Raw genomic sequence first — 56,422 nt, 5'->3', positions numbered from 1 at the left:
CATAGAAATGCCTTTCTCTACCAACTGGCGTGCAGGGATCGGCTATGAATTTACCGACTGGGGTAAAGTCAAGCTTGGCCTTGCGCCTGGGCAAACCACCAATTCACTGTTGACTTCTAACAGTCTTTATACTCAACAGTTCCAATTAAGCTTAAGTTACCTTGCTTAAGGGCTTCAGGTAAATATATCGCCGGATGCCTATTAAAAGCTTCTGTCTGGTATAAAAATATGGTTTAATTTTAGACATTAAGAATTTCAAGGTCTAAGGTTGTTTTCATTTCTAATGCATGGGTGGCTTAAGCGATTGCTTGCCCTTGTTTTGAGCACTGGTTTTATCAGTCATTTTGCATTGGCTCTGCCGGTTAAACCGGCCAAGCCAGCAACGTCCCTTTATCGTTGGCTGGAGCAACCTCATGAGGAAACATTACGGGTTAGCGAGGCAGCAGGGCGCTTGCAGCAGGCAATTAAGGATCCTGAATATATGCTTTATGGCTGGGTGGACTTGCCAATTGCCCCTGGAGCGGTTCCTAAGAAACCCCAACAGCTAACCTTGCGGGAAGCGATATTGCTCGCCCTGCGCTACAACGCTAATATTCAAAATGCGGAATTGGATCGCATCATTCAGCGTTACCAATTGCGTCTGGCACATAATGAATTTGAGTTGCAATATGCTTTGGCCGGTTCAGCTGTGGCGGAGAGAAGCCGTTTTAGTGGGATAGGTCGTGCGTCGAATACCAGTGTCCTGGCAACACCTGAAATTGATTACAAGACCAAGTGGGGGTCGCAAATTTCCCTTAACCTTGATAATAATGTTTCCAATTATAACAGTTATACGCCGGTACTGAATTTCTCAATTACCCAGCCTTTATTGCGCGGTTTTGGCCAGGAGGTGAATGAGGCCGGATTATTGGATGCTATTGATAATGAATGGCTTAACAAGCTCAACCTGCAGCAATCCGTTATCGATCAGGTGACACAAGTTATCGTGACTTACCGGGCTTTGATATTGAGCGGTAATAACCTGCAAACGCAGCGCCTGCAATTGAAAGAGGCGCAAAAAACGTTTGAGACAAATGAGAAGAAAATCGAAGCAGGCCAGCTTGAACCTACGGCCAATATCCAGCAATCCTACCAGATTGAATCATTAAGTCTGATGGTGGAGCAGGCAGAAAATGATTTTAAAACCACTGCTCAAACCTTGCTGCAGACTATTGGACTTGATCCCAAAATGCGCTTGTCAGTTCCCAGTGATGTCGTGGTTGATAGCATTGTAGTTCCTGATCTTAAGGAGTCCATTGATATAGCCTTTAATCATAATAGCCAGTATCTGGCACAAAAAATGGCTTTACGCGCTGATGAGCGGGCTTACAAGGTGGCAAAAAATCAGCAGCTTTGGCAACTTGATGTTGGCGCCAATGTGCAAAGTGGCAAGGTGATTGATATCGATGGCACTAATGGTTTGCGTAATATTTATAGTGGCCGGAATCTAACCGAATCAGCACGTTTAACCCTGACCATTCCTATCAATGATATCGGCCGACGTAATCAATTGATTGCTGCCAAAGTCAGATTGGAGAAGGACAGGCTCAATCTGATTGCAGTCAAACGGGCATTGGAAACAGAAATTACCAATATCATCTACACCATTGAAAGTTTGGCTAAACGTTATCAGTTGGCACAAAAACAAGTAAAATTGGCAGCGCAATCTTATTCATTAGAAAAAAAGAAACTGGAAGCAGGCATCGCCAGCGCGCTGGATGTTAACAATACGCAAAATCAATTGATCCAGGCACAAATAGGTTTAATCAGCGCAAAAATAGCTTATCTTAACCAATTGTCAGCTCTACAGCGTCTTTTGGGAACGACTCTGGACTACTGGCAAATCAAACTCAGGTACGGTGGATGAAAAACAGATTAAATTTATTGGCCTTAAGCCTGCTTCTTGGTTTGCTTGTCGCTTGTGGCGGGGATCCTCAGAAAAAAAATGAACAGCGAACCTATGTTGTTAAATCAGAGCCTTTAAAAAAGACCCTGTTTTTTACTGGCTCTATTCAGCCCTTGCATGAAAATGCGTTGACCAGTCCGGTGGATGCAGTGGTGGAAACCATGCATTATCATTACGGACAGCGGGTGAAAAAAGCCGATGTAATCATGACGCTGAGCTCAAATGAGCTGCAAAAGCAATACAATGATACGCTGACTGACTACTTGAAAGCGAAGGATAATTACACCGTTGCCAAGGCCAAATTTACAGGGACACAGGAGCTTTGGGATGCAGGGTTGTTATCGAAAAACAATTACTTGAGTGAAAAATCAAGCCTGGATATTGCTCGTGTCACTTTAATGCAGGCAACCCGTAAACTCAGTGAAATTTTAGAAAAAACGGAAGATGAATCAGGGCAAAATCTGTCTGCTTTAACAATTGCCGAGTTTGATAAAGTAAGACAGGCTTTGGCGACTAATCATCATTTGATTCACCTCAAGGCACCGGCAGACGGTGTACTGCTTTATCCTCCCAGATCAGGTGATGATAAGTCGGCAAAAATCAATGTCGGTTCAGCAGTCAAAGCCGGACAGGTTGTTGCTTTAGTCGGCGATCTTAGTGGCGTTAGCGTAGAAATTGATGTGCCCGAGGTGGATATCGATAAGATTCATGCAGGAATGCCTGCGGTGATTACCGGCGTTGCGTTGGGCAAGTTGATGCTTAAGGGTGAGTTGATTGCTGTTAATGCCCAGGCTTCCAGTACAGGTTCGGGCGGCCTGCCTTCTTTCAGTGCCATTGTTGAAGTAAGGCACTTAACCGAGCAGCAAAGAGCCTGGGTTAAAGTAGGTATGAGTGCTTCTATTGCCATATCAATTGATGAGGATAATCAATTGATGATTCCAATTGCTGCTGTCAAACAGGAGAAAGGCAAGAGTGTGGTCAAATTAAGAGCCAAGAATGGTTCATTGAGTAACAGAACTATTTCTACAGGCACTGCACAGGCTGACAAGGTGGTTGTTATTTCAGGGCTTAAATCCGGAGATATTGTTGCCTATGATGAATAAATCGCTGATAAGTCTCAGCAATATAAGCAAAACCTATCACTTGGGAGGCGTAAGCTCCCATGTATTAAGGCACATTTCCTTAACTGTGCGCGAAGGTGAGTTTCTGGCTATTGTGGGTACTTCCGGTTCAGGTAAATCAACCTTGATGAATATTATGGGCTTGTTGGATAAGGCAGACGATGGCGATTATTGGTTAAAACAACGGAATGTGGCGGACTTAAGCGCAGATGAGCTGGCTGTTTTGCGTAATCAATGTATCGGTTTTGTCTTTCAACAGTTCAATTTATTACCACGGTTCAGTGTAAAACAGAACGTCGCTTTACCATTGACCTATCGCCAGATGCAGCCCCTGGCAATCCAGGAGCGGGTGATGGCGGCTCTCTCTCGTGTGGGTATGGCTGATTTTGCCGAGCGACGCCCTGCTCAATTATCGGGAGGGCAGCAACAGCGTATAGCTATTGCCCGGGCGCTGGTGGGAGAGCCCAGCGTTATCCTCGCTGATGAGCCTACTGGTTCTCTTGATTCGCGTACAGGTTCAGAGGTAATGAAATTGTTTCATGCCTTACATCAGGAAGGGCGCACGATTATCATGATTACCCACGATGAGCAGATAGCCCTTCAATGCAATCGTCGTATTATGTTGGTTGATGGTGAAGCGATTGCTGAGCATTGCCAATGACCCTGTTTAATCATTTTCAGCAAGCCTTGGTTAATTTGGCCGCCGCAAAGCTAAGGTCCTGCCTGGCTGTTTTGGGAATTTTGGTGGGCACAGCGGCCGTCGTGGCCTTAATCAGTTGCGGACAGCTGGCAACGGAAAAGGCATTACAGCAATTTAAGGCGCTGGGTACTGATCTGCTCGCTGTGTCGGTTTATCAAAAATCGCCAGGCAATTCAAGCCGTGGGGAAGATAAGCTCTCGCTTGATTTATGGCGGCAGATTGCTGCCCGGGTTTCTGCGGTTAAGCAAGTTGCCCCTTATAGCACTATTTATCAGCCAATGAGCTTTGAGGGTAGGAGTTTACAGGGGGCAGTTATTGGTGCGGATGAGTCGTTGGCAAAAATTATTCATATTGAGCTTGCTGCGGGGCATTTTGTATCCTTTGTCGAGTCCTTTGAGCATTTTTGTGTTATCGGAGACGGTCTTGCCCGTCAGTTACAGGAAGTTAGTTTGGTTAATCCTGTCGGCAAACAACTGCGGATAGGACAGGCGTTGTATACCATTATTGGCGTTGCCAGGCCGTGGAAAGAAAATGGATTTTTTAATGAGGATATCAATCAGGCGGTGATAATCCCTATTGCAGGAGGGATATTGCTCGATAAGGATAATAAAATCAATAATGCAATCTTTCAATTAAAGGAAGACAGTGCGATTGATGAAGTTATCGAGCAAATCAGGCAAATTGTTCAGATTCAGGCGCCCAAATTATCGGTTTTTTCTCGCAGCGCAAAGCAAATTATAGCCAGCATGGAAAGTCAGGGGAAAATTTTTACCCTGCTGTTGGCTGTGATTGGCAGCATCTCCTTGCTGGTGGGGGGCATTGGGGTGATGAATGTGATGCTGGTGTCTGTCAGTGAGCGTAAAAAAGAAATTGGCATACGCAAGGCAGTTGGAGCCAAAAATAGTGAAATACAGCTGCTTTTTCTTGTAGAGTCTGTCCTGTTGTCGCTTTTGGGTGGGGTTCTCGGTATGGTTTCAGGTTTGATTTTTACCTGGGCGGTGGCTTATTTCAGCGACTGGCCTTTCCTCATGTTATGGAGTCCATTACTTGCCGGTTTTACGGTATCCCTTGCAACCGGTATCTTTTTTGGTTTTTATCCCGCAAAACGTGCGGCCATACTGGAGCCTATCGTTTCTCTGCGCAGTGAGTAAGATCAGTAAACGCATACTTTCTTCCTCTTCGATAGGCCACCACAAATTTAGCCATGAATTGTCAAGCAAATGTTCCTCTTGATATGGAGGCTAATGGCGTTGCAGATTTTCAGGGCCAATAAGTTATCGGTTTATCAGGATTAGACGCTGAGAGAGCCTCGCTCTGATGGGGGTTCTTTTTCATTGTCGGTTGCTGCTGCCTGCGCTTGGGAGTCTTTTGACATTTCACTGGGTATCCAGCCGACTAACAGCGTCCCTTTATATAGGAGATTCATAAGGAAAATGGCCATACATAATTCTTTATTTAAATCATCACAGGCGCCGCTTCGTAAAAACAAACTGGCGATTAATAATCCTGTATGGGCAGCTGCGATGGAAAACTGCAGGCAATGGATTCCCTTTTCACTGGCGTGAGTGTCGCTGCGGAATACCCCATGAAGAGAGATTAAGCTTTGTGCGAACTTGCTCGGTATCAGGGCAGCGGGATTAAATGATTCAACCCCCTCTCCTACTACCTCGGCTACTGCATTGCTTCGTTGGGCATTTCGGTGGCCAGACGATGAAGTATAGGGCGCTTTTATGGATACTGCATTTTTTACTTTATCAAAAAAATCCGGCATCTGATCTCCCTGTTTTTAAATTTAATCATCCGCATCCTGCTTCAAAAAATACTTTGGAATAGGATGTAATAAAATCCTCGTATTATCAATAGATTGTCAAATAAAAACAGCTATATTTTATCAGGCCTAAGTTACCTGGGGGCAGTTGATTCATTGCTATCCGGCCGTTTGAATAAAGTCAATGAAGGTTAAATAAACACCATTTGTCCAGCCAAAGCCCATTTCGTTGGTTGAATAGCTGAATTTTATTTTGTCGGTGGTAAGCGCACTCTGTTTTTCAACGTCATATTTTTCAAAAATGGTATTGCTTTGCTGATAGCCTTTGTTAACGGTATTGATAAACCGCTGGGCAATCTCGATGGCTTCTTTCTTATAGCCATAGTTGTTTAATCCAGAAACGGCAAAATATTGCATTGGAGCCCAACCAAAGGGGGCGTCCCATTGCAATCCGGGGTGGTTGGTGCTGGTGACCAACCCTCCTTTCATTAACAGCTCAGGCAAATGGTTGGCGACTGCAGCTGCTTGTTTCCTGGAGGCCACACCTGCCCACAAGGGGTAAAAAGTGGTGGCATAAACATAGGGCTTCAAACGATGCGTTTTAAAATTATAGTCATAATAGTAACCTGATTGTTCATCCCATAAATAGCGGTTAATCAAGTCGGCGCGCTTTTTGGCGCGCTTGGCCCAGATGGCGGCTGCTTTGGGATTTCCTAAAATGGTATGAATCTCACTGGCATCTTGCTCCATTCTGCAGAGAAATACATTCAAGTCGACCGGGGCATAATCGAGAATTGCAGCGCTGAATGGGCCATATTTGGCAGTAATATCCAGTCCTGATTCTCGAACGCTGCGATCAGCGATGTAGAATAATTCCGTTAACTGGTTAGCCTGTTCATCGTAATAAAGACTTTTATCATAGTCTGTAATAACTTGTGTTTTAAAGTAATCAAGCGCTTTGGCGTAATAATCGGGAGATTCCTCTGGTGTGGCGCCCTTTCCGCCTGCATGATAGCGTGATAAGCCGATTTCAGGTATCAGGTGAGGGGGAGTTGTCCAGTGTTTATATAATTTATCAATCGCTGGCAGCGTGGCTTTCAACCAGTGTTTATCCGTGGATTTCTGATAATAGGCCATTATCATTGCTGTTAACAGCGGAGGATGGGAGCGCTCCAGATAATAGGTGCGGTTTGCATTAAGAACCATGCCGTAATTATTGATTTCATAGATAATGTTATCTACCATGTTTCGGGCAAGTGCCAGTCGATTGTTCTGCAGCAAACCTAGTTCAATAAAATAACTATCCCAACCATACATTTCATTAAAGCGCCCTCCGGGAACCACATAAGGATGAGGCAGGTAAAGCAAGCCGTGCTCATCAATTTTACTGATATCCCTGGGTAAATAGCGGAATTCGAGTGCTTGTAGTTTTTGTGGAGAAAGGTTTGTGGCAGCATCGGCCCTAACCCGAGAAATGTCTTCTCCTGCAGGCAGATAAACGATAAATTTTGCACCAGGCAATTTGGTATCGATGTTCGATTCATACCAGTTTTTATCATTACGTGTCAGTTTATCCCAGCTGCTTTCAATGTAATGACTGACTTGAGAGTTGAGTGTATGCATACCGCCAGCCCTTAGGTTAAAGCTAAAGAACAGATTAATGATGACAAGGTTTAACAGCAAATTAGCCATGCTTACCCACGTATTCTTATTATTTTTATTCATCTACTTTAAATGTTAACAGTCTTTATTGCTATAAATTGTAACTGAACGTCAAGATTTTGTAATATAATTCACGCACAATTAGATTATCTGCTTCCCTATGGCTGGATATCGAGTGTTTAAAATGAGGGATAAACCTTTTGCCGGCATTTAATAAAACCCTGTTTCTGGTATTGGCCCATATGGTCATTATTGGCTTATCCAATACGCTTGTTCAATACCCTTTTACCATTGCAGGCTTTCATACTACCTGGGGAGCTTTAAGCTATCCATTAATTTTCATTCTAACGGATTTAACGGCAAGGCTGTCGGGACAGGCGCAGGCAAGAAAAACGGTTTTTCTTGCTATGCTGCCTGCTTTTCTTTGTTCTTATCTTATTTCAAACTGGTATGCCCAAAGCGATTTATTCAGCTATAATCCAGTGCTTCTGCGCATTGCACTAGCCAGTTTTTTAGCCTATGTCTCAGGACAATTGCTGGATATTACTATCTTCCAGAGGCTGCGAAAGCAGCAAAATTGGTGGGTTGCTCCTGGCGTGTCCAATGTAGTTGGTAATTTCTTTGATACCTATTGCTTCTTCTTTATCGCTTTTTATCATAGCAGTAATCCTTTTTTGAGTAGTCATTGGCTGGAAATTGCTACGGTAGATCTGGCTTTTAAATTATTAATAAGCCTTGTGTCGTTTATTCCTCTCTATGGCCTTATTTTAAGGCTCGTACTGCAACCTAATTCTGTTAAGATGGCAACTCATTAAAGCAGCAATTAATTGCTTAAGTGTCAGGGAGGAATTGACAATGAAACTAAAGTTTTTTGGTCAGGATAAAGCGCTTCCTGAGCCCCTGTGTATTTATATTCTCAGTTTTGCATTTGCTGAATCTGATATCAAAAATTTTTCTCTGGTTAATAAAGCCTGGCAGTCGGTGGTTCAAAAGACTAAATCTAATCTCTCTCTGCTGCCAACCTTGCAACGCATCCCTCAAATAGCCCGTCGTCATCTTGGACAAATGGATATTCAGCCGATGTCGGGAGGAATGACCAATCGCACATTTAAAATAGGCATTAATAGAATAAAAATAAATCAGGGTAAAGTGGACGTAATAGAAGACCACTGGGTATTGCGTGTCCCAGGCCAGGGTTCTTCAATATTTATTAACAGGGGAGATGAGGCATATAATGCAAAACAGGCGCAAGCACTTAGCCTGAATGTTACAATTGATTTTTTTGACCCTGAAGACGGGCTTCAGTTAAGCCGCTATCTTGAAAATAACAGGACGCTTACCAAAGAGTTACAGAGAAACCCAATGATCCTTCAAGGGGTTGCTGTCGTGCTGAAGCGCTTACATCAGTCTGCTCCTTTTCAGAATACCGTCAATATGTTTTCTCGTAATGAAACATTATTGAAAAAATTAAAAGAGAGTCATGCTCAGATTTTGCCTGCGGAAGTCGAACTTATCGAAACGACGATGAAGCAATTGCAGGCGCTGGTCAATCGTTACAAGATTGAGATGCAGCCCTGTCATAATGATACGACGCCGGAGAATTTTTTAATAGCTCCCGTTTTCACAGGGAAAAAGCAAGAAGATGAGGTGAAATTACTTGATTGGGAATATTCAGCGAATAATGATTTTCTTGTAGGGGATTTGGTTACACTTATCAGATTGGCAGAATTATCAAAGGAGCAGGAAAGCATTTTAATCAGGAGTTATTTTGGCCATGAAAATGAGGCGATATCCGCTTGGGTTGAACTCTATAAACCGGTTGTTGAGTGGTGGGTAGCCATTTGGTCATGGACACAGCTTGGCAATCATGCCAATGCCTGTGATCTGAGTGCTTATGAAAAGCTGGCTTACAGCAGTTATTGCAACACCAAAACACTTCTAGAGCAGGAAACTTTTAAACAGGCCTGCACATTCATTGAAAATGATAGCTCGGCACCCACATTTACAGGTGCGAGAATACTATAGGCTTTCTTTGTTTAATGTTATCGGCTATGAGGCTACCCTTTTTTCCCACAGCAGCCGGCAAAGAAATTATAAAGCCAGGCAAGGATAACCCCGCTGATAAAGGCATCTACAAATGCAATCAGGCCACCGATAAAACTACCTAGAATCGTTGGCGCATAACCTATGTATAAAGCCCCCAGAGCTTCAACAAAAGGTTGCCCATAAGCATAGTAGGAAGCTATCAAACCCATAATGAATACTGAAATACCCCAAAGAATTCCTAAACTCAATCCCAAGGCGACTGGACTTAATTTGCATTTTACCATGATCATCATCCGGTGATTTGCTGATAATTTTATTATAGATCAGTAGAAAGTAACTGTTTAGGGCGTGTCCTCAATTTAAGATACAATTATGAGCACCCTTTGTCATCCCCGCGCAGGCGGGGATCCATCTTCGTAGCAACGTAAGGGGTTACTCAAGGGCATAGATTCCCGCCTGCGCGGGAATGACATGCAAACTGAAAAGTTAGATAACTTAATGAGCTGTATATATGCAGCAAATGCCTAAAAAATAGGCTTTAATTGAGGACATGCCCTAATAGACGTCGGTTATTTCTGTAAAACATACGTTCCTGGAGCGGAAGGCAGTGATGGCTCCAGCTTACGTGCCGGAACCCGCTTTTGCGAAGAATGTTGGATTAGCCACTTATGCCAGGCGCGCCACCAGGAACCATTCTTCCTGTCTGCCATTTCAATCCAGTCATCGGCATTTATATAGGTAGTATCCTTTTTACGTTCGCGGATAAGGTAGAATCGCCCTTTATGGCCTGGTTCGCTGACTATTCCGGCATTGTGGCCTCCAGAGGTTAATACAAAAGTAATGTCATTATTCATCATTAAATGGATCTTATAAACAGAACGCCAGGGGGCAACGTGATCTTTTGCGGTGCTTACCGCAAAGGTTGGCAGGTGAATATTTTCTGCCACAATGTGTTTGCCTTCTATGGCAAAACGCCCTGAGGCAAAATCATTGTTTAAGAATAGTTGCTCAAGGTATTCGCTGTGCATCTTATAAGGCATGCGGGTGGCATCAGCATTCCAGGCGAGCAAATCAATCATCCCGCGCTGCTGACCGCTCATATAGTCGTGGATCATTTTTGACCAAATAAGATCATAGGAGCGAAGCATCTGGAATGATCCGGCCATTTGTTTGGTATCAAGATAGCCTTTTTCCCACATCATCTGTTTAAGGAAAGTGATTTCGCTTTCGGTAATAAAAAGCATCAGTTCACCCGCTTCACTGAAGTCGCCCTGGGCTGCCAGCAGGGAAAGGCTGTTAAGACGGTTATCATTTTCCCGGGCCATGGCTGCTGCGGAAATCATCGCCAAAGTGCCACCAAGACAATAACCCATCAGGTTTATCCTGGTTTCGGGAATGATGGTAGAAACCGCATCAATAGCTGCCATGGTGCCCAGACGATGGTAGTCATCCATCCCCATATTGCGATCTTTACTGGTGGGGTTGCGCCAGGAAACGATAAAGACAGTATGTCCCTTGGATACCAGCCATTTTACTAGCGAATTATGCGGCGATAAGTCAAGGATATAATATTTCATAATCCATGCAGGCAGGATTAGTACGGGTTCCTTATAAACAGTTTTTGTTTGGGGTTCATATTGAAGCAACTCAATTAAATGATTGCGGAATACCACTTTTCCCGGCGTAACAGCGACCTGTTTGCCAGGGATAAAATTTTCCACGCCTGCGGGAGGGATGTTAAACAAGCGTTCCAATTTATCCTGAATGGCTAATTTGGTGCCATGAAATAAATTAAGCCCATAGCTATTAATCGTTTCTGCAAATAAATCGGGATTAGTCAAAACAAAATTGGAAGGCGAGAGGGCATCAAGAATCTGGCGTGCGCAGAATGAAACGGTACGTTCCACGTGACTTGGCACGCCTGGGACACCGGTTGTGGCTCTTCGCCACCAATCCTCAAACTGCAGGAAATTTTCAGCGTAAATTTCCCAGGGCCATGCCTGCCAGCTTTCAGTGTGGAAGCGGACATCCCTGCCGTCCCCAGGACGTGTGTGGCATAATAATTTGGTAGTACAATCCTGAGCATGAAAGAGGGGATATAAGACAAGTTCCAATAGATGCCCGGGGCAAAGTGCTGATTGTGACAGCCAGGAAAAATAGGCGGTAGCTAAGGCGGCCGGACTAATTCCTGCGGTTAATTTGGCAATTGCAGCCTGATAAGATTTATCCAGCAAATTAAAAAGTTCGTCTAATTCTTCCGATGTGTTTGGTGTTTTGCAGATTTGACAATGGAGAGTATTGGGTTCCATTTGGGAGCTGACGGCTTTTTCTTCAATGGGTGCTTTATTTTTGGTTTTTCTCATAGCCTTTATCCTTGGCCTCGAAGACATTGCTAATTTACTGAAGATAACTATAAGGATAGTACAAACTAATAATAAAAATTTAGCTAAACTGCATTTTGCAAATAATGGGTGGTTGCGCTATTACCCTGATGACGGCATGATTTCTGCTTGAATAAGGTTATCAAAATTAAAGTGCCGCGGTTTATTCGCCGATGCATAGAGAAAGTTTGTTGTACTCGACAATTAAAAAAGGGGAAGGTTATGAAAAACTGGTGGGCTGTTATTGTCATGGGAGTACTGCTACTCTCGTCGCAGATTACCATAGCGAGTCAGCAGAGTTGGAACAGCTGGGTTGCAGAAGTAAGGCGGGAAGCATTGGATCAGGGTATATCCGCTGGTGTATTTGATGAAGCGTTTGCAGACATCCGTGAACCCAGCCGCCAGGTGAAGGGTTTGGCACGCTCACAACCGGAGCATCGACTGACCTTTAACAAGTATCTTCATTCCAGGGCTGATAAGTATCGTATTGCTATGGGGCGTAAGAATTATGCGGCAAACAAGGCACTATTAGAGGAAATTGGCAACCAATTTGGTGTTGACCCCTGTTTTATTGTGTCCTTTTGGGGAATGGAAAGCAGCTATGGCTCTTATATGGGTAACTTCCCCGTGATTAAATCCCTGGCAACGTTGGCCTATGATTCTAATCGCCGGGATTTCTTTCGCAAGCAACTGTTCCTGGCATTGCGTATTCTTAATGATGGCCATGTCTCTCTGGCGCGTTTTAAAGGTGAATGGGCAGGCGCTTCAGGACAGCCTCAATTCCTGCCGTCCAGCTGGATGCAGTTTGCTGTAGATTATGATGGAGACGGTCGAAAGGACATTTGGACATCCAAGCCGGATGTTTTTGCCTCTATTGCCAATTATATGAAAAAGAACGGTTGGCAAACGGGGCAGCCTTGGGCTATCCAGGTTAAATTACCGTCTAATTTTGACATGAAGCTTGAAGGAAAATCAACTACCAAGCCAGTCAGCGAATGGAATGCGATGGGTGTTCGTACTGAAAAGGGGCAGCCTCTGCCGTACCAGGATCTGCAAGCCAGTATTATACAGCCTTACGGCGGACCGGTATTTTTGGCATTCCCCAATTACAAGATGATTCTGCGCTATAATAATTCTATTTATTATGCGGGCGCGATTGGCTATATGGCTGATCAAATCTGTAATCGTAAATAACCAGTCCGCTGGCGCGCTAATTACCCTGAGGCCGGATGCGCCATCAGGGTAATTTTTATCACCGGAGTATTGATGAGTGACTATCTTGATAAAATCGCAAGTCTGACCCCTGCTGCCAGGCGCATTATCTGTGATAAGGCGACGGAATACCCTCATACCGGCAAGTATAATACTGTAGCTGTAAAAGGAAGTTACCTTTGTCGGCGTTGCGGTCTTGCGTTATTCAGGGCTAAAAGCCAGTTTCATTCAGGTTGCGGCTGGCCAAGTTTTGATGATGATATAGTGCAGGCTGTTCTTTCGCTTCTGGACAAAGATGGCCTGCGAACAGAAATTGTTTGTCGGCGCTGTGATGCTCATTTAGGACATGTGTTTGTTGGTGAGCACTTCACGCATAAGAATCTTCGTCATTGTGTGAACTCTGAAGCTCTGGATTTTGTACCTGATAGTGATGTGTTGGATACAGAAGAAGCGATAGTTGCCGGGGGCTGTTTCTGGGGAGTAGAGCATTTTTTAAGCCAGATGCCAGGCGTTTTGAAGGTGGAGGTCGGTTATTCCGGGGGGATGATCCTTAAACCTAGCTATGAGCAGGTTTGTCAGGGAAATACCGGTCATTATGAGGTTGCAAGAGTTATATATAATGTCGAAGAAACAGATTATCAAGCGGTTCTGAAGCGCTTTTTTGAGATTCACGATCCCACCCAGCGTGCCGGTCAGGGGCCTGATATAGGGCACCAATACAAGAGCGTGGTATTTTATTATGATGACAATCAACGTGAAGAGGCTGAGTCTTTGATTCAAACGTTAAAGGCGCGAGGCTATGATGTTGCAACCCGTTTGCTCGAAGTGCAAACGTTCTGGCCTGCTGAGGATTATCATCAACACTATTATGCCAAACATAACAAAACGCCCTATTGCCACCGGCCGCAATCCCGGTTTGGATAATCAGAACAGACGTCATAGTCTGTTGACATTTCAACCTAAACTGCTCATTTCCCGTGGTTATACGCGGGATCTACGCAAACCACACGAAACTAACCATCCTGTTGACAAGGTTTGAGACTGGATTCCGCGCATAAAGCGCGGAACGTAGGCTCTGGCTCCAATTGTCCACAAACCCTAGTCTTTTTTGCCGGCATGAAAAGATTCATTAGATGAAGGGGATTCTGTAGTACTCGCATTATTTTGATAAAGCGCGTCGGCTTTTTCGGCTTTGCGAGTATTTTCCTGCAATTGCTGTTCATTGAGCTGGTTTCGCCAAAAGGTTGTGGCTTGCTGCTTCAATTTATTGAATTGACGGAATAACTTGCCTAAATGCTCAGCCAGCATAGGCAACTTATTGGGGCCAAAAACAACGATAGCGACAAATAAGGTTAACAGCAGCTCTCCGCTCATGATTTTTTGTCATCATCCTCGTTCATCGCACGGCGGAAACTTTTGATTGCAGTCCCTATGTCAGAACCGATATTTTTTAATTTGTTGCTGCCAAACAAGGCAATGACTATCAGCAGTATCAGCAGCAGTGATAATGGACTAATTCCGCTTAACCCCATGTTAACTCCTGTTTAGTTGGTTAATTAAAAACAATATTCCACCTACAATAGCAGCTGACAAGGCCATGGCCGCTAATTTATCCTGATCGAGGAGATCCAGCATGCTGACTGTTACCAAGGTGGCGAAGATACCGATACTTAAATTTTTAAGCCAACTATTGTTAAGATTCAATGTTTTTTGTTCCTTATCGCGTATGAGGGCAAGGGTTTTTTGCTCCTTACTCAGTTCCAGCACGTCGTTCAGAAGTCGCGGCATATAGGGTAATTGCTCACTGATAAAAGGCAAATTTTCGCGCAATCGCCGCAGAAACGCCCGAGGTCCCATTTGTTCTTTAAGCCATTTTTCCAGGAAGGGTTTTGCTGTGGCCCAAAGATCAAGTTCAGGATAAAGTTGTCTCCCAAGACCCTCGATGGCCAATAGCGTTTTCTGGAGTAAAACCAGTTGCGGTTGTACTTCCATTTGAAAACGGCGAGCCACTTGAAAAAGACGAATTACTACCTGGGCAAAGGAAATATCTTTTAACGGTTTTTCAAAAATAGGTTCACAGACCATCCGTATGTCGCTTTCAAATTCTTCAATTCGGGTACTTCTGGCCACCCAGCCTGATTCCACATGAAGCTGAGCGACACGGCGGTAATCACGGTTAAAAAAGGCATATAAATTTTCTGCCAGATAGCGTTTATCGTTATCATTCAAAGTTCCGATTATGCCGAAATCAATACAGATATACTGAGGATCCTGGGGGTGCTCAAGCGATACAAAAATATTCCCAGGATGCATATCCGCATGAAAAAAACAGTCTCTGAATACCTGGGTGAAAAAGATTTCCACCCCCCGCTCAGCCAGTTTTTTAATGTCTACCTGGTATTCTTTCAAGGTAGTGATATTTGAAATGGGGATGCCATGGATGCGCTCCATGACCATGATATTTTCTCGAGTGTAATCCCAATAAACCTCGGGGATATAGAGTAATGGGGAGTTGCAAAAATTTCGCCGTAATTGGGCTGCGTTGGCAGCCTCGCGCTGCAAATCAAGCTCATTAAATAAATTGTGCTCAAATTCACGTACAATTTCTTTGGGTTTCAAACGCCTGCCTTCTGCCCAATAGCGATCGGCAAGGTTTGCAATGGTGTGCATGATGCTTAAATCCTGCTCGATAATTTTGTGCATGTTGGGACGCAGGATTTTCACGACGACATCCTCGCCTGTTTTCAATGTAGCGGCATGGACCTGAGCCATGGATGCAGAGGCAAGGGGGATGGGGTCAAATTTTGCAAAAACTTCATAGGCAGAATGTCCAAAGGCTTGTTCAAATATGGCTAATGCTTTTTCGCTGGCAAAAGGGGGAACGTTATCCTGTAATTTGCACAGTTCCAGGGCAATATCTGCAGGCAGAATATCCGGTCGCGTTGATAGCGCCTGGCCGAATTTGACAAAAATGGGCCCTAATTCCTCCAGGGTTTTCCGTAATGCTTCACCACGGGTTAATTTCTCCTTACGGAACCAGCTCCAGGGATTTAAATACACTACAAAGCGAAATGGAGAAAAAAGACGGATGGAGACAATTAACTGGTCAAGGCCGTTTCTTGCCAGAATCACATTGATACGGAGAAGTCGCAGTAACTGCTTAATTGATTTCATGCTGTGCTTTCAATTGGTTAAAGTGGGCATATAAACGCTCGACATCAAGCGATAACTGGTCGATGTCATTAAAAAAATCATTCATTTCTTCGCCAGAAGGGAAGAGAGCCAGCTCTTCCTGTAAATAATCAGTGAGATTATGTCGTAGTGAATCGCCGAATTGTTTTTTAAAAGTTAAGCCTTGACGTACAAAGGAGCCTAATTGATAGGCCACTACATCCCCGGTAAAATGAGCCAGATGACCCTCCCAATCAATATCCAGTTCATCAAAGAGTTTTTTGACTTGCTGCCCTAATTCGATGTCACCTGACAGTCTGATTTTGTCATTAAATAAAGAGCGTGCCTGGGATGCGGGCAAAAAACTCAGGCGGATTAAGCCAAGGGGACTGCTGTGAATAGTGGTATCAGGATGTCCTTCATAATCGGCTAATAATTTCATTTGTCGTTCATCAAAGTGAATAAAAAAATTGACGCCAAGGGGGGCGATAATAATTTCAAGCACCTTTCCCTGCAGGGCTGCCATTTTTCCAGCGCTTGACTCATCAAGTGCAAGGGCATGGTTAATGGCTTGTTGCAGCGCTTTTAATGAATATTTTTTTATCATAATACTCTCAATACTTATAAGCGATATGCAAAGCAACGATGCCGCCACTTAGGTTGTGGTAATGACAATCCTCAAAACCTGCCTTTTCAACCATCGTTTTAAGTTCCTCCTGGGGAGGGTGCATGCGAATGGATTCGGCAAGGTATTGATAACTGGCTGAATCTTGGGCAAATAATTGCCCCAGTTTAGGGAGGATATTGAATGAATACCAATCATAAAGAGGTTTTAGCCCGGGAAATGTTGGCTGAGAAAATTCCAGAATCAGCAGTTTGCCGCCAGGTTTACAGACACGATACATGGAGCGGAGTGCCTCGCTTTTATCAGTCACATTACGCAAACCAAAGCCCATGGTAATACAATGAAAACTGTTGCTTGCGAAAGGCAGGCTTTGGGCGTTAGCCTGGATAAACTCCACATTGGAAAATAAACCCTCATCAAGCAGGCGGTCCCGCCCTACTGCCAACATGGCTGCATTGATATCGGCAAGAAAAACTTTTCCCTGCGGGCCTGTCTTCTGGCAAAGCAGACGCGTCAAATCCCCACTGCCCCCTGCAAGGTCGAGCACCAGATGGCCTGGCCGTACCTGGCTCAGTTCAATGGCGAACCGCTTCCAAAGATGATGAACACCCATGGACATCACATTGTTCACCAGGTCATAATTGTGGGCAACTGACTGAAAGACGGCGCCAACTTTTTGTTCTTTTTCATGCCAGGCAACGGACTGAAAGCCAAAATGGGTGGTTTTTTCTTTATTGGTCATTAAGAATGGTTAAAATAAGGTAAGTTTCTTATCTTAACCGATTTAATGCGGATACCCAAATGGCTGTGAGTTTGGAGTTATATTTTTTATTCGCTCACCTTGTAATTTTATTGATAAGTCCATATATCCACTCTCCACTATTTATGTGAGTAAAATGATGCTGGCTGTATTACTTGAAACCTTTGTTCCCTTGCTGAGCCTTTTTATTTTTGTATTAGGGACAGGCTTTTTTTCTACCTTATTAGCATTAAAAATGACGCTTAATCATGCCTCACCGCTGATTATCGGTGCGATGACAGGTGTGTATTATGCGGGCCTGGTTCTTGGTTCATTCAGGGTAGAGCGTTTCATTACCCGAGTCGGCCATATACGTGCTTATTCCGCTTTTTCTTCCATGTTGGCGGTGATTTGTTTATTACATGGGATTTTTTACAATGACTGGTTCTGGCTTTCGCTGCGCTTTATAGCAGGTTTTGCCTCAGCCGGCTTGTTTGTAGTCATTGAAAGCTGGTTACTATGTAAAAGCTCTCAGATTAACCGGGGGCAAATCCTCTCATTGTATATGATAACGTTCTATGCTGCCCAAAGTCTGGGACAATTCTTTTTAAACTTAGGTGATCCGCAAACGATGCTACTGTTCGCGGTTACTTCGATGATGTGCTCACTTTCGATTATTCCCTTGTCAATGTCCTATGTCAGCTCTCCCCAGTTTGACGAGCCTTCAACCTTAAGTTTAAGAAAACTGCTGGATAAGTCGGCCTCAGGTCTTTTAGGCTGCTTAAGTGCTGGTTTGATTATGGGGGGGATTTATGGGTTGATGCCTACCTATTTAACTGACTTGTTTCATGATAAGGCCGAAGTGGCGAAATATATGTTTGCGGTTATTTTTGGCGGTATGCTGCTGCAATACCCTGTAGGTAAATTGTCAGATCTGTTTGAGCGCCGTTTGGTATTAATTGTTATTTCAATAGTGACCATTGTGGTTGCTGTTTATTTAATGATAGATCAGAGTAACCCCTGGTTATTTTTTGCGTTAATGATGCTATTTGGCGGCCTGACATTCACGATGTACCCTATCAGTATAAGCCACGCCTGTGATGCCCTTGATTCCAGGGATATTATTGCCGGCACCCAAAGTTTATTGCTTGCTTACAGTATTGGTGCAATGTTAGGTCCTTTCATTGCTTCGTTTTATATGCATCAATTAGGTACCAGTGGATTATTTATCTATTTTAGCAGTGTTTGTGGATTTATTATTCCCCTGTTTATCCTGCGTAAAGCACAAAAAGACAGCCCGCCAAGGGAGGAGCCTTTTCTCAGCATGCCGCAAACTACGCCGATTATCTCTGAAATCGATCCGCGAAGTGAGAATCAGAGCCAGGCTTCAACTTAATTGGTGATTCAGGGCATGAAGATAAGCAACCTCATCAGGAGAGGTATTATTGCGTTGCGCCAGCCACAGCGTCTCAGCCAGATGATCCATCATCAGGTGTTCTACTGCTAATGTATCGCCGTACTTCTCTAGTAGCTGTTGATAAATTCGGCTAATTCCTGCCGGTCTGTCAGTAGCCACCTGATCGCGTATTGCCAAATGCAAGCCCATGTGAAGGAAGGGGTTAGTTTGTCCCAGCTCCGGAAAATAGCGTTGTTGCGCAGGGGTATCGGGTGATTCTAATAAAGCATGGTATTCAGGATGGACGAGGATGACATCAACAATCTGTTTTTCCAAAGGCATTAGAACGTGTTTTTGTTGATATTTTTGCCAGCTGGAAAAGAAAAGCTGGCGGGTATCCTGAACATTATCACCGTAAAACATAATCAACCTGGTTACTAAGAAGAGATGCAGTCTAACGCATCGAGAGGTTATCAACAATCTAAAGATAGCATAAAATATTGACAGCTTAGTTGAAATTATGCGATAGTGCTGCTGCGAGGTTGGACTTGCTATGTGTCATTCCACTGGGTCAATTGGCGACACACTGATTGGCCCTTTTTATTTCCTCTTGGGAGATACTTAATCTTGCTATTTTTTTTCCATTGCGATAGAACATAAGCTCTTATGTTCAACGGATGGAGTCTAAGATGTTTTTTAATCAAATTGCTCTTGTGCCGCGTGTTGAATTAGCTGATGCTCCTTTTAATTATCAAAATTCTGCTCATTTAGAAATTATCGGCAAGCGCCTGGCGCGCTTTAAGCAAGCACAAATGGCCCTGTATGCTGCAGATATTAAAATTGTCAGCGGCATACTCATGGGGACTGTTTTTTGGCTCAGTTCTTATATTGTTCCTTCAGTGACTATGGCCATAGCAGGGTTTAGCTATGCTTTTTATCATATGGGTCGCCACGCTGAAGTAGCCAGGAACTACAGGGAGGCGCTTGACGATTTGATTCAAGTGTATAATTGGTCTATGGGCAAGGACACCGGCAATCACTGGTATAAATTGGGTGTAGGAAACATTCAATCACTTATTTTGACCTTGGGACCCTGGGTCGCTAAGGAAACTATTTATACCTGGAAGGATGCTGATCTGGAGCCTGCCTCTGCAATGTCATTTGCGAAACGTAAAGAACCCTCCAATGCGGTTAAGATAAAATTAGCGCAATTTGCCGCTGGCGAACAAACGGCAAATTGGCTGTTTCATATTTACGGTGAAGCAGGGACAAGGGGTTTAACGGATATTATTAAAGGTTATTTTCAGAGGGAGGTCCAGGAGATTGCAGGGCAGGCAAAGGATGCTGTAGTGGCCAACGTTGCTCATGCATTTAAAAGTTAATTCAAATTTGGCTGCTGGCAAGTTTGAGACTTAAGAAAAGCATCAACAATCCACTGGAAAGCTCAATGCGCCGCCATACTGCAGCGCGTGAGAGCACCTCGGAAAAATAATGGGTGATGAAGGTAAGTGAACTGAACCATAAAAGGCTGGACGTTAAAACGCCAAACAAAAAGGCTTGATGGTGCCCTGGAAACTGGCTGCTGCTACCGCCAATAATAACCAGGCTGTCGATAATGGCATGGGGGTTTAGCAGACTGAAGCCCAGAGCCAACAGGATGATTTGCCAACGGGTTGTTGCATCTTGAGCAGCAATGCTGGTTGAGTTTTTGATAGCCAACGCGTTTTTCAGCGACTTGCTGCCATAGTAAAAAAGAAAGATCACCCCAAACCAGACCATCCAGCTTTGTAAGGCCGGATGAAGCTTAAGCACCTGGTAGAGTCCGGCAACGCTGGCGCAAACGAGAATAATGTCGCAACAAAAACAAATCATTGCCGAAAGCACTGCATGCCGACGTAATGCGCCCTGACGAATCAGAAACACATTCTGTGGTCCTAACGCTGCAATCAGAGACAACCCCAATAGCAAACCATTCAGATAGATCGCCATTCCTATTCACCTTGGCTAAAATTGTGACAATTATTAACTATTTTCAACGATATGACAAATGGTGATTTACAAGGAATAGCAGCCGATAAACACGGGTTAATGCTATTGACGCGGCATTATTGGCAGCTGCTTGGTCAACCAAAAAAATAAAATGTCAGAAGGTATGAGGAACAGGTTAGAATAGTATCGACTAAAAACCCGGGAAGGCAAATTTATTTATTTTTTCAGTATCTATCAATCATCAACGTTGCAAGTTGCTTAACTAGGGGTATAAAATGCGGAGATTATTTTTCCTGCCATAAATTACCTGGTAGTAGTAAGTTTAAGGAGGGAGCGTGGGCTCTTTGTTGAAAAAAAACGCAATTGTTGTGTCTTTTTTGGCATTATGTGGTATCTCGGGTTTGCTATACGCAGCAGATAATACAAATGCTGCTCAAGAGCCTATGTCGAGCCAAAATGCGCAAACCAATTCGGGTTCTGCCTCGAATGATGCTGCTGGCTCGTCTCCTTCAGCGCCAACAATGGAAATTAAAGCTGACTCGACAGATGGGCAGGATGCAAAAAAAACCGATGCGGCAGATGAAAGGCACCGGCCGGTAGAGCCCCTGATTGATGGTTATTACCCTACTTATCCCCCAACCAAGCCTGCAACGGGCACTGAGGCTGCGTTGATCGAGCGAGGCGAATATTTAGCCAAGATGGGCGATTGTATTGCTTGCCACACAAATGTTAAAGGAGGCACTCCTGCTTTTGCCGGTGGTTTGGCTATCAATACCCCGTTTGGTACTTTCTATAGCCCCAATATTACTCCCGATAAAGAGACGGGAATTGGTAATTGGACAGAGGCTGATTTTATCCGTGCGGTTAAACAAGGGCGTGATCCGCAAGGAAGAAACTACTTTCCTGTTTTTCCTTACCCCTATTTCGCCAAAATCACTGATGATGATGCAAGGGCGTTGTACGCTTATTTCATGAGTATACCGCCGGTTAAACAGAAGAATAAACCGCTACCCTTCCCTTTTAGTGTGCCAGGGGCGCGTTTTTCTTTATGGGGATGGAACTTGCTGTTTTTCTTCCCTGATGACAATGAAGTTACTTATGAGGCAGACAGGTCGCCAGCCTGGAATCGGGGTAAGTACATCGTTGATACACTAGGGCATTGCAGTATGTGCCATACGCCCTTGAATGCATTTGGAGCGCCTAAAAAGCGTTTTTACCTGACAGGTGCTTTTGTTGATGGTTACTGGGCTCCCAATATCACCAAGTATGGTTTACGTTCGGCAAGCCGTTATGAGGTGGCTGATGTATTTTCAGAGGGTCAATTAATTAATCGAGCAGGGCCGGTAACAGGCCCTATGGCAGAGGTTAATCATAATAGTCTTAGCTATTTGACCGAGGAAGACAGACTTGCCATTGCCACTTATCTTAAAACCGTTGTGAGTGAGGAACCTTTGGGCGTCCCCCCCTCCGAAAGCCAGCCTACGCTAAAACGCGGCAAACAAGTTTATGTCAATGCCTGTATTATCTGTCATCAACGGGGAGAAATGGCTGCTCCGCTGATTGGTGATGGTTCAAACTGGTACATGCGTTTAAAAAATAGCGGCTTAACGGGTCTTTATCGTCACGCTATTCATGGCTTTAACAGCATGCCGGTGAAAGGTGCTTGTGTTACTTGCTCGGACAATGACATCATTGCAGCGGTGGATTACATTTTAAATGCTTCTTTATCACGCTCCCAATGGCAGGATGTGGCTACAGGAGGCGCTGCCAAATACCCGGCCAATGGTAAGGACATTTATAACGAAAATTGCAGCATGTGCCACAACGAAGGTAAGCAGGGTGCACCTAAGCTTGGTGACAAGGCAATATGGGCACCATTGATTAGCCAAAATATAGATGTCCTGGTCCAAAGTACAATAAAAGGTGACCATCACCCTAAAAATGCAGGATGCAAGCAATGTACGACGGGTGAGATACTGGAGGCAATTAAATACATGGTGAGCCAATCCAAAACGGAAGGCAATTATTCTTTATGGTAAGGAAGTCCAGCGACTTGTTGACGAATTAATTTAATCATCAGCCACGGTTGTTAGTTAGAAGCTGATTTGCTGATTGCAAACCAGCTTTAAGAGGCCTGGCTATTTGAAAGAGGTGAGATGGGGATGCTAAATGGGTTTAAGCTAAGCAAGGTGCTTGCGGCTATGGTTGGACTGGGGATAAACCAGACAGTAATGGCTGCGGCAAATAACTGGCAGATGAATATGCATCGAGGGGTGACCCCTTTAAGTAAAGACATGTATGAGTTGCATATGATTGCTATCGTGGTTTGTGCCATTATAGGAGTTGTGGTCTTCGGTGTAATGATTTATTCACTTGTCCATCATCGCAAATCCAAAGGACATGTTCCGGCGAGTTTCCATGATAATACGCGTGTAGAGATAGTCTGGTCCATTATACCCTTCTTAATCCTTGTGGGTCTGGCTATTCCCGCAACCAAAGTGCTGATACGCTTGGAAGACAGCAGTGATTCCGATGTAACCATTAAGATTGTTGGTTATCAGTGGAAATGGCAGTATCAATACCTGGATCAGGGCATTAGCTATTTCAGCAATTTGTCAACGCCTTACGAGCAAATCCAAAACCAGCAGCCTAAAGGCCAGTGGTATCTGTTAGAAGTTGATAAGCCTCTGGTTGTTCCAGTAAATAAAAAAATTCGTTTCCTGGTGACTTCTAATGATGTCATCCATTCCTGGTGGGTGCCGGAGCTTGGTGTAAAACGAGATGCTATGCCGGGGTTTATGCATGAGGCATGGGCAAGAGTACAGAAGCCTGGCGTCTATCGCGGGCAATGTGCGGAGCTATGCGGCATTAACCATGCTTATATGCCTATTGTTGTTGAGGCAGTCAGCGAAGAGAAATTTAATCAATGGGTTGCTGCACAGCCCAAGGCGGTTGATCAATATGCTGAAGCCGCCATGAAGCCTGCAGTTCAGGCAAAAATGACACGTGCCGAGCTCATGCATTTAGGCAAGCAGAAATATGAGCAAGCCTGTGCTGCCTGTCACCAGGCTAATGGTTTGGGACTACCTCCCATGTATCCCGCACTTAAAGGAAGCTCAGTATCTGTCGGCAGGCCAATATCGCGCCATATAGACATTATTCTCAACGGTGTTCCAGGTACGGCAATGCAGGCCTTCAAAGAACAGCTGAGCGACGCTGAGATAGCAGCGATTACCACCTATGAACGTAATGCCTGGGAAAATAATACCGATGATGAGGTTCAACCTGCTGAGGTTGCCGAGGTACGCCAGAATAACATTCAACAACCTAAAATGGTGAACAAAGCTCAAGCTGGAGGTTTGCGATGAGTCAAGCTATAACACATGATGAAGATCATGACGAACATGGTCCTGAACAAGGGAAAGGCGTTATCGGATTTGTAAAACGGTGGTTATTTACCACAAACCATAAGGATATTGGGACTCTCTATCTATGGCTTTCACTGCTCATGTTTTTTGTTGCGGGCAGTATGGCATTGGTTATCAGGCTCGAGCTTTTGCAACCCGGGCAGCGTTTTGTTGATCCTAACTTTTTTAACCAGATGACCACCATGCATGGGTTAATCATGCTGTTTGGTGTGGTAATGCCTGCGTTTACAGGGCTTGCCAATTGGCAGATTCCGATGATGATAGGTGCGCCTGACATGGCGTTACCTCGCTTGAACAACTGGAGTTTCTGGATATTACCTTTTGCTTTTAGCTTATTGGCATCGACCATGTTCCACAGTGGCGGCGGCCCAAATTTTGGTTGGACAATGTATGCGCCGCTATCGACTAAATATGCCCCTCCAAGCACCGACTATATGATCTTTGCTGTCCATATGATGGGTCTTTCCTCAATCATGGGCTCAATAAACATCATCGCTACAATTCTCAATATGCGTGCGCCTGGCATGACACTAATGAAAATGCCGATGTTTGTATGGACCTGGCTGATCACGGCTTTCCTACTGATTGCTATCATGCCTGTACTGGCAGGTGCGGTAACCATGATGCTTGCCGACAGACATTTTGGCACCAGCTTTTTTGAAGCGGCTGGAGGGGGCGACCCGATTTTGTTCCAGCATGTATTCTGGTTTTTTGGCCATCCGGAAGTGTATGTGTTAGTGTTGCCTGCTTTCGGCGTGGTGTCGGAAATCATTCCTACCTTTAGCCGTAAACCATTGTTCGGCTATCATTTCATGGTATATGCGACAGCGAGTATTGCCTTTCTGTCCTTTATCGTTTGGGCACATCATATGTTTACCACCGGTATACCCCTTGGAGGTGAGCTGTTCTTTATGTACACCACCATGCTGATTGCTGTCCCTACAGGTGTCAAGGTGTTCAACTGGGTCAGTACGATGTTTAAAGGCTCAATGACCTTTGAAACCCCGATGCTTTTTGCGGTTGCCTTTGTATTTTTGTTTACTGTAGGAGGTTTTACCGGATTGATGGTATCTTTGGTGCCTGCTGATTACCAGTACCAGGACAGCTATTTTGTTGTTGCGCATTTCCATTATGTGCTTGTTCCAGGGGTGATTTTTGCCTTGCTCGCAGCAATTTACTACTGGTTGCCTAAATGGACTGGCCATATGTATAACGAACGTTTGGGTAAATGGCATTTCTGGTTATCAGTTATCTCCGTCAATGTAACCTTCTTCCCGATGCATTTTCTGGGTCTTGCAGGGATGCCTCGCCGAATTCCGGACTATGCGCTGCAATTTACCAATTTTAATGTGCTCGTATCAATTGGTGCTTTTGTTTTTGGTCTTGCCCAGTTGCTGTTTTTGTATAATGTTGTCTGCACTGTGCGTAAAGGAAAGAAGATTGATGCCCAGGTTTGGGAAGGGGCTCGTGGCCTGGAATGGACGTTGCCATCACCACCTCCTTACCATAGTTTTACCATACCGCCAGAAATTCATTAATAATATCGGGTATTAGTTGGCTTAACACCAATGAATACCCGGCATTACTGGTAGCACACCGGTAATGCATGGTTTTTAAATAGCGAGAGAGCATGGCTAAAAGTCATACAAGATTGGTTACAACCCTGGCCATTATTGTCATCGGTATGTTTGCCTTTGGGTTTGCCTTGGTACCTATCTATAATAGCCTGTGCAAAGCCTTGGGCATTAATGGCAAAGTCTATCAGGACGGGGTTGCCTATGATGCTGACAAAACTAGAATTGAAAAGAATCGGGAAGTGACGGTCGAGTTTGTTGCAACCCACAATAGCAGTATACCTTGGGCTTTTTACCCCAAGACAACAAAGATAAAAGTGCATCCTGGCGAAATAGCTAAACTTGCTTTTTATGCTGAAAATATGAGCAATTACCGTATGACAGTTCAGGCTATTCCCAGTATTACGCCTGGCATTGCTGCCAAGTATCTGAAAAAAACCGAGTGCTTTTGTTTTACGCAGCAAACTTTAAACGGTCATGAGGCAATGGATATGCCTTTGTTATTTCATTTGGATACCGATTTACCGGCAAATATCAGAACGATTACTTTATCCTACACCTTGTATGATGTGACAAATAAAATAATTAACTAGGTTCTGTTGACAATTGGAACCAGAGCCTACGTTCCGCGCTTTATGCGCGGAATCTATTCTCAAATTTTGTCAAGAGAATGGTTAGTTTCGTGTGGTTTGCGTGGATCCCGCGCATAAAGCGCGGGAAGTGAGCAGCTTAGGTTGAAATATCAACAGACTCTAGGCATCATTGATTGCAATTCAAAGATAGTAGAACAGGAGAAATAGATACAATGGGAGCACACGGCACTTATTATGTCCCTAAACCCAGTCATTGGCCTTTAGTTGGCTCAATTGGCTTAACTACCACTTTGGTTGGTGCTGCCTCCTGGTTACACCATGATTGGTATGGCCCTTATGTTTTTACCTTAGGTCTGCTTATTCTAGTCGTCATGATGTTTGGCTGGTTTGGCCAGGTAATTTATGAAAATGAGAAGGGGTTGTATGACCTGCAAGTGGATCGCTCTTTTCGCTGGGCAATGGGCTGGTTTATTTTTTCAGAGGTATGTTTTTTCGGTGCTTTCTTTGGTGCCCTGTTTTTTGCTCGTTTTTGGTCTGTGCCGGTATTGGGAGGAGATCTTCATCCCATTACCCATATTACCTTATGGAGTGATTTCAAGGCGGACTGGCCGTTGCTGGTCAACCCCAATAACCAGGTCTTTGTTGGCGCTGATGAGGCAATGAAGGCATGGGGGCTAGCTGCAATTAACACCCTTATCCTGTTAACCTCCGGTGTGACTATTACCTGGGCTCACTGGGCACTTAAGCTTAACAAACGTAAACAGCTAATTGTTGGCATGGCCTTAACTATCGCCCTTGGCATATTGTTTTTGGCATTGCAGTCGTTTGAGTACCATGAGGCTTATACAGAGATGAATCTGACGTTGGATGCTGGTATTTATGGAACAACCTTCTTTATGTTAACCGGTTTCCATGGACTGCATGTGACGATTGGTACGATTATGCTAATTGTGATCCTGATACGTTGCATTCGTGGCCATTTTACTCCAGAGCGTCATTTTGCCTTTGAGGCAGCAGCTTGGTACTGGCATTTTGTAGACGTTGTCTGGCTATTCCTGTTTATCTTTGTTTACTGGCTGTAGGTTCTGTGCACTTATCTACTATCTTGGCCAAAAAGCCTTGATTTTCTGCGCTCCGATGCTCACATACTTCTATGTATGCCCCGCTTCGGTGCTCGCCAATCAAGGCTTTTTGACTCAAGCTAGCGATAAGTGCACAGAACCTAGAGCGCCGAATGATTTAAATTTAAGCAATAGTCTAATTGCCCCTACGTACCGCGCTTTATGCGCGGTATCCAGTACGATATTCGCGCTTAACACAGAGTTTTTTTGAATCAGGTCTCTGGATACCGCGCATAAAGCGCGGTACGTAGGCAGTAGGGATCAATTGTCCACAGCCCCAACCGTCAGTGGTGATGAGTTGCTGCGCCCAGGCTAAATTTCATTCCGCCATTATCAAAGAAAACCCTGCTCCCTCATCCACTCATCATTAGCATACTTGGACATATAATTACGAATAGAATCAGGGAGGATAACCAGGCATTTTTGACCTGCTCCCAGGTTTTTTGCTGCCTGTAATGCACCCCACATGGCAGCGCCTGAAGAGCCTCCAACCAGTAAACCCTCTTCCTGAATCAACCGTCTTGCCATAAGAAAGGAGTCTTTATCCTTAGTCTTAATGTATTTATCAATTAAGTTATTATTAAGTACTTCAGGGAAAAAATCATAACCTATTCCTTCAACATGATAGGGCTTGATCTCATCACCGCCCCCCAAAATGGAACCGACAGGGTCGATGCCGATGATTTGGATCTCAGGATTATATTCCTTCAATCGGCGAGCGATTCCTGTGATAGTACCCCCTGTTCCTACTCCAGCAACGACCATGTGCAGCTCTTTGCCAAAATCGTCAATAATTTCCTGTGCAGTCCCTTTATAATGGGCATTGGGATTATCAGGGTTGGCGTATTGATCGAGAATGTGGGAATTGGGGATTTCTTGCTGCAGTTCTTTTGCTAAGGAAATATGGCTATCCGGATCATTCCAGGCTGCTTCTGTACGCGTACGATAGATCGTTGCACCCAGGCGTTCAAGTATGGCCTGCTTTTCATGACTCATCTTATTGGGCATGGTAATAATAATTTTATAACCCATGACAGCGCCTGCCAGGGCAATTCCAATACCTGTATTTCCCGAGGTCGGTTCAATTAATGTATCCCCAGGTTTTATGCGTCCGGCAAGTTCGGCATTTTTAACCATTTCAAAGCCAATGCGATCTTTAACTGAACCACCAGGATTTAAGAATTCACATTTTGCGTAGAGTCCGCAGGCTAAATCATTGCCGATATGATTTAATTTCACTATCGGCGTATGGCCTATCGCGTCAAGAATTGTCGAGTAAATCATGATTATCCTTATAATGAATTTGCTACCCAGTATACGCAGAAACCAGAGGGCGTCAATTAAGCGAGGTAGGGCTAATAAGGATAAAATTGTTTAAATTCAACCAATTCTTTTGAAATCAATTTTACAAGTCAGGCCATAGTAGCTAGAATAAAAGCTGTTCAGAATAATAATTCTCCAGGGATGAATATGAAAAAGAAACGTTTATTACCTGCTTTTATCCATACCTTGTTTTTGTCTTCACCATTATTACTGTCGGGCTGCCAGGGCATAGAGCAACTTTTTACCGACTCACCTGACTATAGTTATAGAAGCAGTGGGCCTGGGTATGACTCCAGAAGTGCGCGGCCCTCTGCTGCAGCTTCCCAAGGCGGCTCATCTTCTGCCGCGAGTTCGTCATCTTATACAACGACCCCTAAAGTAACGGCAAATCCGGCATCGTCATCGGATTCATCCAGCCAACAAACAACGACTACCAGGCAGGAGACAACAGCGACAACAGGTAGTAAACCAACCAATGTTGTTCCGCTCACAGCACCTACAGTGGGTGAATAAAGTTGCCGCAGGCACTAAAGTAAATGCTTTAAGGCAGCAAGTTTTAGACGGTAATTAGTAGCGGGTAGAAAATATGAGCGTGTTGAAAGAAGCGGTTGCCAAGGCTGTGTTGGATTACCTAGATGATGAAATGATCATCGGCGTGGGTACGGGTTCAACGGTAAACTATTTTATTGATCAGCTGACGACAATCAAGCATCGCATCGATGCTTGCGTGGCTAGTTCCACAGCTACTGAAATCCGTTTGCGTTCTTTAGGCATCCCTGTCATTGACTTAAATGTCGCCACCGAGGTGCCTGTTTATATCGATGGGGCAGATGAGGTCACTGAACAACGGCAGATGATAAAAGGAGGCGGAGGGGCCCTGACGCGGGAAAAAATTCTTGCCTCTGCGGCTGAACAATTTATTTGTATCGTTGATGAGTCAAAACTGGTCAAGCATTTGGGGACTTTTCCGCTTGCTGTAGAGGTTATTCCTATGGCCCGTAGCTTTGTTGCCCGTGAAATAGTGAAGCTTGGCGGTGATCCGGAATATCGTGAGGGTTTTACTACTGACAATGGCAATATAATCCTTGATGTTTATAACCTTGAAATAACGCAACCCATTGAATTAGAGGAAGCAATCAAGGTTATACCGGGTGTTGTTGATAATGGTTTGTTCGCCAGGCGCACGGCCGATAAAGTGTTGATCGCATCAGCAAATGGAATTCAAACGCTGGGTTGATTTCTTAAGCTTGTCTTAAGGTTCAGCCATTATACTCCTTCTGAGGAATAGAAGGAGTTTCCATGCGTGTGCTAATTGTTGAGGATAATGCATTTAATGCATTCTGTCTAAGTCGCTTGCTTTTAACAGTAGACAAGCAAATACAGGTTCTGCTGGCAAAAGACAGCCTAAGTGCCTTAAGCTATGTTACAGGAAATAAGCCATCACTTGTGATACTAGATGGAGACCTGGGAGCCAGCGATGGTTTACGTTGTAATGGTCCTGCTTTGGCAGATATGATTTGGCAAGCCAATCCAAACTTGCCTGTTGTTGCATGGTCCAATTCTGATTCTATGCGAAGTGCATTCATCGAAGTATTCAGACAATACAATAAACCTTTTAATGAATGCAGTTATTGGCCCAAAATTGTTAGTCAGGAGAGGGTTCAGCAATCCTTGTCTTCTTTGGTTTCATGGCGTGCAAATGAACGATTCTCAAATGAGCAAAACGGCTCAAGAGATGTTCTGCCATTGCAGGATTGTTCCTTCCGCTGATCGTCCCAATTGATACTTAACAGAATTTAGCCGTCAGAGCGTTTCAGCAGTATCTATCTTTCATCCGGACTACCATTAATTAACACCAACCGCAGTCTTAATCGCACCCATAGGAAGGTCGGAAAATGGAATTATCTCATTAATGATATATAGTTAAATATAATAGTCTTTCATGGATGAAGATTATGAAAAAAGAATACAGGGATTTTCGTTTTTCTCGCCAGGAAAAAAAGGTTAAGCAAATTGAAAGGAATTTTCAGGCACTAATGCGCAATATAGTTGAACTTGGTCCTGACATGAGCATTGAGCAAGCGACTATTCTTTCAGGCTCGGCCTTGTCTATCATGCATCAGCTTGCTTCCATTGAAGTATACCAGGCTAGGCTCCCTGATTTTATCCGTCCTGAAGACGTCCTGACCATGGTGGATAATATCCCTTCGTTGGCTTTGGCCATTGCAAAATTACCGGCCTGGATAGATTGTCTTTATCGAGGTGGCAATGACCCACTCCCTCAATTTGAGCGGCAGATTACCAACTCCTGTTTTATCGGCTCAGAAAGCAAACGGCAGATTCTTACCTCCTGTAAACGGTTTAAGAAGGGAATGCTTGCGGATCAATCCCCATATCAAAATCTTCTGCAAAAAGTCAACCGCATCAGGCAGGATATCAGGGAATATATGGTGAGTCGCCAACAGGGGAACGCATTAGATAGGAAACGTGTTCAGACGCTGACAGTGCTGCTAAACAGCTTGGATAAAATTGCAGAAAGAGTGGAGGAAGAGGAGTTAAAGAGATTTCAAGCAACAAACGTTTATCTTAATGCCAGACAGGTGGATCGCCTGAAAATAGAAACAAGCCATATGGATAATTTTAGGAAATACCTGCCTTTGACCAGGCAAATAGCTTACCTTCAGTCTGTTTTGATGCAGCAGGGTGGTACTGTTGAAAAGGATTATAATGCTTTATTCAGGCACCATTTTTCCATTGGAGGATGGTGGAGAATAATGAATAGTAAGGATACGACAGCCATTAATAAGGTAAGGGCGCTGTGTGAGGCGATGGTGGAAGCTGAATCGGCAAGGAAGACGATTTTAGAAAAAATGAATACTGCAGTAAGCAATGACGCCCCGCCAAAAGTCCGCCAGATGGTCAGAAATTATGAATCAATGCTGGCCGGAAAAAACAGCCTGTTTTCCAGAGAAAAATTATTTCAGCCCAAAGATCGGCCTGATGAAGACAATCCTGTATCGTCTCCAAAATAGAAGTATCTTGGGTATCTACTTAGCTTGCCAGTTCATCGAAGATATCTTTGGCCGCCAGGATTGCATTGGTGGCTGCAGGAAAACCACAATAAGCAATCATTTGCGTAATAATTTCCACGATCTCTTCTTTGCTTGCCCCGCAATTTAATCCGCAGCGAATATGCACTTTTAACTGGGGGATGGAGAAGCCCTGCACTGTCAGGGCGGCAATAGTTGCAAGTTCTCTTGTCTTCTGATCCAGTGAACTTTTATGGCCATATAAATCGCCAAAAGGAAATTCAACATTGACTTTGGCAAATAAAGGAGCAATTTGGGCGATTTCATTAATATATTGTTCGGCGGTTTCCCCTAAATGATCACGCATGATATTCATGCCTTTTTCATAGCGGTTCATTGCTTTTCTCCCTGGTTACGGTGTTACGCTAAATGGCCCTGTACCAAGCAGCATAAAGAAAAAAGAAATTGCTGCAATGACATAGTTTTTTTGTGCGGAGGTAAGATGGCCGATTTGTCCTATTTCTTTTGCCTGGGTGAAAATCGCTTGATCCTCAGCCGAGGCAGCCTTTGACAGTTGCAGTTTGGCCAGGCTGCGTGAGCAGGCGTGGTGAGCAACGACCCCTAGCAGAGAAAATATCAGGGCAACCAGGCCGCCAATTCGGCCATAAATGCCAAACAAGATCGAGATGGCTATTATCAACATGAGAAGGATCATGAGTATTGCCTGCAAAGCAGGATAGCGCGGATAGATTAACGTTGCAGTCTGCTTTGCAGAAGACCAGTTTCTTAAGAACCCATAGATGGGATATAGAAAAAAGGCAGCAAATACAACCCGGACGACCAACCAGGCGGTTAGAGTAATCATTTTTCTCTCCTAATGGATTGGATCAGGATTAACAGCAGCAAAAAGCTCCGGGTTATCACGATAATCTATCGGAACATTAATCAGCACTGGAACATGTTCTGCCTGTGCTTCCTGCAGTACCGGGATGATTTCTTCAGGGCTTTTTAATTCAAAGCCTTTTGCACCAAAGGCCTGTGCATAATGAATCAAATCAATTTTACCAAAATAGACCCCACTGGCGCGCTGGTATTTCATCATTTCCTGCTCCATGACCATGTTATAGCAGCCGTCTTGCCAGACGAAATGTACAAAGTGCAATTTTTCACGCACAGCGGTTTCCAGTTCCTGGGCAGAAAATAAAAATCCCCCGTCCCCTGAAATGGAAATCACTTTTTTATTTGGAAAAGCCAGTTTGGCAGCCATTGCCCAGGGCAGGGCGACCCCCAGTGTTTGCTGTCCGTTGCTGAACATCAGGTGGTGTGGTTGATAAGAAAGGAAATAACGGGCCATCCACATATAGACCGTGCCAATATCACAGCTAATCAGTGTTTCATCGTCCACATATTGGCGCAGTTCATGGATAAAGCGCAAAGGATGGATTGGGAAATCTTTTTTAGTTTTGCCCATGGCAATTTTTTCATTCAATGCATCATGGTAAATTTTTGCATCGCTAAGGTTATTTGCCAGCTTATATTGGGCCAGAGCCTGTTTAAGTAAGGTAATATTTTCCGCAATGGAGCCTAAAATTTCAACACGTGGCTGGTAAGCATAGCGGATTTCCGGAGATATCTCATCGAGGTGAAGAATAACCTTGTCCGCTTTGGGATTCCAGGATTCCGGATCATATTCTACCGGGTTATAACCAATGGTCAGGATGACGTCGGCTTTTTCCAGCAACCGGTCTCCTGGCTGGTTACAAAAAAGGCCAACACGGCCGGCAAAACAGGGGAAGAGCTCCCTTGAAACCACGCCTGCTGCCTGATAGGTACTGATGGTGGCGATCCTGGTTTGACTAAGCAGGGTGCGGATTGCCTGAGTATTCTGAGGTTGGCTTGCTTCTTCTCCAAGGAATAAAATGGGCAATTTTGCTTGAGCAATTAATGCTGCTGCCCTGCTGATGGTAGCTTCGCCAGCACGCAACTGTTCTCTCTTTTGCGGTGGGCGGATAATCAGTTCCTCCACCGATTCGCTCAATATATCCTGGGGGAAGCTAATGAAGCAGGCACCTGCACGGGGCATAGTTGCCTGTTTAAAGGCCGTTGCAATGATTTGGGCAATGTTAACAGCACTGACTGCCTCAACGCTGTATTTGGCCACTGCCTCCATCAGTCGGGCATTGTCTGCTGCCTGGTGAGAGTGCTTAAAATGCATGGATCGAGGTACGTTTCCACCGATGGCCACTACCGGATCGCCCTCTGTTGTTGCAGTTAAAAGCCCTGTTGCAAGGTTAGCTACCCCAGGCCCCGAGGTAACCAGCACAACGCCCGGCTTTTGTGTAAGCCGCCCGTATGCTGCGGCCATAAAGGCAGCATTTTGTTCATGACGACAAAGGATTAACCTGATTTTGGAGTCAAGCAGGGCATTGAAAATAGCATCCACTTTGGCACCGGGAATACCAAAGATACAATCTACTCCCTGGGCTTCCAGACATTTCACAACAAGCTCTGCGCCGTTCACTTATTTCATTCCTTTGATATTTACTAATGACATTAACGCATCGGGTAACGGAGCACAAGATAATCAAGGGCCATTAGTGATGGGCACCTGCAGCCTTTAATTTACTCATGCCTGGTTAAGGTCTTTCTTGCGTTTCCAAATCCCGTTGCCGTTTGATAACCTGCACTACACAACCAAGCATCTCGGTCAGGATATCAATAATGTCGTCAATCGTTATAATGCCTATCAGGGCCTGATTGTCATCAACCACCGGCAAACGCCGGATTCCCTTTTCTCGCATAACCTCCAAGGCATCAAAAAGGCTGTCTTTTTCATGCGCCAGCAAGACGGGACGGGTAACAATATCCTTTGCAGCCAACTTTTCCGGTTGAAGTCCGGGTACCATTACTTCCACAACCAGATCGCGGTCTGAAATGAGGCCTGTAGGGACGCACTTTCCTTGCTGTTCTTCAACCAGTACCACGTCGCCTACATGATGTGAGCGCATCAGTTCGGCAGCGGCTTTTACTGATTCATCGCCATAAAGAATGACAACTTCACGATTACAGAACTCACCAACTTGCATAGAACGAACCTCCAAATAATAGTCCTTATCTATTGCTATTTTTCAACTGTTCGATCGGCAACAGAATTTTTGTTCTCGATATAGACTGTGCTGGCTGCAGTTTCTTTGGCACTGGTGTTTTCGGCTTCAATGAAACTCACTCTATCACCAATCTCAAGGCTTTCAAAGTCATAATCGACCACACTGCTACTGGTAAAGCGAAGCCTTCTGCCATCGATTGTTTCAATGTAACCATAATCAGCTGGCGGATAAATTTCAGTAATCCGTCCCTGGGGCGTGGGCTCATGGTGTTTCACTCGTCCCCGCTGCTTATCGACATGATCTTGAAGTTGTCTTTTGATGGCATTGAAGGCGTCCCGGATAGCTACGTACACATCTTCATGAGCATGATTTTGTGAGGGATCTCGGCTGACCACCAGTTCAGAGTGCGGCAGGGTTAAATCAATGCGGACATGGTAGATGTTGCCTTTGTAATGGTGGCGATGGTGGGCTTCAATGACCACGCGACAGCTCATGATGCGATCATAATAACGATCCAGCTTGTTGGCGAGGCTGCGGGCTTTATCTTCAGCAGCGGGCGATGGATCCATGTTACGGAATACCACCTGAATAGGAAGTTTCATTTTCGCGTCTACCTCCCTGCTTATTTTTATGCTTTTATTCTTAATCTATAGTCAAGTAATTTGATATTTTCAATGAGAACCATCTGGATGGGAGCGAACTTCAGGGCTTTCCCTTATGATTTTTAAAATATTATGCTGTTTGGCAATTTAGTCTTTCGCGGTATAGAGTGGCGCATTATAATTTTGGCGATGTAGCTCTTACTTCTGATAGATGCCATGTTAAATCATCGGGCGACAGCGTGATAATAAGAGATTCATCATCAACCAGGTTATTAAATTTATCCTTGATATCCTCAATATCAATATGGCTGTTACCAAGCCTTCTTATAAACCACTTGTAATAAAAGTTAAGCGTCGATTCATCCACTGCTTTAATGACAAGGTTTAGATTTTTTGATAAAGCCTGATTTGCTATATGCTCCATCACCTCGGTTGCTATTCCCTTGTTTTTATACTGATCCTCCGTTTCAATCCATTTTAACTGAAGGCCTTCCCTGGATGAAGTAAGTTGAGCGGTGCACACTATTTCATCATTATACATACAAACAAGCTTAGTGTCGTTGCCTGTTTCAGACGGATTAATTTTCATTGATTCAAGTTTGATTTTCATAAAATTCAACTGCCTGTAATGCTTTAATTTATCAATTCTCGCTTTAAATTATAGTCGATTTGCTTACAAATCGTTGCGGCTAAGTCAATCAGTGAAAATCAAAGTGAAATTTACGAGTCCTGAATTGCGATAGAAAAAATTTACCTCTTCGCTGTAGTTTGAGCAGAAGATTTTGCTTCCAGCCAGAGTTCCATCATGAATTGGATAGATTGGCCTTTAAGGGTGCTAAGCCCTTGCTTTTTTGTAATTTCTTTCAAGGCCAGCAATCTGGAGCTAAATTTATCAACGACGTTTGCAAGTGTTTGTTCTGGTTCAAATCCTGAAAAAAGGCATAGAGAAATTGCGGTATGCAGCAAATCGCCAATTTCCTCCTGGATGCGCTCCTTGCCTTCACCTTTGGCAATGGCTTCGCTAATCTCTTCACACTCGCTGATTGCCTGCTCAATAATCATTTGCTGATCTGGCCAGTCAAAACCAAAATCCCGCGCGTCTTTTTCTAAACTAATAAGTGTTTGTAAGGCGGTGGACATCGTAATTTTCCTTGCTTCAGGATTTTATTGACAAAAAAGAAAACCAGGATCTAATCTACTAGACAGGTTATTAATAACCACCTCCCCTCTTATGGCAAATATTGAGGCAAGCAGGCGCTAATGGAATTTTAAATCTAAGGAGAGATTATGTCATATCGCACCAGGATGTGCTATTGGTTATGTCTTTTGGTTTTTTACTGTCCCCTTACTCTCTTTGCGGCTAAGCCAATAAACGCGATGGTTATTTTTGGTGATAGCTTATCCGATAATGGCAATACGGCGCATCTTATGAAAAGTCTGCGGCAAGATGAAAGCCCTGCTTATCTGGTCCATCCTCTAAAAATTTTTGTTATTAACAGGATGGAAGAATTTGCTGCTGATTACTATGTCCCTCAGATGGTATTAGATGCCGGCATTGAGGTGGTTACTCATTTTTTTGATACAGAGTTAGGACCCTTGTTAGCTTCTATTGTTGGAAAAGTTCGCAAGGTGCCGGTCATTCCAGCAGCACCTTACTGGCAGGCTCATTTTTCCAACGGCCGGGTGTGGAATGAATACCTTGCGCCGATGATCGGTCTTGACAGAGAGGGTAATCAGGATTACAGCAATCAGGCTTTTGGTGGCAGTTGGGCAGTCACTTATGCTCATCAGCTCACTACCTGGAACTTAATTCGTCATCCGCTGGGAACTTTAAAAAATTTAATTGTTGGCAAATTAATACCGCCAAGCCTGGGTTTGACTGTGCAAGCCTATTTAATGATCAATGAAACCCTGGATGAGGATACCGTTTACTTCGTATTTACGGGTGCTAATGATTACCTGAACGTTTTATTTTTTGAAGATAATTATAATCCGGCGGTGATGAGTAACTATATCGATAACGTGCTGGATAGTATTACTTCAGGTGTACGCAAGCTAACCAAAGCAGGGGCGCGGCATATTGTGGTTTTGGGGTTGCCTGATGTGGGTTTGACGCCAAAGTTTATATATACCACAGACAGGCCTGTGCTGACAGCTGCCATCTATCAGCATAATGAGCGATTGCAAAAGCGGGTCGAAGAGTGGCAAAAAGCATCGCCTGAAGTTGATTTTCTCTACATTGATCTGGAGCAGTATTTGCAAAGGGCGTTGGCCAACCCGCAGCAATATGGTTTTTCCAATATCACCGATGCTTGCATTGACGTCAAATTGCCCATGATTTCCAAGGTTACTAATTCACCCTTCAGGGGAAATTATGTATTGCAATATGCACAGTTATTACAATATCAGGATAGTCAGTTTGCTGCTGGAGAAAAGAACTATTATGTTTGTGATACCCCGGAGAGCTATTTGTTTTGGGATGAAATACATCCTACGACCCGCGCCCATCAGTATCTGGCCTATGAAATTTGTGAAGCAATGAAAGCACACGGTTATCGAGTGTTGTGCCAATTGCCTGCAAATATTTAGGTTTTAGCATTTATGTGGCATACTTTTGCCATTTTTGCAGATTTTTCCCCTGTATCCTACAGTATGAGGATACAGGGGATAGGGTAAGGAGAGTCGCTATGTGTGGAATCATCGGTGCAGCATCGCAACGTGATATCAGCAAGATTTTATTGGAGGGATTAAGACGCCTTGAGTACCGGGGCTATGATTCGGCTGGTATGGCCTTAATCGATGGCTCCGGGCATTTGGGGCGAATAAGGATCCAGGGAAAAGTACAGGCTTTAGCGGATGCAATACAAAAAACCGCAATTACTGGAAATCTGGGCATTGCGCATACACGTTGGGCGACCCATGGCAAGCCATGTGAGTTAAATGCTCATCCCCATACTTCCCATGATGAAATTGCCGTGGTGCACAATGGAATTATCGAAAACCACGATGCACTCCGAGAGAAGCTAAGCGCCAAAGGCTACCAGTTCAGTTCGGAAACAGATACCGAGGTGGCGGTCCACTTAATCCATTCTTATTATCAACAGCATGAAGATTTGCTGCGGGCTGTTCAGGAGGCCTCCCGGGAAATGAAAGGGGCGTTTGCTTTAGGTGTTATCCATCAGCAACGCCCGCAAGAGCTGGTTGCTATTCGCAAGGGTAGCCCATTGGTTGTTGGTTTGGGGTTGAGTGAACAATTTATTGCCTCAGATGCTTTGGCATTACGCGCCTTTGCACAATCGGTAATCTACCTTGAAGAAGGGGATAGTGCCTGCCTGAGTGCGGATAAAGTGTTTTTGTTTAACGCCGAAGGAGAGGCTGTTGAGCGGTTGGCCCATCGCTTGGATGACGATAATCAAACGGTCAGCAAAGGCTCTTATCGCCATTTTATGTTGAAAGAAATCCATGAGCAAACCAGGGTTCTTGCCGATACCTTGGAGGGAAGGGTCAGCAGCAGGGAAGTACTGAAAACCAGTTTTGGTGAACGAGCTTCTTCTATTTTTGCCCAGCTAAGGCAAATTCATATTGTCGCCTGCGGCACAAGTTATCACGCAGGCCTGATTGCCCGATATTGGCTGGAATCATTAACCGGCTTGCCGACTCAGGTTGAGATAGCTAGTGAGTATCGCTATCGTGATGTGGTTGTAGGGGACAATACGTTATTTATTACCATTTCACAATCTGGAGAAACGGCAGATACCCTGGCTGCGCTTTATAAAGCAAAATCAATGAATTATTTAGCTAGTTTAGCCATTTGTAATGTTGCTACCAGTACACTGGTCAGAGAATCCGATTGTGTATTTCTGACGCGTGCGGGAGTTGAAATAGGTGTGGCATCTACCAAAGCATTTACCACCCAGCTTGCTGCTTTTCTTATGCTTGCCGCGGCCCTTTGTAAAGATGAACGAGCAACCCAGATCCTTGCAGAATTACAGGAGCTGCCTGCCTGCTGTGAGCGTGTATTAAAAATGAACGAGGAAATTAAGGGACTGGCGGCTTTGTTTGTTAACAAGGCACATGCCCTGTTCCTGGGGCGTGGCGTAGAATATCCAGTGGCAATGGAAGGTGCGTTGAAGCTTAAGGAAATTTCATACATCCATGCAGAAGCCTATCCCGCTGGCGAGCTTAAACATGGACCTCTTGCGCTGGTGGATAAGGATATGCCGGTGATTGCTGTGGCACCAAATGATGAATTATTCGACAAATTAAAATCTAATCTCCATGAGGTCAGTGCCAGAGGTGGCCAATTAATTGTTTTTGTCGATGATTCAAAAGCCTGGGAAACCAATGGCGCACGATTAATTCATGTTCCAGCCTGTGGCCGCTGGATTGCCCCTATTCTATATACAATTCCTTTGCAATTATTGGCTTACCATGTTGCTGTAGCCAAAGGAACGGATGTCGATCAACCAAGGAATCTGGCGAAATCGGTGACTGTTGAGTGAAATGGCAGGTGGCAGGATTTTTAAACTGTTCAAGGATCGCGGCAGGCATCGCCAGCCTCAGACGGTCCAATATTAATACTGCCTAAAATTCGCAAAATACAAGCTAATCGGTATATAATGCCATGCGTTTTTTATTATGTTTTACGGGGATGTGAATGACTCAAGAGAGATTGGCACCAGCGGTGATTATTGCCCGGGAGCTTAAGGTCAACGTTTCGCAAGTTGAAACAGCAATTCGTCTTTTAGATGAAGGTGCTACAGTGCCCTTTATCGCACGTTACCGTAAAGAGGCAACTGAAGGCCTTGATGATACGCAATTAAGGCAGCTCGCTGAACGGTTATATTACCTGCGTGAATTGGATGAGCGGCGTACGGTCATTTTACAATCTATCCGTGAGCAGGAGAAGTTGACGCCTGAGCTGGAAAACGCCATTCTGGCTGCCGATACCAAAACCCGCCTGGAGGATTTGTACTTACCTTATCGACCCAAGCGGCGTACCAAAGCACAGCTTGCCCGGGAAGCAGGGCTTGAACCTCTTGCGCTCGCTTTGTGGAAAACCCCCTCTCTGGATCCGGAAGTGCATGCAGCAGATTTTATTAATGCTGAAGCGGGCATTGATGATGTGAAATCTGCACTTGAAGGTGCCCGGCAAATTCTCATGGAACTATTTTCAGAGGACGCGGAACTCCTTAACGAACTGCGTGAATATTTATGGCAGCATGCTGTACTGAAGTCAGCGGCTACTAATACAGGAAAAAAAGCGGCTGCCAACAAGTTTGCCGATTACTTTGATTACTCGGAAGCTGTTAAAAAAATCCCCTCCCACCGTGCCTTGGCCCTGTTTCGTGGTCGGCGTGAAAGTGTTTTGCAGTTATCCTTGCTTCTGCCAGAGGACTCAGGGTATGGCGAAAAACGCGTAGCGGCTCATTTTAGTATCGGCGATGAGGGAAGGACTGCTGACGCCTGGTTAGCTGATACGGTCCGTATGACGTGGAAAATCAAATTATTCACCAAGCTGGAACTCGAAATACTGACCCGTCTGCGTGAAATGGCTGACGAAGAGGCAATCCATGTTTTTACCCGTAATTTACGGGACTTGTTATTAGCTGCACCTGCAGGCCCTCAAGTGACGATGGGGCTTGATCCCGCTATTCGCACCGGTGTAAAGGTTGTAATTGTTGATGCGACAGGAAAGCTTGTTGACTATACCACTGTTTTTCCTTTCGCTCCGCAGAATGAATGGCATCAGGCCCTTGCTGAGTTGGCCAAACTGGCTGCGAAGCATCAGGTGAGCCTGATCAGCATAGGAAATGGAACCGGTGCACGTGAAACGGAGCGTCTGGTTGCCGATATGATGAAAATGTATCCGGATTTGAAGCTGGCAAAAGTTATGGTCAGTGAGGCAGGCGCCTCTGTTTATTCGGCATCGGAATTGGCGGCGAATGAATTCCCTGACCTGGATGTTTCTTTGCGTGGCGCGGTTTCCATTGCCAGGCGGCTACAGGATCCCTTGGCTGAACTGGTGAAGATCGAACCCAAATCAATTGGCGTTGGCCAATATCAGCATGATGTCAACCAGGCACGTTTGGCCCGTAGCTTAAATGGGGTAGTTGAAGATTGTGTGAATGCTGTAGGGGTTGATGTCAATACGGCTTCTGCCGCCTTACTTACCCGCGTTTCCGGCCTAAATGAGACATTGGCCAAGAATTTGGTGCAATACCGCGATGAACATGGTGCATTTACTGATCGTGAGCAATTAAAGCATGTTGCCCGCATGGGAGAGAAAACGTTCCAACAGGCTGCAGGTTTTTTACGCATCATGAGTGGCAGTAATCCCCTGGATGCTTCTTGCGTTCACCCGGAATCGTATCCATTGGTAGAAAAGATTCTTGCCGATAAAAAGATAGAGATAAGGCAGATTATTGGCAATCGTGAATTATTGCAAAGTGTAAATGCAGAACAGTATGTCGATGAAGCATACGGATTGCCAACTGTCCGCGATATCTTGCGCGAATTGGAAAAGCCTGGCCGCGATCCACGCCCGGAGTTCAAGACAGCTAATTTTAAAGAGGGAGTCGAAGATATCAGCCACTTGCAGGAGGGCATGATCCTTGAAGGTGTGGTTTCTAATGTGACTAATTTTGGTGCTTTTGTCGATATTGGGGTTCACCAGGATGGTTTGGTGCATATTTCTGCCATGACCCATCGTTTCATCAATGATCCGCATGCCGTTGTAAAGGCAGGCGATATTGTTACGGTCAAAGTGGTTGAGGTTGATACAGAGCGGCGTCGCATTGGGTTAAGTATGAAGTTGACTGAAGAGAAGGCGTCAACAGGACAGAAAAAAGCCGTTAAACAGCAGTTCATAGCCAGAAAAGCCCAGCCTGCTAAAAAACAGACTGTAGCAAAGAAGGTGGAACCAGCCAACAAGAAGCCGACCGTTAAAAAAACAATATTTAATACGGCAATGGCTGATGCGTTAGCAAAATTAAAACGAGGCTCCTGACACATGGATCAGCCTCGTGGGGAAATCACTATACAAACGCTGGCAATGCCTGCGGATACCAATGCCAATGGCGATATTTTTGGCGGCTGGCTGGTTTCCCAAATGGATCTGGCGGCTGGTGTTTTAGCAAAAAAAATAGCGCGTGGCCGGGTTGCCACTGTTGCTATCCACAGTATGACCTTCATGAAGCCTGTTCATGTGGGTGATATTGTTAGTTGCCATGTGGAGTTAATCAAACGCGGGAACAGCTCCATGACAATAGCCGTAGAAGTATGGGCAGAACCTGCGACCAGCGGTGGACGATATCGGGTAACGGAAGGTACCTTTATTTTTGTTGCCATTGATGAAAAAGGCAAGCCGAGACAGGTATCTGATGCAACATGACAGCTAATATTGAAAGTTTAAAACGGTGGATAGAGGATATGGCTGCTTTAATAGAACAAAGCGTCGATCCGGAGGTTCATCATTATGCTCCTTTCTTGCAGGAGCCAGAGCTTGCCCTACGCCTTGTCGAACTAATTAATCTATTGGACGATAGTGAAATAGATGAAGAGCGTGCTTATTATTCCGCTTGTATCTTTGCTATGGAAATTTGTGTGGCACAGTTGCAGTCCGCTTGTGAAAGTGGCAATAAAGTAGCCTTCAAATCCTTAAGGGAGTTGATGCTGGCGATTGCCAGGACAATTAGTAGCGGCAAACATTCCCTAAGTTTCTGGTTGCCTGTTTTAAATGCCTTCTATGAATCCCACGTTGAGTTAGTTCCCGAGTTGAGAAACGCTTACCTTAATTTAGCAAGTCAGGAAGATGATTTATCACCTGAAGATGAACTGGATCATTTAACTGCTATTCGCGAGATAATTGCAGAATTGGCGGACTTATCAGTGTTTGATATTGCTGAGAATTTTTTTGCACAAAGTTATGCAATGCCTGCGGATTTTTTTTCTGATTTGATGCTTGATCTGTATAACCTGGAAGAGGGGCAGGATATTGCATTACTGGCGCTGTTACATCCCAAGCAAGAGGTTCGCAGTATTGTTATTGCCACTTTTGAGCAATTGATAAGACATATTACCTTAAGCCCTGTCTCATTGTCCCGTCTGCAGACGATTAAAAACTGGTACCCTGGTTCTTACCATAAGCAGTTTGATAATTGGATAAAAATTCAGCGCATGAAAGGGGTTGTTTTTAGCCAGGGAGATGCAAAAAAGCCCACCATCAAAATAAAGGCCAGTGAGGTAGATGGTAGTGGTGCCCAGGGGATTTTTATTCATGTAAAAAAAGGCAGAAAGAATTATCTGTGCGGCCTGTTGCTTAAAGATGAGTTCGGCATTAAGGACGCCTGGGTTACACCGGCAATTCCTGCAGATGAAGTGATAAAATATTATGATGAAGCGTTTGATAACTCGGTCACTTTGCGTGAGGTTGATATTTCTTATCTGACAATGATGGTCGGGCATTTTTTAGCCCGAATGATTGAACAGGAAATGATGCCTGATCTGCATTTACTGGAAATCCAGGAGTTGCTGGGCATTCATTTTCAGCCGACGTTAATTGACGCCCCCTATTTAATCGACCAGTTGAGTATCCAGATTACGCCATTCACGCCGGAGGCAATGCATTTATCATTTAAGCGTACGAAATCCTGGCCCAAAGAGAAGCAGTTTACCGAATCCTGGTATGTGGAAAATGCCCATATCGACAAGTTGGTCAACCGCTTTTGTTCGATTGTCGAAGGAGTAAAGGTCTGTGACATGGAAGAGGCAATCAGTTCTGTATTTGCTGATGAACTGGAAGCTCACAGGGAGAGGTGGCTCTTTCATTTTTTATGGATTGCTTTGTGGTTAAAAACAAAAGCAAGGAAAAATGAAAAAACATGGCAGGATAGCCTTTTTATTGCTTATGGCATTCATTCTGGCATCTCCTTGAAGGATATTCCCATCATGGATGAAATTTGCTATCAGAGCGTTGTTAACAGCATTGAAACCATGACCGAACGCCGCACTTATTTAACCCAGGAATGACGGTTTGTGCTCCATCATAGATTGATTGTTATCCCTTTGGGATTGGTTCAGGCTTTTCCAGCGGCTCAGGTTCAGGGGTTTTCTCTGGCTGGGGTTCTGGTTCGTTGACTGGTTCTGTTTCAGGGATGTGTGACGGCCCAGGCTCCTCAGGCGCTGGCAAGGGAGGATCCTCCATGGGCGGAGTAGGGATTTCTCTTGGTTCGTATTGCATTTTGATGGCTGCTATACTCATCAATTGAGTTTTTTCAAAGTTTGCCTGCACAGTTGAAACCTCCATGTTTAACCACTGGCATCATCTAAAGTGATGTGGTTTATTGTCCAATGGCTGTCAAAATTACGCATATATTTTAAAAATAATACATTAAAAATAACTGGTCAATTAACCAGGATAGATCTATCTGGTTAAGTCGTTGATTCACTGCATACTATAATTACCGTTAATAGTCTCTTAAGCATAATTGTGTACAATCCGGCCATAAATTGTCCTTTTTGGAAGTCGGATGGGTAAATTTGAAGGTCAAGATGTTGATATAGTGGTGGTAGGTGCAGGACCTTTAGGTCTTTTAAATGCAATAGGATTAATGAAAAAGAAAAATCCGAAACCTAAGATCATTATGCTTGAAAAATATGAGCAATACCAACGTAGCCATAACTTGAGTATGGACTATAGGCAGTTAGGAAAATTTATCAAAGCCTGCGGGGGTGATGAGAAATTAAGTGAATTGTATAAAAGAATAAAAATTAACCGGCATATACGTACCAATGAAGTAGAGCAGACCCTGAGACAATATGCAGAAGAGTTGGGTATAGAAATAAGAACAGGCGAGGAAGTTAAGAATGTAAAAGAAGACGTATACGATAGGTTTCCTAATGCAAGACTAGTTCTAGGTGCAGATGGTACGCATAGTGTTGTTTCAAGGGAAGTCTTTGGTGAGGATAACATTCAAAAATTTCCTTTTGATTATGTAATGCAGTTGAGGTTTGAGGTTGAAGGAGAGCAGCCAGTAAAATCCTGCCAGCTTAGCGCATTAAGTGCTTTTATGCAGGCTTATGGTGTGGTTTGCCAAGAGTTTGTTGGTAAAAAAGATGATGACGGTAAAACTCCGATTACTTTTCAAGTAATGATTTCAAAAGAGCATTTTGGACAACTACAAGCGATTGCCACTTCAAAAAATCCTATTCTGCCTTTTAGCCCGAATCAAGAGAAAGTTGAACAATTACCTTCTCAATTACTTGATTTAATTAAGGGTTATTTAGGCTTGAGGATTGCTCATTATACTCATAAGAACCACTCCCTGCGAATTGATGAGGCAAGAATAAGCGTTAATGAAGCACCGGCAACACGAGCCAAAGTAGTTTGGAAGCAAGACAATGCAAATAGACGACAAATTTTGCTAGTAGGCGATGCGGCCCTTGGCTTATCTTATTTTAAAGGCCTAAATGCAGGAATAGAAAATGCTGCAAAATTACTTCCAGCATTGTGCTCTGGCAGTGAAGAAGAATTAAAACAATATGAAAGCTGGTTTGATCGATATTTTGTGCCAAGAAAGGTTAAAGCAGTAGAAAGCTACAGCAAGTATAGAATCAGACTTCCAGAGAAACTATTTAATTTCTTTAACGTATTATTTGGTAAACAATTTCTACTTGATGCCAAGGAAGCAGAACATATTACAGAATCTTATGTAGGATACGTAAACAGCGGTACTGAAAAAGGAAAACGAGAGAAGCCGCCTTTTAAAGCCTATCCACACCGCAGTAAACCAGAATCTCCGTTGCTGAATCTACAACCAAACCCTTTTAATTTTATCTACCAAACGAATAAATATTATAGTAATTATGGTAAACCTTACAAATCCACCTACCACTTTCTTTTGGATTTAGGGCAGCCACTACGAAGCATCTATCATTTAGCCGGGAGTGTCCTGAAATTTGGATTGGCCGTGCCTGTTCTCGTGTTAAAAATTGCCAGCAGTCTAATCTATGCTGATAAACGACAAACCCGATTGCAACGTTTGAAAAATGATTTTATAGATTTTGGCATGCGACTTCTTGAGGGATATTCACAATGTATACTGGGCTCGACGCTGGCTGTTGGAATGATCTTATATCCGTTTAAGATTGCTGTCAGAGGTATACAGACTGTGGTTGCATATAGTCAAAACAAACAGTCTTTATACGTTGAAAATAACCAAGGAATACAACGTTTAGTAAGGAAAGCGGAAGAAAGCCATGCAGAAGGCGATAAGGAAACGTATAATGCATTGAGGGTGCAGCTTCATAGAAAGTATCGCAATGCAATTAAAAAGGGTCAATCCTCAACTATCGATTCCAGTACTGAAGAAACAGCATTTAAAAATTATAAACCAGACAACCCAGACTCCTATGCTAACTATTTTTCCTTATTTAAAACTCATATGCCTCGACAGGCTAATGTAGAACAAGCGCCTGCTTACATATCAGTATGACGCGATGCCAATTACTATCGATCAATTATTAACCTGTAATGAGCATGAAATGTGGCTCAAGGAAGAGCTATGGTTACCATCAAAAAACGTTCAGGAACGTGAACCTACCTCATCTAAAAAATCGCCTCAGTTCATTGCTTTCCAGTTGTAATGGGTCGCATCGGATATGCCATACTCGCGACAGACATCCTTCACCAGACGGCCATTCTCTACATGTTTTAAAATATTTAATATCTGATGCTCTGTAAATCGGCTGCGTTTCATCGTTTCTATTATGGAGAAACTCTATTTTTGAATGGTGTTATTTTAAGGGAGGGTTACAGATGGAAAAAATGGAATAAACAGAACAATCAACATTTGCCTGACTATAATTTAAATTAATTGATTAAATTTATAAATTGTTGCTATAAAAAAAATCGATTTTAAATATAAAAAGGTAACTGTTATATTTTCTTTAGTTATTGGATATCAGGAGAAAAAATGAATGTTTATCAATTAGTGAGCAAAGATATTGTAATATCTTGGGATATTCATGACTTTGAAGAGGAATATACATCCCATATTACCTTGGAAAAATGGTCTAATTTACTTGACTATGCAGTCCAAGGAGATGAAAGTGCTGTAAAGGCTGTTATGGCTAATGCCGATGGTAAGCAAGTCAATGAAGCGCTGCGAGTGCTGGAGTCAGCAACTTCAAAAGCCACAAAATATACTCCGCCAAGAATGGAATCGTCTGGTTTTGTTACTCTCTGTTTTAAAAGCACTATTGCGCCTCAAAAGCTAAATGAAGCTCGCACCATGATAATCAATCAGTTATTGCCTAAGCATTTTCAAAATAATAATCTGACCAGCTTATCTAAAAAAGACAAGCGGGCAATTGAAAAAAATATTTTTGATAAGATTGAGTCGCTTCAGTCTAAAGAGGCAATAAGTAAGTTTTTACAAGAATATCAGCCGGTGCTGGAGCATAAACGCAATCCCCGGTTCGATTGGATAAGATCGACAATTTTTGGTTCTTCCAAGGACTCTAAACTCAAAGAAAAAGTGCCAGAGAAACTGGAAGAGAAAGAAAAATCGTTTAATAGTAAAGTTCCTACGCCCATGGGAGAAGGATTTATACAAAATAATTGAAAAAGAGATTGTGGAGACTGGATGACGTGGTTTAATTGATTTGGACACTCCGGTTAAGAGATAATTTGCTTAATTGGAGGTCACTATGTCTACAAGAAGAAAATACACTAAAGAATTTAAATTAGATGCCATCAGTCTGGTAACTGAACAAGGATATACCTTTCCTGAAGCTGCCCGAATTTTGGGCATTGATTCAAATATTCTGAGCCGCTGGATTCGCGAGTTGGCTGATAAAGATACTTTGGCTTTCCGAGATGATGGGAAGTTAACTGCTGAACAGCGTGAAATTCGTCAATTACGAGAAGAAGTCAGACGGTTGACCATGGAGAAAGAAATCCTAAAAAAGGCAACGGTCTTCTTTGCGAAAGAAGCGAAATAAAATATTCGTTTATCGCCCGGCATAAGAAGAACTGGCCAGTTGGCATGATGTGCCGGCTAATCGGCGTTACTCCTTCGGGATACTATAGTTATCAAAAACGAAAACGGACAAAGCCGGAAAATAACCCGTGGCACCAGGAATTACTGGAATGGGTCAAAAAAATATCTGAATCCAGCAAATTCTCATATGGGAGTCGCAGGATAAGAAAAGCGCTGAATGCACTGAGCTATCCGGTTGGCCAAAGAAAAACCCGTAGTTTGATACGTGAGGCTAACGTTTTTGTTCGATATAAAAAGAAATACAAGGTGACAACAGACAGTAATCACAAGCAACCTTTCTTTGAAAATGTTTTAAACAGACAGTTTAAAGTCAATAAACTCAATCGTACTTATGTGTCCGATATTACTTATATTCCGACACATGAAGGCTGGTTATACCTGACCGTGATAATTGATTTGTTTTCCAGAAAAATATAACCTACAAGATAAATAACCTTGAATTTGATTATTCAATTACTCTATAAAACCGGTTGCCAAAAGCGAGCTCCTCGTTAATTGTCAAAACCTGGTTATCGATCTATGCCAACCAAGCTGCGTTTGTTATTTTATATAAAGTTTGACATTTTTCAAGATAAAGGTTGTCATAAATGATAACAGTAAAGAGTAATAAAAATGACTTGGAAGGTAGATTTTTACAATGAATCAGTTGAAGATGATATTCTCAACATGCCTCCAAAACTCCAGGCTCGAATGATTAAGCTGCTAGAATTAATTGAAAAACATGGAGCAAATTTAGGTGCTCCTCACACAGAAGCAATGGGGGATGGATTGTTCGAGATAAGAGCGAAAGCTCAAGAAGGGATAGCTCGTTCTTTATATTGTTATATGAAAGGTAAATATAATCGTTTTACATGCTTTTGTTAAGAAGAGTCAAAAAACTCCTAAGGCTGATCTTGATTTGGCCATAAAAAGAAAGGCGGAGGTTGAAAGAAAATGAGTATTCAAACGTTAAAAGAAAGAGCTTTAAAAAACCATGAAGTGAGAGCTGAGTATGAGAATCTTAATGAAGAGTTTGTATTAATTGATACGTTACTAACTATGCGTAAGAAATCAGGATTATCACAAGAAGAGGTTGCTCGTAAAATGGGCACGCAAAAAAGTAATGTTTCAAGATTAGAAAAAGGGGTTGTAAATCCTAGTTGGAGAACATTGCAAAATTATGCTCATGCTTGTGGATTTGAAATTTTAATGAAAGTAAAGAATTTAAACCCAGAACGCCATAGATAGCTCCAATTAAGCAAATTATCTCTTAACCGGAGTGTCCAAATCAATTAAGCCACGTCACTCCTACAATTACCTAGAGCGTAATTAATTGCGACAGTCTTGACTTTATTTTTTACTATTTTAAAATTGTCAAAATTTTGTTGATACAGACACGGTAATGCCCAGCTTAGCAGTTCCAACTGATATAAAGACTCTTGATTCATTTCTGCAAAACGAAGCTTCCACTGTTCAATTAGCAATTCAAGAGGCGTTGCCTAAGAGTTTGGATAAGTTCTACATGGCCAGACTTCTTGATTTATATATCAAAAAAATTAATAAACAAATTAAGCAACACGATCTATTAATTGAAACGATGTTTCCTGGAGTAGGGGCAGCTGAACTAGATAAGAAGTGGGGGGCCTTTGCCAGAGCTGAAAATTCGTTCATTCAAATAAATGAATTGCTTACTACAGCTTCTTCTCCAGATCAATTTATAGTCGCTCCTGAGGGAATCGATTTGGTGTCCCAGCTGGAAGAAAAAGCGACTACAGCTTTACAAATTAAAAAAACCTTAGAGCGCAAACTAACAGCGGCTCAGCTGGCAAGAAAAGCCCTTTCACTAAGTCCGAATGAAGAAGCAAGGGTTTATCGTAATATTGAATCTGTATATGCAGAGCAAGTCAGAAATCGTAAATGGTATCATCATGGTGGTGTGGCAGTATTTTTGAGCATTATTATATTACCTATATCACCTCTTATTTATTATTTATGGAAAAAGCAAAGAAACACCGAAAATATACAGCCGAATAAACATACTTTAACTGACAAACGTATCTCCAGAATAAGTCGCCAGCATTTTAAAGAGCATGTTAATACAGTAAGAGAACGCTCATTCACGACTCTTAAGCCTTTGGCTGGTTATGATGCACCACCTCCTAAATTCCTTACTAAACATAAAAAAGCACGTAATGAATTTTTTCGAAAGCATTACGAATGGCGGCTTGGAGGAACATCGATGACATCTGTCGAAAATAATGATATCGACTGGGTATTAAACAGTAAAGAAGAAGATGAAAACTTGCGCTTAAGTCTGGGTATCAAATAACCTAGTGTCTCGTCAAGATTGAATTTTCGGGTATGACCGCCTGTCTTGCATTCATCTTTACGTGATTTTTTCCGAAAAAATGCTCGAATTAGCCCTGCTAGTCCTGTGCTTTTTTCGGAAAAAATCACATAAATCTGAACGTAACCCAGACGCCAACCCGAAAATTCAATCTTGACGAGACACTAGGGCATGTTTTTAAAGTTTCAGCCACAATGGATTTTTGAGCTAAAACCACCTTTGCTTCGGCCTAATGCTTGTTTCTCTTGGCCTCCTTGAGCACCGGCCGCATGTTGATGTGCTCGGATAACGCTACCATCCATCATGTGCCATTCGTGATCTCCATCTTTTTTTAAAATTTCAAGTATCTCATTGAAATGTCCTTTTTTAACCCATCGATTATAGCGACCATAAACACTTTGCCATTTTCCATAATCAGGGGGCAAATCTCTCCAAGGGGCTCCAGTCCTGATTATCCAGCAAACCGCTTCTATGAATAATCGGTCATTTTCTCCATGACGGCCTTTAGGGGAAGGTAATAATTGCTCTAGTTTTCTCCACATAGCATCATCAATGACAAAGCGGGACATCCAGTTACTCCATTTTAGCATGGAGCCTTTTTATCAGATTTTTTATCGTTTGAAAACTTTAAAAACACACCCTAGTCCCGTTTAACTTATTGTAAATAATAAGATTTAAATATCACTTAAATTTCATATTGTCTAGGTTGTTTACTGAATATCATTTGGAATTTTTAAATCTCTATATGAAGGCGGCCTGGACTCTAGCGAAAAGAATCTATAATGGTTTTGGTCAATCACACATGTAAGGAAACAAGATGTTAGCACCGAAATGCGTGGAAATGGATGAAATCGTATTTTCCGAAACTTGTCAGCTATAATCGGTTCGTAGAAATCATGTCATCGGTGGTTACATCTTTATTCAGTTCAACAAACTGTGTCACCCGGCTCGCGAAATTTAATCTTCCATCGAAATTTGAAATGGGAACTATTTCAATTTAACAAAGTTACACTTAAAGCGAGCGGAAGTCCTTATAAGGGCTTCCATTGTGTTTCATTGCTTTTATAAGCTTCATCCACCACGGGTTTTAAACAACGGGCTAATTGATTCTTGCCAAAAAAATTGACAAAGCGATGAGCAAGGGCATATCGCTCCTCATTGGGAGTCTCTCTATTTTGTAGCCTCGCAATTACATCAGCACTCTCAGCGCTGGAAAATAAACCATTTAATCCCAATTTCCCGGATAAACCAAAAAATCGAGCTGATTTATATTCATTGTATGCTTTTGCAACCTGAGCTGCTATTGCAATAGTAAGTAAGGGCTTGGATTCAGGCGAGTAGAGTGAACGGCGGATTTGACTGGCTCGAACGTCAGAGTTTGATTCGTTTTCCTTTTCCGCATACTTATGAGGTTTATTTTTTCCATTATACCCATAGGGAATAGTCACGTTATGATTCGGATAGTAATCAACTCTGATTGTGGAGTCTTTAGCAAGCGGATGCTTTGTAATACGATTTAGAAAAGTTTTTGCAAGGATAGATGCTTTGTTAACAGGATCGCACTGAAATAGTTTTATGCGTAGATATTTACGCGGATTATCAAAAAGCCCGTCCGCTATCATTCGGTCTGCCAAACTGGTAATGGTTATATCATTTTTTCCGTCAGTAATTTTCAAGTGGCCAGAAAGGCTTTCAAATGAGCTGGCCAGTTCAGGATCAATTCCTCTGGCAAAAGGATTGGCTGAGACATCTGTGCCATGCATAAAAACATAAATTTTGCTATGGCTCGGTATATCCTTTAAACCTCGGTCACCATAATAACTAACAATAACCGATTTTTGATTTTCTTCTTTAAGCCAGTCATGCAAACATACCCTTTCATCTGAAGGCATTTCGGATTTTTTGGTGGGCACGTAAATAAAGTAAGTCATACCTAAAGGACCAAATACGGGTGATTTTAAATTGTAACATATAGTTGCAATATAGAACACAATGGTTTGTTGTTTTCTATTAATTATTAATTTTATTCAGTTTTATTGTTTTTAGTCATATGAAAAACACCACATTTTCGCTCTGCAAAAAAATTGGTTCACAGAGCCTAAGATTTTTTTTCCTTTGTTTTCGATTTTAAAGCGTCTTTTGCTGTTTTGTTCTTGAGGCTTTTCTTTAATAAGCTCATAAAATCAATAACCTCATCCGCCTTTTTAGGGGCTTCTTCAGGCTCTTTAGCCGTTGCCCGTTGGCTATTTGCCTTGCTTTCAATCCATTTCATTAACGCTTGACGATATTCATCATGGTATTTTTCAGGTTCCCATGTGTTTGTCATGTCATTGATAAGGGCAACAGCCATCTCCATTTCACGTTCATTGATACGGTATTGCTTTAAATCACCTCTGGGCAAGTCAAACTCTTTGGTGCTCTTCATTTCCTGCCGGAACCGGATTAGATTTAAAACAAGTGCTTCATCATAGGGGATAATAACGGCCAGGTATTGTCTGGTGCGGATAACAACCTTTGCAATACCTGCTTTTTTGGTTTTCTTAAGGGACTCTCTTAACAACACATAGGCTTTTAGGTTTGCACTGTCGGGAACTGCATAGTAGGGGCGGTCAAAGTAAAGGTGGTCTATTTCCTTAATATTAACAAATTCTTCGATATCGATTGATTTAAAGGACTCTGGTGCTGCTCGTTCAAAGTCTTCATCATTTACAATGACATAGTTGTCTTTCTTCACTTCATAGGCTTTAACAACCTCATTCCAGGGCACTTCCTCTCCTGTTTCATTGTTGATGCGTTCGTAGTGAATTCTTGATTTGTTTCTTGAGTCAAGAAGATGGAAATGCAGCTCGTTTTTCTTCTCAACGGTGTGGAGGCCGATTGGAATTGCTACAAGACCAAAAGAGATATAACCTTTCCATATTGGTCGTGCCATTATTATTTCCTGCTAATTACTGTTTATCCATATTAATTATAGGAAAGATCTACTGAGGAATAAGGATCAATCAATGTTCCTAATTTCAGGGTAGGTCTTTGCAGTCTTCGTACTTGCCGTCTATGCTTAAAAAAAGACCATTGAGCAAGCAATCATAAAAAAGGATTAATGATTGAGTTGATGAAAGTATTGCTTTTAGGGATTGTTACAGCAGTATGGCATTTGGTCTTTGCAATTAAATACGTGGAAGTGGAAACCTAATCATTAATCCTGCCTGTTGTGCTGTTATAAAATCCTGAGTAGCTCTAAAAGTAACATTGCCATTTTAGTGGTGTGAACTTTAGCAATTAACTTGGACGAATAAAGGGAAGGGATATCATGGACAGAATGATGCGATTAAAGGCTGCGGCGGTTATTGTATGCGGTAGTTTGACTTGCGGTGCATTTGCAGCAAATGGTAATACAACGACCCAACAACCGACGGTAACCACGACGACACCTGCAAATAATACTCAAACTGACAATAACACCATGGGGCATCACCCGATGGGTACCCCTCATACGGCTACAATGCAATTAAGCGATTCTGCGATGCTTGCCGCCGTGCAAGGAGCCTTGGTTCCTTATAAGGATAGGGTGAGTATTAGTGTAAAAAATGGAATAGTTTATCTTTCAGGACAATTAGACTCCGATACGGATTATGAACAGGTGGTTACATTAACTGAATCTATCCACGGCATTGGTGATGTCAATGTTGATAAGTTGACTGTAAAGGATAGTCAAAAGCCATTGGAAGATACTTTTTTGACTGCCAAAGTTAAAGGCTCGCTCATCCAGGCAGACATTATGGGAAAAGATATTCCCTCATGGAGTATCGGAGTTGAGACTAAAAATGGGGAGGTTTATTTATCCGGAACAGTTGCTTCTGCCCAGGAAAGGCAAGCTATTTTGGATGTGGTTAAATCAGTTAAGGGTGTAAAAAAAGTAAATGACAGGATGGAACTCTCTGCTGATTCAACTGCCAATAACGCCAACACAGCTGATACAAATGCGGATTAATGGCTGTTTGGCCTTGCAAGGAGGATAAAAAAATGACTCGTCAAATTGTTAATGCTGATAATGTTATCGGTGTGGATGTGAAGAATTCACAAGGTGAGAATCTGGGGAAAATAGAGGCGCTTATGCTTGACAAACTGGAAGGGCATGTTGCCTATGTTGTCTTGTCATTTGGTGGCTTTTTAGGAATGGGAGACAAGCTATTTGCTATGCCCTGGAGTATTTTTAGTTATGATGATAAAAATGATTGTTTCGTAATATCAGTAGATAAGGAAACATTGAAAAACTCTCCGGGTTTTGATAAAGAGCATTGGCCTGACATGTCCAGTCCGACCTGGGGTGCATCAATACATAAATATTATGGCGCTCTGCCACATCGCGCACGCCATTAGTCGCTGCCCGTTCGTTGGTCCTGCTTTCCTCTGTGAAAGCGGGACCATCTCAAGGGACGTTAATTTCTGAAGCGAAAAGCGGGTGATTTTGCGGTGCTAGTCAATCGCCTTGGCAGCCGAAAAACTCAATTAGGGATGTGCCTTCGTTTCCCTCATGAACAAGTTGATTTTTGGGAATTATCTGGTTGTTGATGATCTTCGCTAAGCAAAGAGAGTAATTGCTCCCGTTTAGTAAACGGATTGCTATCCTCCCTTATTTGATCATTGAGATAGGAGACTGCTTCTCTCAATGCATCAGGACTAGGGTTGCCCAGCTTCTTTAAAATAATAGATAATTTATCTGCCTGGCTATTTGCTATTTCTGGCAGTATGTTCTGGAAAGCTTTTGATAGTATGCTCAAAAATAGCTCCCGATTGGCGGTAAGCTTTTTGTGGCGGCATTTTGTGATCAACAATTGGCATTGGTCATGATGATTTAAATTGAATAAGGGATCCCGATCTTGGGAATCTATCGTTGGGTTTTTCCAGGATGCTCGGCCAACCTGATTATCAATGTTCAACTCATATTGTATTTCCTCTGCACAGAGCAGTTGAACAAGTTCTAAAACAAGCCTCATTTCATGAGGATCATAACAAGTGATTAATAGGGGGGCTTGGTCATTTTTGGTTAGCAGAATATTCCATAAAATCTGGCACATGTCTAGAATTAACGTTTTTGATGTTTCCGTATGATCACTTAAAAATTCTGGATGACGCCACATAATGCAATGAGCATCCGCTATAGCGGCTACTGGAGGAGAGTTAGCGACATCAGCATAGAGATAAGTTTGCTTGACATTAGGTGATTTTTTTTGCAAATCATGGACATTAAAGCGTAAATTGCTTTTACTTATATCGCAGCCAAGGTAATTAACTTTGATGCCTGTGGAGCGAGCCAGCAGCTCGAAAGTGGATACTTCCAGGGCAATACCACAAGCGATACTCACAACATTCAACCGTTCCTGATTAACCGAATAGGATATGAATTTTCTAATGGGTGGCAATAGGGAATAAGACATATGAAAATGTCTATGAGAGAATAAGTTTGGACTTGGAAAGTTATTAAATAAATGCATGAGGT

The 56,422-nt window shown here is 43.2% G+C and carries 55 protein-coding genes and 3 pseudogenes (1 of these 58 running past the window's edge); 33 read left to right on the top strand and 25 right to left on the bottom strand.

Annotated elements, in window-relative coordinates:
- From E1O65_RS03465 to E1O65_RS03445, 5 genes are all read left to right on the top strand, one after another.
- Positions 1 to 169, top strand: partial view of an outer membrane beta-barrel protein gene (locus E1O65_RS03465; protein WP_133132202.1) — the final stretch only. 584 nt of this gene lie to the left of the window's left edge; only the last 169 of its 753 coding nucleotides appear in the window; the start codon falls outside the window, past its left edge; it ends in the stop codon at positions 167 to 169.
- A 114-nt stretch (positions 170 to 283) separates the two neighbouring features.
- Positions 284 to 1,906 carry a TolC family protein gene (locus tag E1O65_RS03460; protein ID WP_133132201.1) on the top strand — a complete coding sequence of 541 codons (1,623 nt, stop codon included), beginning with the start codon at positions 284 to 286 and terminating at the stop codon, positions 1,904 to 1,906.
- Positions 1,903 to 3,048, top strand: a complete 1,146-nt coding sequence (locus E1O65_RS03455; protein WP_133132200.1) for an efflux RND transporter periplasmic adaptor subunit — start codon at positions 1,903 to 1,905, stop codon at positions 3,046 to 3,048. The genes E1O65_RS03460 and E1O65_RS03455 overlap by 4 nt, the downstream gene beginning before the upstream one ends.
- Positions 3,038 to 3,727 carry an ABC transporter ATP-binding protein gene (locus E1O65_RS03450; protein ID WP_133132199.1) on the top strand — a complete coding sequence of 230 codons (690 nt, stop codon included), beginning with the start codon at positions 3,038 to 3,040 and terminating at the stop codon, positions 3,725 to 3,727. Before E1O65_RS03455 ends, E1O65_RS03450 begins: the two co-directional genes overlap by 11 nt.
- A complete protein-coding gene (locus E1O65_RS03445) occupies positions 3,724 to 4,917 on the top strand; it encodes an ABC transporter permease (RefSeq protein WP_133132198.1) in 1,194 nt (397 codons plus the stop codon). The genes E1O65_RS03450 and E1O65_RS03445 overlap by 4 nt, the downstream gene beginning before the upstream one ends.
- Positions 4,918 to 5,057: 140 nt before the next feature.
- Here E1O65_RS03445 and E1O65_RS03440 read toward each other — a convergent pair whose 3' ends face one another.
- The gene (locus E1O65_RS03440) at positions 5,058 to 5,537 is read right to left on the bottom strand and encodes a hypothetical protein (RefSeq protein ID WP_207384222.1); all 480 of its coding nucleotides are present in this window, start codon (positions 5,535 to 5,537) and stop codon (positions 5,058 to 5,060) included.
- A 156-nt stretch (positions 5,538 to 5,693) separates the two neighbouring features.
- Positions 5,694 to 7,157, bottom strand: a complete 1,464-nt coding sequence (locus E1O65_RS03435) for an alpha,alpha-trehalase (RefSeq protein WP_242601526.1) — start codon at positions 7,155 to 7,157, stop codon at positions 5,694 to 5,696.
- 239 nt (positions 7,158 to 7,396) lie between these two features.
- Between E1O65_RS03435 and E1O65_RS03430 the strand changes: the two genes are divergently transcribed.
- The gene (locus tag E1O65_RS03430; protein ID WP_242601525.1) at positions 7,397 to 8,011 is read left to right on the top strand and encodes a 7-cyano-7-deazaguanine/7-aminomethyl-7-deazaguanine transporter; all 615 of its coding nucleotides are present in this window, start codon (positions 7,397 to 7,399) and stop codon (positions 8,009 to 8,011) included.
- 40 nt (positions 8,012 to 8,051) lie between these two features.
- On the top strand, positions 8,052 to 9,221 hold the full coding sequence (locus E1O65_RS03425; RefSeq protein WP_133132196.1) for a choline/ethanolamine kinase family protein: 1,170 nt from the start codon (positions 8,052 to 8,054) through the stop codon (positions 9,219 to 9,221).
- A gap of 32 nt (positions 9,222 to 9,253) precedes the next feature.
- Here the strand turns inward: E1O65_RS03425 and E1O65_RS03420 are convergent, their stop codons facing one another.
- Together E1O65_RS03420 and E1O65_RS03415 are read right to left on the bottom strand one after the other, a co-directional pair.
- Positions 9,254 to 9,526, bottom strand: coding sequence for a bacteriophage holin (locus E1O65_RS03420; RefSeq protein WP_133132195.1), 273 nt, complete (start codon positions 9,524 to 9,526; stop codon positions 9,254 to 9,256).
- Between the two features lie 285 nt (positions 9,527 to 9,811).
- Positions 9,812 to 11,605: an alpha/beta fold hydrolase gene (locus E1O65_RS03415; RefSeq protein WP_133132194.1), complete on the bottom strand. Its 1,794-nt coding sequence runs from the start codon at positions 11,603 to 11,605 to the stop codon at positions 9,812 to 9,814.
- A gap of 240 nt (positions 11,606 to 11,845) precedes the next feature.
- Between E1O65_RS03415 and E1O65_RS03410 the strand changes: the two genes are divergently transcribed.
- Positions 11,846 to 12,817 carry a lytic murein transglycosylase gene (locus tag E1O65_RS03410; RefSeq protein ID WP_133132193.1) on the top strand — a complete coding sequence of 324 codons (972 nt, stop codon included), beginning with the start codon at positions 11,846 to 11,848 and terminating at the stop codon, positions 12,815 to 12,817.
- Between the two features lie 72 nt (positions 12,818 to 12,889).
- Positions 12,890 to 13,759: a bifunctional methionine sulfoxide reductase B/A protein gene (locus E1O65_RS03405; RefSeq protein WP_133132192.1), complete on the top strand. Its 870-nt coding sequence runs from the start codon at positions 12,890 to 12,892 to the stop codon at positions 13,757 to 13,759.
- 174 nt (positions 13,760 to 13,933) lie between these two features.
- Here the strand turns inward: E1O65_RS03405 and E1O65_RS03400 are convergent, their stop codons facing one another.
- Genes E1O65_RS03400 through ubiE form a run of 5 tightly spaced genes read right to left on the bottom strand, consistent with a single transcriptional unit; the run spans position 13,934 to position 17,373 of the window.
- On the bottom strand, positions 13,934 to 14,212 hold the full coding sequence (locus E1O65_RS03400; protein ID WP_133132191.1) for a twin-arginine translocase TatA/TatE family subunit: 279 nt from the start codon (positions 14,210 to 14,212) through the stop codon (positions 13,934 to 13,936).
- A complete protein-coding gene (tatA, locus tag E1O65_RS03395) occupies positions 14,206 to 14,367 on the bottom strand; it encodes a twin-arginine translocase TatA/TatE family subunit (protein ID WP_133132190.1) in 162 nt (53 codons plus the stop codon). Before tatA ends, E1O65_RS03400 begins: the two co-directional genes overlap by 7 nt.
- A 1-nt stretch (position 14,368) precedes the next feature.
- The gene (gene ubiB, locus E1O65_RS03390; protein WP_133132189.1) at positions 14,369 to 16,009 is read right to left on the bottom strand and encodes a ubiquinone biosynthesis regulatory protein kinase UbiB; all 1,641 of its coding nucleotides are present in this window, start codon (positions 16,007 to 16,009) and stop codon (positions 14,369 to 14,371) included.
- On the bottom strand, positions 15,996 to 16,613 hold the full coding sequence (locus E1O65_RS03385) for an SCP2 sterol-binding domain-containing protein (RefSeq protein WP_133132188.1): 618 nt from the start codon (positions 16,611 to 16,613) through the stop codon (positions 15,996 to 15,998). The genes ubiB and E1O65_RS03385 overlap by 14 nt, the downstream gene beginning before the upstream one ends.
- Before the next feature lie 7 nt (positions 16,614 to 16,620).
- Positions 16,621 to 17,373, bottom strand: coding sequence for a bifunctional demethylmenaquinone methyltransferase/2-methoxy-6-polyprenyl-1,4-benzoquinol methylase UbiE (gene ubiE, locus E1O65_RS03380; protein WP_133132187.1), 753 nt, complete (start codon positions 17,371 to 17,373; stop codon positions 16,621 to 16,623).
- Between the two features lie 154 nt (positions 17,374 to 17,527).
- Here ubiE and E1O65_RS03375 point away from each other — a divergent pair, with 154 nt between their 5' ends.
- The gene (locus E1O65_RS03375; RefSeq protein WP_133132186.1) at positions 17,528 to 18,766 is read left to right on the top strand and encodes an MFS transporter; all 1,239 of its coding nucleotides are present in this window, start codon (positions 17,528 to 17,530) and stop codon (positions 18,764 to 18,766) included.
- On the opposite strand, the gene E1O65_RS03370 is transcribed toward E1O65_RS03375, so the two are convergent.
- Complete coding sequence (locus E1O65_RS03370) at positions 18,758 to 19,189, bottom strand: DUF1841 family protein (RefSeq protein WP_133132185.1); 432 nt, start codon at positions 19,187 to 19,189, stop codon at positions 18,758 to 18,760. The two genes, E1O65_RS03375 and E1O65_RS03370, sit on opposite strands and share 9 nt — an antisense overlap.
- A gap of 266 nt (positions 19,190 to 19,455) precedes the next feature.
- Between E1O65_RS03370 and E1O65_RS03365 the strand changes: the two genes are divergently transcribed.
- Entirely contained in the window at positions 19,456 to 20,148 is a 693-nt protein-coding gene (locus tag E1O65_RS03365; protein ID WP_133132184.1) for a hypothetical protein, read from the top strand.
- A 1-nt stretch (position 20,149) separates the two neighbouring features.
- Here E1O65_RS03365 and E1O65_RS03360 read toward each other — a convergent pair whose 3' ends face one another.
- A complete protein-coding gene (locus tag E1O65_RS03360; protein WP_133132183.1) occupies positions 20,150 to 20,755 on the bottom strand; it encodes a LysE family transporter in 606 nt (201 codons plus the stop codon).
- 521 nt (positions 20,756 to 21,276) lie between these two features.
- Here E1O65_RS03360 and E1O65_RS03355 point away from each other — a divergent pair.
- The 5 genes from E1O65_RS03355 (at position 21,277) to E1O65_RS03335 (ending at position 27,432) form a co-directional block, all read left to right on the top strand.
- Positions 21,277 to 22,794 carry a c-type cytochrome gene (locus E1O65_RS03355; RefSeq protein WP_165474889.1) on the top strand — a complete coding sequence of 506 codons (1,518 nt, stop codon included), beginning with the start codon at positions 21,277 to 21,279 and terminating at the stop codon, positions 22,792 to 22,794.
- Between the two features lie 123 nt (positions 22,795 to 22,917).
- Complete coding sequence (coxB, locus tag E1O65_RS03350; RefSeq protein ID WP_133132182.1) at positions 22,918 to 24,123, top strand: cytochrome c oxidase subunit II; 1,206 nt, start codon at positions 22,918 to 22,920, stop codon at positions 24,121 to 24,123.
- The gene (gene ctaD, locus E1O65_RS03345) at positions 24,120 to 25,721 is read left to right on the top strand and encodes a cytochrome c oxidase subunit I (protein WP_133132181.1); all 1,602 of its coding nucleotides are present in this window, start codon (positions 24,120 to 24,122) and stop codon (positions 25,719 to 25,721) included. The genes coxB and ctaD overlap by 4 nt, the downstream gene beginning before the upstream one ends.
- Before the next feature lie 92 nt (positions 25,722 to 25,813).
- On the top strand, positions 25,814 to 26,350 hold the full coding sequence (locus E1O65_RS03340) for a cytochrome c oxidase assembly protein (RefSeq protein ID WP_133132180.1): 537 nt from the start codon (positions 25,814 to 25,816) through the stop codon (positions 26,348 to 26,350).
- A gap of 212 nt (positions 26,351 to 26,562) precedes the next feature.
- A complete protein-coding gene (locus E1O65_RS03335) occupies positions 26,563 to 27,432 on the top strand; it encodes a cytochrome c oxidase subunit 3 (protein WP_133132179.1) in 870 nt (289 codons plus the stop codon).
- A gap of 372 nt (positions 27,433 to 27,804) precedes the next feature.
- Here the strand turns inward: E1O65_RS03335 and E1O65_RS03330 are convergent, their stop codons facing one another.
- Positions 27,805 to 28,755 (bottom strand): pyridoxal-phosphate dependent enzyme, encoded by a 951-nt coding sequence (locus E1O65_RS03330; protein ID WP_133132178.1) that lies wholly within the window; start codon positions 28,753 to 28,755, stop codon positions 27,805 to 27,807.
- Positions 28,756 to 28,941: 186 nt separating this feature from the next.
- Between E1O65_RS03330 and E1O65_RS03325 the strand changes: the two genes are divergently transcribed.
- The 4 genes from E1O65_RS03325 to E1O65_RS03310 all read left to right on the top strand — a co-directional run bounded on the left by E1O65_RS03325 (position 28,942) and on the right by E1O65_RS03310 (position 31,826).
- On the top strand, positions 28,942 to 29,307 hold the full coding sequence (locus E1O65_RS03325; RefSeq protein WP_133132177.1) for a hypothetical protein: 366 nt from the start codon (positions 28,942 to 28,944) through the stop codon (positions 29,305 to 29,307).
- Positions 29,308 to 29,380: 73 nt separating this feature from the next.
- The gene (rpiA, locus tag E1O65_RS03320) at positions 29,381 to 30,031 is read left to right on the top strand and encodes a ribose-5-phosphate isomerase RpiA (RefSeq protein ID WP_133132176.1); all 651 of its coding nucleotides are present in this window, start codon (positions 29,381 to 29,383) and stop codon (positions 30,029 to 30,031) included.
- Between the two features lie 62 nt (positions 30,032 to 30,093).
- Complete coding sequence (locus E1O65_RS03315; RefSeq protein WP_133132175.1) at positions 30,094 to 30,564, top strand: response regulator; 471 nt, start codon at positions 30,094 to 30,096, stop codon at positions 30,562 to 30,564.
- Positions 30,565 to 30,749: 185 nt separating this feature from the next.
- A complete protein-coding gene (locus tag E1O65_RS03310) occupies positions 30,750 to 31,826 on the top strand; it encodes a hypothetical protein (RefSeq protein ID WP_133132174.1) in 1,077 nt (358 codons plus the stop codon).
- A 19-nt stretch (positions 31,827 to 31,845) separates the two neighbouring features.
- Here E1O65_RS03310 and E1O65_RS03305 read toward each other — a convergent pair whose 3' ends face one another.
- The 7 genes from E1O65_RS03305 to E1O65_RS03275 all read right to left on the bottom strand — a co-directional run bounded on the left by E1O65_RS03305 (position 31,846) and on the right by E1O65_RS03275 (position 36,672).
- Positions 31,846 to 32,220, bottom strand: a complete 375-nt coding sequence (locus E1O65_RS03305; protein WP_133132173.1) for a carboxymuconolactone decarboxylase family protein — start codon at positions 32,218 to 32,220, stop codon at positions 31,846 to 31,848.
- A 15-nt stretch (positions 32,221 to 32,235) separates the two neighbouring features.
- Positions 32,236 to 32,688, bottom strand: coding sequence for a hypothetical protein (locus tag E1O65_RS03300; protein ID WP_133132172.1), 453 nt, complete (start codon positions 32,686 to 32,688; stop codon positions 32,236 to 32,238).
- A gap of 9 nt (positions 32,689 to 32,697) precedes the next feature.
- Positions 32,698 to 34,344 carry an acetolactate synthase AlsS gene (alsS, locus tag E1O65_RS03295; protein WP_133132171.1) on the bottom strand — a complete coding sequence of 549 codons (1,647 nt, stop codon included), beginning with the start codon at positions 34,342 to 34,344 and terminating at the stop codon, positions 32,698 to 32,700.
- 115 nt (positions 34,345 to 34,459) lie between these two features.
- Positions 34,460 to 34,909, bottom strand: coding sequence for a CBS domain-containing protein (locus tag E1O65_RS03290; RefSeq protein ID WP_133132170.1), 450 nt, complete (start codon positions 34,907 to 34,909; stop codon positions 34,460 to 34,462).
- A gap of 35 nt (positions 34,910 to 34,944) precedes the next feature.
- Positions 34,945 to 35,532 carry an HPF/RaiA family ribosome-associated protein gene (locus E1O65_RS03285; RefSeq protein ID WP_133132169.1) on the bottom strand — a complete coding sequence of 196 codons (588 nt, stop codon included), beginning with the start codon at positions 35,530 to 35,532 and terminating at the stop codon, positions 34,945 to 34,947.
- A gap of 175 nt (positions 35,533 to 35,707) precedes the next feature.
- A complete protein-coding gene (locus tag E1O65_RS03280) occupies positions 35,708 to 36,142 on the bottom strand; it encodes a GNAT family N-acetyltransferase (protein WP_133132168.1) in 435 nt (144 codons plus the stop codon).
- Between the two features lie 140 nt (positions 36,143 to 36,282).
- Complete coding sequence (locus E1O65_RS03275) at positions 36,283 to 36,672, bottom strand: MazG nucleotide pyrophosphohydrolase domain-containing protein (RefSeq protein WP_207384221.1); 390 nt, start codon at positions 36,670 to 36,672, stop codon at positions 36,283 to 36,285.
- A 147-nt stretch (positions 36,673 to 36,819) separates the two neighbouring features.
- Here E1O65_RS03275 and plaC point away from each other — a divergent pair, with 147 nt between their 5' ends.
- The 5 genes from plaC to E1O65_RS03250 all read left to right on the top strand — a co-directional run bounded on the left by plaC (position 36,820) and on the right by E1O65_RS03250 (position 44,562).
- Positions 36,820 to 38,121, top strand: coding sequence for a lysophospholipase/glycerophospholipid:cholesterol acyltransferase PlaC (gene plaC / locus E1O65_RS03270; protein WP_133132167.1), 1,302 nt, complete (start codon positions 36,820 to 36,822; stop codon positions 38,119 to 38,121).
- Between the two features lie 98 nt (positions 38,122 to 38,219).
- Positions 38,220 to 40,034 carry a glutamine--fructose-6-phosphate transaminase (isomerizing) gene (gene glmS, locus E1O65_RS03265; protein ID WP_133132166.1) on the top strand — a complete coding sequence of 605 codons (1,815 nt, stop codon included), beginning with the start codon at positions 38,220 to 38,222 and terminating at the stop codon, positions 40,032 to 40,034.
- A 155-nt stretch (positions 40,035 to 40,189) separates the two neighbouring features.
- Positions 40,190 to 42,541 carry a Tex family protein gene (locus E1O65_RS03260; RefSeq protein ID WP_133132165.1) on the top strand — a complete coding sequence of 784 codons (2,352 nt, stop codon included), beginning with the start codon at positions 40,190 to 40,192 and terminating at the stop codon, positions 42,539 to 42,541.
- 3 nt (positions 42,542 to 42,544) lie between these two features.
- Positions 42,545 to 42,925: an acyl-CoA thioester hydrolase YciA gene (gene yciA, locus E1O65_RS03255; protein WP_133132164.1), complete on the top strand. Its 381-nt coding sequence runs from the start codon at positions 42,545 to 42,547 to the stop codon at positions 42,923 to 42,925.
- Entirely contained in the window at positions 42,922 to 44,562 is a 1,641-nt protein-coding gene (locus tag E1O65_RS03250) for a hypothetical protein (protein ID WP_133132163.1), read from the top strand. The genes yciA and E1O65_RS03250 overlap by 4 nt, the downstream gene beginning before the upstream one ends.
- Before the next feature lie 28 nt (positions 44,563 to 44,590).
- Here E1O65_RS03250 and E1O65_RS03245 read toward each other — a convergent pair whose 3' ends face one another.
- The gene (locus tag E1O65_RS03245) at positions 44,591 to 44,839 is read right to left on the bottom strand and encodes a hypothetical protein (protein WP_133132162.1); all 249 of its coding nucleotides are present in this window, start codon (positions 44,837 to 44,839) and stop codon (positions 44,591 to 44,593) included.
- Between the two features lie 223 nt (positions 44,840 to 45,062).
- Between E1O65_RS03245 and E1O65_RS03240 the strand changes: the two genes are divergently transcribed.
- Positions 45,063 to 47,027 (top strand): hypothetical protein, encoded by a 1,965-nt coding sequence (locus tag E1O65_RS03240; protein ID WP_133132161.1) that lies wholly within the window; start codon positions 45,063 to 45,065, stop codon positions 47,025 to 47,027.
- A gap of 135 nt (positions 47,028 to 47,162) precedes the next feature.
- Here the strand turns inward: E1O65_RS03240 and E1O65_RS03235 are convergent.
- Positions 47,163 to 47,291, bottom strand: a pseudogene (locus E1O65_RS03235) (transposase); the annotation flags it as partial.
- A gap of 216 nt (positions 47,292 to 47,507) precedes the next feature.
- Here E1O65_RS03235 and E1O65_RS03230 point away from each other — a divergent pair.
- From E1O65_RS03230 to E1O65_RS03210, 5 genes and pseudogenes are all read left to right on the top strand, one after another.
- Positions 47,508 to 48,158 (top strand): hypothetical protein, encoded by a 651-nt coding sequence (locus tag E1O65_RS03230; RefSeq protein ID WP_133132160.1) that lies wholly within the window; start codon positions 47,508 to 47,510, stop codon positions 48,156 to 48,158.
- 85 nt (positions 48,159 to 48,243) lie between these two features.
- A pseudogene (locus tag E1O65_RS03225) lies at positions 48,244 to 49,010 on the top strand (IS3 family transposase); the annotation flags it as partial.
- Positions 49,011 to 49,208: 198 nt separating this feature from the next.
- Positions 49,209 to 49,533 (top strand): annotated as a pseudogene (locus E1O65_RS03220) (type II toxin-antitoxin system RelE/ParE family toxin).
- Positions 49,530 to 49,823 carry a helix-turn-helix transcriptional regulator gene (locus E1O65_RS03215; protein WP_133132159.1) on the top strand — a complete coding sequence of 98 codons (294 nt, stop codon included), beginning with the start codon at positions 49,530 to 49,532 and terminating at the stop codon, positions 49,821 to 49,823. The pseudogene E1O65_RS03220 and the gene E1O65_RS03215 overlap by 4 nt, the downstream one beginning before the upstream one ends.
- 154 nt (positions 49,824 to 49,977) lie before the next feature.
- Positions 49,978 to 50,904, top strand: coding sequence for a hypothetical protein (locus E1O65_RS03210; RefSeq protein ID WP_133132158.1), 927 nt, complete (start codon positions 49,978 to 49,980; stop codon positions 50,902 to 50,904).
- 203 nt (positions 50,905 to 51,107) lie between these two features.
- Here the strand turns inward: E1O65_RS03210 and E1O65_RS03205 are convergent, their stop codons facing one another.
- The 3 genes from E1O65_RS03205 to E1O65_RS03195 all read right to left on the bottom strand — a co-directional run bounded on the left by E1O65_RS03205 (position 51,108) and on the right by E1O65_RS03195 (position 53,854).
- The gene (locus E1O65_RS03205; RefSeq protein WP_165474887.1) at positions 51,108 to 51,491 is read right to left on the bottom strand and encodes an IS5 family transposase; all 384 of its coding nucleotides are present in this window, start codon (positions 51,489 to 51,491) and stop codon (positions 51,108 to 51,110) included.
- Between the two features lie 462 nt (positions 51,492 to 51,953).
- Positions 51,954 to 52,853 carry a hypothetical protein gene (locus E1O65_RS03200; RefSeq protein WP_133132156.1) on the bottom strand — a complete coding sequence of 300 codons (900 nt, stop codon included), beginning with the start codon at positions 52,851 to 52,853 and terminating at the stop codon, positions 51,954 to 51,956.
- Between the two features lie 167 nt (positions 52,854 to 53,020).
- On the bottom strand, positions 53,021 to 53,854 hold the full coding sequence (locus tag E1O65_RS03195; RefSeq protein WP_133132155.1) for a Ku protein: 834 nt from the start codon (positions 53,852 to 53,854) through the stop codon (positions 53,021 to 53,023).
- A 378-nt stretch (positions 53,855 to 54,232) separates the two neighbouring features.
- Between E1O65_RS03195 and E1O65_RS03190 the strand changes: the two genes are divergently transcribed.
- On the top strand, positions 54,233 to 54,913 hold the full coding sequence (locus E1O65_RS03190; protein WP_133132154.1) for a BON domain-containing protein: 681 nt from the start codon (positions 54,233 to 54,235) through the stop codon (positions 54,911 to 54,913).
- Positions 54,914 to 54,945: 32 nt separating this feature from the next.
- On the top strand, positions 54,946 to 55,302 hold the full coding sequence (locus E1O65_RS03185; protein ID WP_133132153.1) for a PRC-barrel domain-containing protein: 357 nt from the start codon (positions 54,946 to 54,948) through the stop codon (positions 55,300 to 55,302).
- 152 nt (positions 55,303 to 55,454) lie between these two features.
- Here E1O65_RS03185 and E1O65_RS03180 read toward each other — a convergent pair whose 3' ends face one another.
- The gene (locus E1O65_RS03180; RefSeq protein WP_133132152.1) at positions 55,455 to 56,288 is read right to left on the bottom strand and encodes a hypothetical protein; all 834 of its coding nucleotides are present in this window, start codon (positions 56,286 to 56,288) and stop codon (positions 55,455 to 55,457) included.
- Positions 56,289 to 56,422: the final 134 nt, after the last annotated feature.

The organism is Legionella sp. W10-070 (assembly GCF_900640175.1).
Lineage (GTDB): Bacteria > Pseudomonadota > Gammaproteobacteria > Legionellales > Legionellaceae > Tatlockia.
Note: the sequence above shows the minus strand (reverse complement) of the source record. Positions and strands in the feature narration are given on the sequence as shown.

What these genes read in the sequence shown, in the direction of transcription:
- E1O65_RS03460 (WP_133132201.1), top strand. Translation starts at nt 284, where the DNA reads ATGCATGGGTGGCTTAAGCGATTGCTTGCCCTTGTTTTGAGCACTGGT.
- E1O65_RS03455 (WP_133132200.1), top strand. Translation starts at nt 1,903, where the DNA reads ATGAAAAACAGATTAAATTTATTGGCCTTAAGCCTGCTTCTTGGTTTG.
- E1O65_RS03450 (WP_133132199.1), top strand. Translation starts at nt 3,038, where the DNA reads ATGATGAATAAATCGCTGATAAGTCTCAGCAATATAAGCAAAACCTAT.
- E1O65_RS03445 (WP_133132198.1), top strand. Translation starts at nt 3,724, where the DNA reads ATGACCCTGTTTAATCATTTTCAGCAAGCCTTGGTTAATTTGGCCGCC.
- E1O65_RS03440 (WP_207384222.1), bottom strand. Translation starts at nt 5,537, where the DNA reads ATGCCGGATTTTTTTGATAAAGTAAAAAATGCAGTATCCATAAAAGCG.
- E1O65_RS03435 (WP_242601526.1), bottom strand. Translation starts at nt 7,157, where the DNA reads ATGCATACACTCAACTCTCAAGTCAGTCATTACATTGAAAGCAGCTGG.
- E1O65_RS03425 (WP_133132196.1), top strand. Translation starts at nt 8,052, where the DNA reads ATGAAACTAAAGTTTTTTGGTCAGGATAAAGCGCTTCCTGAGCCCCTG.
- E1O65_RS03420 (WP_133132195.1), bottom strand. Translation starts at nt 9,526, where the DNA reads ATGGTAAAATGCAAATTAAGTCCAGTCGCCTTGGGATTGAGTTTAGGA.
- E1O65_RS03415 (WP_133132194.1), bottom strand. Translation starts at nt 11,605, where the DNA reads ATGAGAAAAACCAAAAATAAAGCACCCATTGAAGAAAAAGCCGTCAGC.
- E1O65_RS03410 (WP_133132193.1), top strand. Translation starts at nt 11,846, where the DNA reads ATGAAAAACTGGTGGGCTGTTATTGTCATGGGAGTACTGCTACTCTCG.
- E1O65_RS03405 (WP_133132192.1), top strand. Translation starts at nt 12,890, where the DNA reads ATGAGTGACTATCTTGATAAAATCGCAAGTCTGACCCCTGCTGCCAGG.
- tatA (WP_133132190.1), bottom strand. Translation starts at nt 14,367, where the DNA reads ATGGGGTTAAGCGGAATTAGTCCATTATCACTGCTGCTGATACTGCTG.
- ubiB (WP_133132189.1), bottom strand. Translation starts at nt 16,009, where the DNA reads ATGAAATCAATTAAGCAGTTACTGCGACTTCTCCGTATCAATGTGATT.
- E1O65_RS03385 (WP_133132188.1), bottom strand. Translation starts at nt 16,613, where the DNA reads ATGATAAAAAAATATTCATTAAAAGCGCTGCAACAAGCCATTAACCAT.
- ubiE (WP_133132187.1), bottom strand. Translation starts at nt 17,373, where the DNA reads ATGACCAATAAAGAAAAAACCACCCATTTTGGCTTTCAGTCCGTTGCC.
- E1O65_RS03375 (WP_133132186.1), top strand. Translation starts at nt 17,528, where the DNA reads ATGATGCTGGCTGTATTACTTGAAACCTTTGTTCCCTTGCTGAGCCTT.
- E1O65_RS03370 (WP_133132185.1), bottom strand. Translation starts at nt 19,189, where the DNA reads ATGTTTTACGGTGATAATGTTCAGGATACCCGCCAGCTTTTCTTTTCC.
- E1O65_RS03365 (WP_133132184.1), top strand. Translation starts at nt 19,456, where the DNA reads ATGTTTTTTAATCAAATTGCTCTTGTGCCGCGTGTTGAATTAGCTGAT.
- E1O65_RS03360 (WP_133132183.1), bottom strand. Translation starts at nt 20,755, where the DNA reads ATGGCGATCTATCTGAATGGTTTGCTATTGGGGTTGTCTCTGATTGCA.
- E1O65_RS03355 (WP_165474889.1), top strand. Translation starts at nt 21,277, where the DNA reads ATGGAAATTAAAGCTGACTCGACAGATGGGCAGGATGCAAAAAAAACC.
- coxB (WP_133132182.1), top strand. Translation starts at nt 22,918, where the DNA reads ATGCTAAATGGGTTTAAGCTAAGCAAGGTGCTTGCGGCTATGGTTGGA.
- ctaD (WP_133132181.1), top strand. Translation starts at nt 24,120, where the DNA reads ATGAGTCAAGCTATAACACATGATGAAGATCATGACGAACATGGTCCT.
- E1O65_RS03340 (WP_133132180.1), top strand. Translation starts at nt 25,814, where the DNA reads ATGGCTAAAAGTCATACAAGATTGGTTACAACCCTGGCCATTATTGTC.
- E1O65_RS03335 (WP_133132179.1), top strand. Translation starts at nt 26,563, where the DNA reads ATGGGAGCACACGGCACTTATTATGTCCCTAAACCCAGTCATTGGCCT.
- E1O65_RS03330 (WP_133132178.1), bottom strand. Translation starts at nt 28,755, where the DNA reads ATGATTTACTCGACAATTCTTGACGCGATAGGCCATACGCCGATAGTG.
- E1O65_RS03325 (WP_133132177.1), top strand. Translation starts at nt 28,942, where the DNA reads ATGAAAAAGAAACGTTTATTACCTGCTTTTATCCATACCTTGTTTTTG.
- rpiA (WP_133132176.1), top strand. Translation starts at nt 29,381, where the DNA reads ATGAGCGTGTTGAAAGAAGCGGTTGCCAAGGCTGTGTTGGATTACCTA.
- E1O65_RS03315 (WP_133132175.1), top strand. Translation starts at nt 30,094, where the DNA reads ATGCGTGTGCTAATTGTTGAGGATAATGCATTTAATGCATTCTGTCTA.
- E1O65_RS03310 (WP_133132174.1), top strand. Translation starts at nt 30,750, where the DNA reads ATGAAAAAAGAATACAGGGATTTTCGTTTTTCTCGCCAGGAAAAAAAG.
- E1O65_RS03305 (WP_133132173.1), bottom strand. Translation starts at nt 32,220, where the DNA reads ATGAACCGCTATGAAAAAGGCATGAATATCATGCGTGATCATTTAGGG.
- E1O65_RS03300 (WP_133132172.1), bottom strand. Translation starts at nt 32,688, where the DNA reads ATGATTACTCTAACCGCCTGGTTGGTCGTCCGGGTTGTATTTGCTGCC.
- E1O65_RS03290 (WP_133132170.1), bottom strand. Translation starts at nt 34,909, where the DNA reads ATGCAAGTTGGTGAGTTCTGTAATCGTGAAGTTGTCATTCTTTATGGC.
- E1O65_RS03285 (WP_133132169.1), bottom strand. Translation starts at nt 35,532, where the DNA reads ATGAAACTTCCTATTCAGGTGGTATTCCGTAACATGGATCCATCGCCC.
- E1O65_RS03280 (WP_133132168.1), bottom strand. Translation starts at nt 36,142, where the DNA reads ATGAAAATCAAACTTGAATCAATGAAAATTAATCCGTCTGAAACAGGC.
- E1O65_RS03275 (WP_207384221.1), bottom strand. Translation starts at nt 36,672, where the DNA reads ATGTCCACCGCCTTACAAACACTTATTAGTTTAGAAAAAGACGCGCGG.
- plaC (WP_133132167.1), top strand. Translation starts at nt 36,820, where the DNA reads ATGTCATATCGCACCAGGATGTGCTATTGGTTATGTCTTTTGGTTTTT.
- glmS (WP_133132166.1), top strand. Translation starts at nt 38,220, where the DNA reads ATGTGTGGAATCATCGGTGCAGCATCGCAACGTGATATCAGCAAGATT.
- E1O65_RS03260 (WP_133132165.1), top strand. Translation starts at nt 40,190, where the DNA reads ATGACTCAAGAGAGATTGGCACCAGCGGTGATTATTGCCCGGGAGCTT.
- yciA (WP_133132164.1), top strand. Translation starts at nt 42,545, where the DNA reads ATGGATCAGCCTCGTGGGGAAATCACTATACAAACGCTGGCAATGCCT.
- E1O65_RS03250 (WP_133132163.1), top strand. Translation starts at nt 42,922, where the DNA reads ATGACAGCTAATATTGAAAGTTTAAAACGGTGGATAGAGGATATGGCT.
- E1O65_RS03245 (WP_133132162.1), bottom strand. Translation starts at nt 44,839, where the DNA reads ATGGAGGTTTCAACTGTGCAGGCAAACTTTGAAAAAACTCAATTGATG.
- E1O65_RS03240 (WP_133132161.1), top strand. Translation starts at nt 45,063, where the DNA reads ATGGGTAAATTTGAAGGTCAAGATGTTGATATAGTGGTGGTAGGTGCA.
- E1O65_RS03230 (WP_133132160.1), top strand. Translation starts at nt 47,508, where the DNA reads ATGAATGTTTATCAATTAGTGAGCAAAGATATTGTAATATCTTGGGAT.
- E1O65_RS03215 (WP_133132159.1), top strand. Translation starts at nt 49,530, where the DNA reads ATGAGTATTCAAACGTTAAAAGAAAGAGCTTTAAAAAACCATGAAGTG.
- E1O65_RS03210 (WP_133132158.1), top strand. Translation starts at nt 49,978, where the DNA reads ATGCCCAGCTTAGCAGTTCCAACTGATATAAAGACTCTTGATTCATTT.
- E1O65_RS03205 (WP_165474887.1), bottom strand. Translation starts at nt 51,491, where the DNA reads ATGTCCCGCTTTGTCATTGATGATGCTATGTGGAGAAAACTAGAGCAA.
- E1O65_RS03200 (WP_133132156.1), bottom strand. Translation starts at nt 52,853, where the DNA reads ATGACTTACTTTATTTACGTGCCCACCAAAAAATCCGAAATGCCTTCA.
- E1O65_RS03195 (WP_133132155.1), bottom strand. Translation starts at nt 53,854, where the DNA reads ATGGCACGACCAATATGGAAAGGTTATATCTCTTTTGGTCTTGTAGCA.
- E1O65_RS03190 (WP_133132154.1), top strand. Translation starts at nt 54,233, where the DNA reads ATGGACAGAATGATGCGATTAAAGGCTGCGGCGGTTATTGTATGCGGT.
- E1O65_RS03185 (WP_133132153.1), top strand. Translation starts at nt 54,946, where the DNA reads ATGACTCGTCAAATTGTTAATGCTGATAATGTTATCGGTGTGGATGTG.